Annotated in this window: 52 protein-coding genes (2 of these 52 cut by a window edge); 41 read left to right on the top strand and 11 right to left on the bottom strand. The window is 70.1% G+C overall.

Annotation, left to right across the window (positions count from 1 at the left end; translation table 11 throughout):
• The 3 genes in view from RWS82_RS07035 to RWS82_RS07025 are tightly spaced (each overlapping or abutting the next) and all read right to left on the bottom strand, a layout consistent with a single transcriptional unit that may run on beyond the window.
• Positions 1-3,183: the 5' portion of an error-prone DNA polymerase gene (locus tag RWS82_RS07035; RefSeq protein ID WP_314648091.1), read on the bottom strand. It extends 267 nt beyond the left edge of the window; only the first 3,183 of its 3,450 coding nucleotides appear in the window; its start codon is at positions 3,181-3,183; the stop codon falls past the left edge of the window.
• Positions 3,183-4,721, bottom strand: coding sequence for a DNA polymerase Y family protein (locus tag RWS82_RS07030; protein WP_314648089.1), 1,539 nt, complete (start codon positions 4,719-4,721; stop codon positions 3,183-3,185). The genes RWS82_RS07035 and RWS82_RS07030 overlap by 1 nt, the downstream gene beginning before the upstream one ends.
• Positions 4,718-5,482 (bottom strand): hypothetical protein, encoded by a 765-nt coding sequence (locus RWS82_RS07025; RefSeq protein ID WP_314648087.1) that lies wholly within the window; start codon positions 5,480-5,482, stop codon positions 4,718-4,720. Before RWS82_RS07025 ends, RWS82_RS07030 begins: the two co-directional genes overlap by 4 nt.
• Positions 5,483-5,622: 140 nt before the next feature.
• On the opposite strand from RWS82_RS07025, the gene RWS82_RS07020 reads away from it, so the two are divergent.
• The 6 genes from RWS82_RS07020 to RWS82_RS06995 all read left to right on the top strand — a co-directional run bounded on the left by RWS82_RS07020 (position 5,623) and on the right by RWS82_RS06995 (position 10,016).
• Positions 5,623-6,093, top strand: a complete 471-nt coding sequence (locus RWS82_RS07020) for an A24 family peptidase (RefSeq protein WP_314648085.1) — start codon at positions 5,623-5,625, stop codon at positions 6,091-6,093.
• A gap of 46 nt (positions 6,094-6,139) precedes the next feature.
• Positions 6,140-6,352: a response regulator gene (locus RWS82_RS07015; RefSeq protein ID WP_314648083.1), complete on the top strand. Its 213-nt coding sequence runs from the start codon at positions 6,140-6,142 to the stop codon at positions 6,350-6,352.
• Positions 6,345-6,959 carry a CYTH domain-containing protein gene (locus RWS82_RS07010; protein ID WP_314648082.1) on the top strand — a complete coding sequence of 205 codons (615 nt, stop codon included), beginning with the start codon at positions 6,345-6,347 and terminating at the stop codon, positions 6,957-6,959. The genes RWS82_RS07015 and RWS82_RS07010 overlap by 8 nt, the downstream gene beginning before the upstream one ends.
• Positions 6,960-7,029: 70 nt before the next feature.
• Positions 7,030-8,196 carry a type III polyketide synthase gene (locus RWS82_RS07005; RefSeq protein WP_314648081.1) on the top strand — a complete coding sequence of 389 codons (1,167 nt, stop codon included), beginning with the start codon at positions 7,030-7,032 and terminating at the stop codon, positions 8,194-8,196.
• The gene (locus tag RWS82_RS07000) at positions 8,189-8,908 is read left to right on the top strand and encodes a methyltransferase domain-containing protein (protein ID WP_314648079.1); all 720 of its coding nucleotides are present in this window, start codon (positions 8,189-8,191) and stop codon (positions 8,906-8,908) included. The genes RWS82_RS07005 and RWS82_RS07000 overlap by 8 nt, the downstream gene beginning before the upstream one ends.
• Positions 8,895-10,016 (top strand): NAD(P)/FAD-dependent oxidoreductase, encoded by a 1,122-nt coding sequence (locus RWS82_RS06995; protein WP_314648078.1) that lies wholly within the window; start codon positions 8,895-8,897, stop codon positions 10,014-10,016. The genes RWS82_RS07000 and RWS82_RS06995 overlap by 14 nt, the downstream gene beginning before the upstream one ends.
• A gap of 50 nt (positions 10,017-10,066) precedes the next feature.
• On the opposite strand, the gene lpdA is transcribed toward RWS82_RS06995, so the two are convergent.
• Both lpdA and RWS82_RS06985 read right to left on the bottom strand, forming a co-directional pair.
• Positions 10,067-11,464, bottom strand: coding sequence for a dihydrolipoyl dehydrogenase (gene lpdA, locus RWS82_RS06990; RefSeq protein ID WP_314648076.1), 1,398 nt, complete (start codon positions 11,462-11,464; stop codon positions 10,067-10,069).
• A 9-nt stretch (positions 11,465-11,473) separates the two neighbouring features.
• Positions 11,474-12,130, bottom strand: coding sequence for a copper resistance protein CopC (locus RWS82_RS06985; RefSeq protein ID WP_314648074.1), 657 nt, complete (start codon positions 12,128-12,130; stop codon positions 11,474-11,476).
• A 100-nt stretch (positions 12,131-12,230) separates the two neighbouring features.
• On the opposite strand from RWS82_RS06985, the gene RWS82_RS06980 reads away from it, so the two are divergent.
• From RWS82_RS06980 to RWS82_RS06970, 3 genes are all read left to right on the top strand, one after another.
• A complete protein-coding gene (locus RWS82_RS06980; protein WP_314648073.1) occupies positions 12,231-12,716 on the top strand; it encodes an FHA domain-containing protein in 486 nt (161 codons plus the stop codon).
• Entirely contained in the window at positions 12,716-13,396 is a 681-nt protein-coding gene (locus RWS82_RS06975; protein WP_314648071.1) for a MerR family transcriptional regulator, read from the top strand. Before RWS82_RS06980 ends, RWS82_RS06975 begins: the two co-directional genes overlap by 1 nt.
• Before the next feature lie 99 nt (positions 13,397-13,495).
• Positions 13,496-14,041 (top strand): MerR family transcriptional regulator, encoded by a 546-nt coding sequence (locus RWS82_RS06970; protein WP_314648070.1) that lies wholly within the window; start codon positions 13,496-13,498, stop codon positions 14,039-14,041.
• Between the two features lie 81 nt (positions 14,042-14,122).
• Here the strand turns inward: RWS82_RS06970 and RWS82_RS06965 are convergent, their stop codons facing one another.
• Positions 14,123-14,935 carry a ParA family protein gene (locus RWS82_RS06965; protein WP_314648069.1) on the bottom strand — a complete coding sequence of 271 codons (813 nt, stop codon included), beginning with the start codon at positions 14,933-14,935 and terminating at the stop codon, positions 14,123-14,125.
• Between the two features lie 90 nt (positions 14,936-15,025).
• Here RWS82_RS06965 and RWS82_RS06960 point away from each other — a divergent pair, with 90 nt between their 5' ends.
• The 3 genes from RWS82_RS06960 (at position 15,026) to RWS82_RS06950 (ending at position 21,111) form a co-directional block, all read left to right on the top strand.
• The gene (locus RWS82_RS06960) at positions 15,026-18,433 is read left to right on the top strand and encodes a pyruvate carboxylase (RefSeq protein WP_314648068.1); all 3,408 of its coding nucleotides are present in this window, start codon (positions 15,026-15,028) and stop codon (positions 18,431-18,433) included.
• Positions 18,434-18,499: 66 nt separating this feature from the next.
• Positions 18,500-20,623, top strand: coding sequence for a MinD/ParA family protein (locus RWS82_RS06955; protein ID WP_314648067.1), 2,124 nt, complete (start codon positions 18,500-18,502; stop codon positions 20,621-20,623).
• Entirely contained in the window at positions 20,620-21,111 is a 492-nt protein-coding gene (locus RWS82_RS06950; protein ID WP_314648065.1) for a peptide deformylase, read from the top strand. The genes RWS82_RS06955 and RWS82_RS06950 overlap by 4 nt, the downstream gene beginning before the upstream one ends.
• Before the next feature lie 62 nt (positions 21,112-21,173).
• Here RWS82_RS06950 and RWS82_RS06945 read toward each other — a convergent pair whose 3' ends face one another.
• Positions 21,174-23,006 carry a long-chain fatty acid--CoA ligase gene (locus RWS82_RS06945; protein ID WP_314648063.1) on the bottom strand — a complete coding sequence of 611 codons (1,833 nt, stop codon included), beginning with the start codon at positions 23,004-23,006 and terminating at the stop codon, positions 21,174-21,176.
• 150 nt (positions 23,007-23,156) lie between these two features.
• On the opposite strand from RWS82_RS06945, the gene RWS82_RS06940 reads away from it, so the two are divergent.
• Together RWS82_RS06940 and RWS82_RS06935 are read left to right on the top strand one after the other, a co-directional pair.
• The gene (locus tag RWS82_RS06940; protein ID WP_314648062.1) at positions 23,157-23,855 is read left to right on the top strand and encodes a lysophospholipid acyltransferase family protein; all 699 of its coding nucleotides are present in this window, start codon (positions 23,157-23,159) and stop codon (positions 23,853-23,855) included.
• A 37-nt stretch (positions 23,856-23,892) separates the two neighbouring features.
• Complete coding sequence (locus tag RWS82_RS06935) at positions 23,893-25,233, top strand: class II 3-deoxy-7-phosphoheptulonate synthase (RefSeq protein WP_314648060.1); 1,341 nt, start codon at positions 23,893-23,895, stop codon at positions 25,231-25,233.
• 106 nt (positions 25,234-25,339) lie between these two features.
• Here the strand turns inward: RWS82_RS06935 and pknB are convergent, their stop codons facing one another.
• Together pknB and RWS82_RS06925 are read right to left on the bottom strand one after the other, a co-directional pair.
• Positions 25,340-27,292 (bottom strand): Stk1 family PASTA domain-containing Ser/Thr kinase, encoded by a 1,953-nt coding sequence (gene pknB, locus RWS82_RS06930; RefSeq protein ID WP_314648059.1) that lies wholly within the window; start codon positions 27,290-27,292, stop codon positions 25,340-25,342.
• Positions 27,293-27,371: 79 nt separating this feature from the next.
• Positions 27,372-28,595, bottom strand: a complete 1,224-nt coding sequence (locus RWS82_RS06925; protein WP_314648057.1) for a LysM peptidoglycan-binding domain-containing protein — start codon at positions 28,593-28,595, stop codon at positions 27,372-27,374.
• 141 nt (positions 28,596-28,736) lie between these two features.
• Here RWS82_RS06925 and RWS82_RS06920 point away from each other — a divergent pair, with 141 nt between their 5' ends.
• Positions 28,737-29,087: an Rv2175c family DNA-binding protein gene (locus tag RWS82_RS06920; RefSeq protein WP_400190062.1), complete on the top strand. Its 351-nt coding sequence runs from the start codon at positions 28,737-28,739 to the stop codon at positions 29,085-29,087.
• Between the two features lie 46 nt (positions 29,088-29,133).
• Here RWS82_RS06920 and RWS82_RS06915 read toward each other — a convergent pair whose 3' ends face one another.
• Positions 29,134-30,234: a polyprenyl synthetase family protein gene (locus RWS82_RS06915; protein ID WP_314648055.1), complete on the bottom strand. Its 1,101-nt coding sequence runs from the start codon at positions 30,232-30,234 to the stop codon at positions 29,134-29,136.
• An 85-nt stretch (positions 30,235-30,319) separates the two neighbouring features.
• Here RWS82_RS06915 and RWS82_RS06910 point away from each other — a divergent pair, with 85 nt between their 5' ends.
• From RWS82_RS06910 to RWS82_RS06790, 25 genes are all read left to right on the top strand, one after another.
• Positions 30,320-30,700 carry a DUF3040 domain-containing protein gene (locus tag RWS82_RS06910; RefSeq protein ID WP_314648054.1) on the top strand — a complete coding sequence of 127 codons (381 nt, stop codon included), beginning with the start codon at positions 30,320-30,322 and terminating at the stop codon, positions 30,698-30,700.
• A 288-nt stretch (positions 30,701-30,988) separates the two neighbouring features.
• On the top strand, positions 30,989-31,420 hold the full coding sequence (gene mraZ / locus RWS82_RS06905; RefSeq protein ID WP_314648053.1) for a division/cell wall cluster transcriptional repressor MraZ: 432 nt from the start codon (positions 30,989-30,991) through the stop codon (positions 31,418-31,420).
• Positions 31,421-31,521: 101 nt separating this feature from the next.
• Positions 31,522-32,460 (top strand): 16S rRNA (cytosine(1402)-N(4))-methyltransferase RsmH, encoded by a 939-nt coding sequence (rsmH, locus tag RWS82_RS06900; RefSeq protein WP_314648051.1) that lies wholly within the window; start codon positions 31,522-31,524, stop codon positions 32,458-32,460.
• Positions 32,457-33,020, top strand: coding sequence for a hypothetical protein (locus tag RWS82_RS06895; protein WP_314648049.1), 564 nt, complete (start codon positions 32,457-32,459; stop codon positions 33,018-33,020). Before rsmH ends, RWS82_RS06895 begins: the two co-directional genes overlap by 4 nt.
• Before the next feature lie 33 nt (positions 33,021-33,053).
• On the top strand, positions 33,054-34,820 hold the full coding sequence (locus tag RWS82_RS06890) for a penicillin-binding protein 2 (RefSeq protein ID WP_314648047.1): 1,767 nt from the start codon (positions 33,054-33,056) through the stop codon (positions 34,818-34,820).
• Between the two features lie 27 nt (positions 34,821-34,847).
• Positions 34,848-36,260: a UDP-N-acetylmuramoyl-tripeptide--D-alanyl-D-alanine ligase gene (gene murF, locus RWS82_RS06885; RefSeq protein WP_314648045.1), complete on the top strand. Its 1,413-nt coding sequence runs from the start codon at positions 34,848-34,850 to the stop codon at positions 36,258-36,260.
• Complete coding sequence (mraY, locus tag RWS82_RS06880) at positions 36,257-37,363, top strand: phospho-N-acetylmuramoyl-pentapeptide-transferase (RefSeq protein WP_314648043.1); 1,107 nt, start codon at positions 36,257-36,259, stop codon at positions 37,361-37,363. Before murF ends, mraY begins: the two co-directional genes overlap by 4 nt.
• Positions 37,353-38,891, top strand: a complete 1,539-nt coding sequence (murD, locus tag RWS82_RS06875; protein ID WP_314648042.1) for a UDP-N-acetylmuramoyl-L-alanine--D-glutamate ligase — start codon at positions 37,353-37,355, stop codon at positions 38,889-38,891. The genes mraY and murD overlap by 11 nt, the downstream gene beginning before the upstream one ends.
• Positions 38,860-40,089, top strand: a complete 1,230-nt coding sequence (gene ftsW, locus RWS82_RS06870) for a putative lipid II flippase FtsW (RefSeq protein WP_314648040.1) — start codon at positions 38,860-38,862, stop codon at positions 40,087-40,089. Before murD ends, ftsW begins: the two co-directional genes overlap by 32 nt.
• Positions 40,086-41,165 (top strand): UDP-N-acetylglucosamine--N-acetylmuramyl-(pentapeptide) pyrophosphoryl-undecaprenol N-acetylglucosamine transferase, encoded by a 1,080-nt coding sequence (locus RWS82_RS06865; RefSeq protein WP_314648038.1) that lies wholly within the window; start codon positions 40,086-40,088, stop codon positions 41,163-41,165. Before ftsW ends, RWS82_RS06865 begins: the two co-directional genes overlap by 4 nt.
• A gap of 12 nt (positions 41,166-41,177) precedes the next feature.
• The gene (gene murC, locus RWS82_RS06860) at positions 41,178-42,578 is read left to right on the top strand and encodes a UDP-N-acetylmuramate--L-alanine ligase (protein WP_314648037.1); all 1,401 of its coding nucleotides are present in this window, start codon (positions 41,178-41,180) and stop codon (positions 42,576-42,578) included.
• A 36-nt stretch (positions 42,579-42,614) separates the two neighbouring features.
• Positions 42,615-43,496, top strand: a complete 882-nt coding sequence (locus RWS82_RS06855) for an FtsQ-type POTRA domain-containing protein (protein WP_314648036.1) — start codon at positions 42,615-42,617, stop codon at positions 43,494-43,496.
• Positions 43,497-43,656: 160 nt separating this feature from the next.
• The gene (ftsZ, locus tag RWS82_RS06850; RefSeq protein WP_314648034.1) at positions 43,657-44,811 is read left to right on the top strand and encodes a cell division protein FtsZ; all 1,155 of its coding nucleotides are present in this window, start codon (positions 43,657-43,659) and stop codon (positions 44,809-44,811) included.
• Positions 44,808-45,488 (top strand): YggS family pyridoxal phosphate-dependent enzyme, encoded by a 681-nt coding sequence (locus tag RWS82_RS06845; protein ID WP_314648033.1) that lies wholly within the window; start codon positions 44,808-44,810, stop codon positions 45,486-45,488. The genes ftsZ and RWS82_RS06845 overlap by 4 nt, the downstream gene beginning before the upstream one ends.
• 43 nt (positions 45,489-45,531) lie before the next feature.
• Positions 45,532-46,008, top strand: a complete 477-nt coding sequence (locus RWS82_RS06840) for a cell division protein SepF (RefSeq protein WP_314648031.1) — start codon at positions 45,532-45,534, stop codon at positions 46,006-46,008.
• A 6-nt stretch (positions 46,009-46,014) separates the two neighbouring features.
• Entirely contained in the window at positions 46,015-46,311 is a 297-nt protein-coding gene (locus RWS82_RS06835; RefSeq protein ID WP_314648029.1) for a YggT family protein, read from the top strand.
• A gap of 153 nt (positions 46,312-46,464) precedes the next feature.
• A complete protein-coding gene (locus RWS82_RS06830; protein WP_314648028.1) occupies positions 46,465-47,067 on the top strand; it encodes a DivIVA domain-containing protein in 603 nt (200 codons plus the stop codon).
• A gap of 10 nt (positions 47,068-47,077) precedes the next feature.
• Positions 47,078-47,665, top strand: a complete 588-nt coding sequence (gene lspA / locus RWS82_RS06825; RefSeq protein ID WP_314648026.1) for a signal peptidase II — start codon at positions 47,078-47,080, stop codon at positions 47,663-47,665.
• A gap of 1 nt (position 47,666) precedes the next feature.
• Positions 47,667-48,590, top strand: coding sequence for an RluA family pseudouridine synthase (locus RWS82_RS06820; protein WP_314648025.1), 924 nt, complete (start codon positions 47,667-47,669; stop codon positions 48,588-48,590).
• A gap of 66 nt (positions 48,591-48,656) precedes the next feature.
• Positions 48,657-49,229 (top strand): GNAT family N-acetyltransferase, encoded by a 573-nt coding sequence (locus RWS82_RS06815; protein WP_314648024.1) that lies wholly within the window; start codon positions 48,657-48,659, stop codon positions 49,227-49,229.
• Positions 49,230-49,272: 43 nt separating this feature from the next.
• Entirely contained in the window at positions 49,273-52,791 is a 3,519-nt protein-coding gene (gene dnaE, locus RWS82_RS06810; protein ID WP_314648023.1) for a DNA polymerase III subunit alpha, read from the top strand.
• 65 nt (positions 52,792-52,856) lie between these two features.
• On the top strand, positions 52,857-54,125 hold the full coding sequence (locus RWS82_RS06805; protein ID WP_314648021.1) for a hypothetical protein: 1,269 nt from the start codon (positions 52,857-52,859) through the stop codon (positions 54,123-54,125).
• Positions 54,125-55,432 carry a histidinol dehydrogenase gene (hisD, locus tag RWS82_RS06800; RefSeq protein ID WP_314648019.1) on the top strand — a complete coding sequence of 436 codons (1,308 nt, stop codon included), beginning with the start codon at positions 54,125-54,127 and terminating at the stop codon, positions 55,430-55,432. Before RWS82_RS06805 ends, hisD begins: the two co-directional genes overlap by 1 nt.
• 9 nt (positions 55,433-55,441) lie before the next feature.
• Entirely contained in the window at positions 55,442-55,912 is a 471-nt protein-coding gene (nrdR, locus tag RWS82_RS06795) for a transcriptional regulator NrdR (protein ID WP_314648018.1), read from the top strand.
• Positions 55,913-55,922: 10 nt separating this feature from the next.
• Positions 55,923-56,945, top strand: a complete 1,023-nt coding sequence (locus RWS82_RS06790; protein WP_314648017.1) for a quinone-dependent dihydroorotate dehydrogenase — start codon at positions 55,923-55,925, stop codon at positions 56,943-56,945.
• Between the two features lie 72 nt (positions 56,946-57,017).
• On the opposite strand, the gene RWS82_RS06785 is transcribed toward RWS82_RS06790, so the two are convergent.
• Entirely contained in the window at positions 57,018-57,584 is a 567-nt protein-coding gene (locus RWS82_RS06785) for a DUF3043 domain-containing protein (RefSeq protein ID WP_314648015.1), read from the bottom strand.
• 47 nt (positions 57,585-57,631) lie between these two features.
• Here RWS82_RS06785 and RWS82_RS06780 point away from each other — a divergent pair, with 47 nt between their 5' ends.
• Positions 57,632-57,671, top strand: the beginning of a protein-coding gene (locus RWS82_RS06780; RefSeq protein ID WP_314648014.1) for a dipeptidase. 1,370 nt of this gene lie beyond the right edge of the window; the window shows 40 of its 1,410 coding nt (coding positions 1-40); it begins with the start codon at positions 57,632-57,634; its stop codon lies off the right edge, out of view.

Here is a 57,671-nt window from a genome sequence, read left to right as displayed (position 1 = left end):
GACCCGGCGCCCGGTCTCGTGCGTGCGCAGGTCGGTCGATGCGAGCACCCCCCGGTCCCGCAGGGCCGCGCGGAAATGCAGCATCGGATGGTCGTCGGTCGAGACCCCCGTGGCCCACAGGTCGGCGGAGAGGCGCTCGTAGCTGGTCTGGTCGGCGAAGAGGGGCGGCTGCACCGCCACCGCGGTGCCGGGGAGGTACCGCGAGCGGTCTTCGGCGGCGGCACCCGCCATCCAGATGGCCTCGCGCCGGTCCAGCCCGAGGCAGGCGAAGGCCCCGGCGGTCGCGAGCGCCTCCAGCTGTGCGGCGGTGGCATCCGTCCGCCGTACGAGGTCGTGCAGGTCGTGGTACGGGCCGTGGGCCTCACGCTCGGCGACGATCCGTTCGGCCATCGGCACGCCGATCCCGCGTACGCCGCTCAAGCCCATCCGCACGGCGTAGCCGCCATCGCGACGATGGGCCTCCGCCTCATCGGGAGCGTTCCGATCGAACCGCAGCGTCGGAGGCTGGGGAACCGCGCGGCACGACTCGCGCCCCGTCGGACCGGCCGGCGTCGCGCCGGTCAGGGGTTCGAGGGTCTCGGTCGCCCCGGACAGCTGCAGATCGGGGCGCCGCACCTCCACCCCGTGTCGTCGCGCGTCGGCGGTGAGCGTGGCGGCCGAGTAGAACCCCATGGGCTGGGAACGCAGCAGGCCGGCCAGGAATGCAGCGGGGTAGTGCAGCTTGAGCCACGAGCTGGCGTACACGAGCAGTGCGAACGACAGCGAGTGCGACTCCGCGAACCCGAAGTTCGCGAAGGCCTGGATCTGCGCGTAGATGCGGTCGGATGCCTCCTGGTCGAGTCCGCGCCGCTCCATGCCCGCATAGAGCTTCTCGCGCACCTTCTCGATCTTCTCGAGTCCGCGCTTCGACCCCATGGCCCGCCGCAGCAGGTCGGCCTCGTCGGCCGTGCAGTCGCCGACCGCCGTCGCCATCTGGATCAGCTGCTCCTGGAAGATGGGGATGCCCAGCGTGCGTTCGAGGATCGGCTCCAGATCCGAATGCGGGTACGGGATCGGGAACTCCACCGGTGCCTCGCCCCTGGCCACCCGGGCGCGGTTCTCCTCGTCGACCCTGTCCTTCTCCATCTTGCGACGCACGAACGGATGCACCGCCCCGCCCTGGATGGGCCCGGGCCGGATGAGGGCGATCTGGATCGCCAGGTCGTAGAAGCGCCGTGGCTGCAGGCGGGGGAGAAGCCCGATCTGCGCCCGGGACTCCACTTGGAACACCCCGATCGAGTCGGCGCGGCACAGCATGTCGTACACCCCCGGCTCCTCCTTGGGGATGTCCTCCAGCGTCCACAGCTCTCCCGTGGCCTCGTGGATCAGATCGAAGCAGTGCTGCAGGGCCGCGAGCATCCCGAGGCCCAGCAGGTCGAACTTGACCAGACCCATGAAGGCCGCGTCGTCCTTGTCCCACTGGATGACGGTGCGGTCCTCCATGCGCGCATGCTCCACCGGCACGACCTCGCCCACCGGACGCGCCGTGAGCACCATCCCGCCGGAGTGGATGCCGAGGTGCCGGGGCGCCTTCATCAGCTCGCCCGCGTAGGCGAGCACGTTCTCGGGGATGTCATGCCCCTCGGCCGGCTCCAGACCGGTGCTCCAGCCGTCGACCTGCCGCGACCAGGAGTCCTGCTGACCCACGGAATGACCGAGCGCCCTGGCCATGTCGCGCACCGCATTCTTGGGGCGGTACTGGATCACGTTCGCCACCTGCGCGGCGCGCTCCCTGCCGTACTCGCGGTAGACCCACTGGATGATCTCCTCGCGGCGCCGCGAGTCGAAGTCGACGTCGATGTCCGGCTCCTCCTGCCGGGTGGTGGCGAGGAACCGTTCGAAGGGCAGCCCGTAGAGGATGGGGTCGACGGCGGTGATGCCCAGCAGGTAGCAGACGGCGCTCGCCGCGGCCGATCCCCGACCCTGGCAGAGGATGCCGCGGCGGCGGGCTTCCGCGACGATGCCGTGCACGATGAGGAAGTACCCGGGGAAGTCCTTCTCCTCGATGACGTCGAGCTCGCGGGCGATGCGCCGCCGACCGTCCTCGCCCAGGCGGGGGTAGCGGGTCGGCACCGCCTCCCACACCAGTGTGCGCAGCCAGCTCATCGGCGTGTGACCATCCGGCACGTCCTGCTTCGGCAGAGCGGGGCGCGCCAGCCGCAGGGGGAAGGCGGATGCTCCCGCCAGTTCGAGCCCGGCGGAGATGGCGCCCGGATACCGGCGGAACCGCGCCGTCATCTCGGCGCCGCTGCGGAGGTGGGCACCGCCGTGCGCGGGCATCCATCCGTCGAGCTCGTCCATGCTGCGCACCGCGCGCACCGCGGCGATCGCCTCGGCCAGCGACGCCTTCTGCGGGGTGGCGTAGTGCACGTTGTTCGTCGCGACGACGGGGAGGCGCATCCGTCGTGCCAGCTCCGCCAACTCGTCGTTGCGTCGGGAATCGAGCGGATCACCGTGGTCGAAGAGTTCCACCGCCACGTTCTCGGCCCCGAACATCCCGGTCAGGCGGCGCAGGGGCGAGGCGGCGTCGCCCGCCTCGAGTCCTCGGCGCACCGCGCCCTTCCGGCAGCCGCTGAGGATCGTCCAGTGACCGCCCGCACTCTCGACGAGATCGTCGATGTCGTAGACGGGGCGCCCCTTCTCGCCGCCCCGCAGCTGCGCCCGGGTGATCGCGCCCGAGAGGCGGTGATAGCCCTCCATGCCCCGGGCGAGCACGAGCAGATGCTCGCCCTCGGGGTCTGCCGCACCGCGTTGGGGTGCCGCGAGGCCCAACGACAGCTCCGCTCCGAACACGGTCTGCAGTTGCACGTCCATGAGCTCCGCCACCTCGGCGAAACGCGCCGCGCCGTAGAAGCCGTCATGGTCGGTGAGCGCGAGCGCGCTGAGCCCCAGGCGCTCGGCCTCGATCAGCAGCGCCTCGGGGGAGGAGGCGCCGTCGAGGAACGAATACGACGAGTGCGCGTGGAGCTCGGCGTACGGGACCGCGTCGTCGGGGCGCGGGGTGGAGGTCGGAGGGAGCGACTTGCGCCGTCGGCTCACCGGCCCGGGGTCGGCCCGCACGCCGAGGGGCTCCGCGCTCGGCGGCTCGCCCGCGAGGGTGCGCTGCAGCTCCGCCCAGGTCTGGGGAGGGTTGTGCCATCCCATCAGCGGTACCGTCCCTCGGCCCACCAGCGCCCGCCGGCGCAGAACATCAGCCAGGCGCGGTCCTTCTCATCGACCACCTGGAAGCGGTGCCCGCGTTTGCCGCCGCCCGCCGCCCATCGGCGTTCGTTCACCGGCCAGGGTCCGGCCCAGGCGTGCACCGCGGCGCCGTCGACGAAGGCGGGATCGGCCGAGAGCAGCCCCCGGTCGTCGATGCGCACCGCCTCGCCCGCCCCGTCGGTGACCCCCAGGGGCCGCGGCGGGCGGAAGACCTCGGCCGGCAGTGGGTCGGGCAGACTGCCCGGCCAGGGAGACGACGGATCGCGCGGGGCGACGGGACGCTCGCCCCAGGGGGTGAGCACCTGGCGGTCGGCGAGCCACCGCCCTCCGGCGACCGCTGCCGTGACGACCCCCTCGTGCCCGAGCATCGTCTGCACCCGTGACACCGCGTGGTGCAGGCGCTCGTCGGTCCCCGAGCCGAACAGCCCCGGCTGATGGTGGGCCGCGTCGTCGACCGCGACGGGCACGATCCGCACCGCGATGATGCCCCCGAACGCCCGCGCCTCGTCGACGGGCTCCTTCGCGTTCTGCGCCGCGAGCGCCTCCAGCTGCCAGCGCACCCGGTCGACGAGGTCGGCGGCGTCGAAGCACGACGGATGCAGCCACGGGCGGCTGAACACCTCTCCGTCGTCGTCGGTGAGGTCGATGCGCACCTCGGTGCACACGACGGATGCCTCGCCCAGGGCCAGCATCACGGCATCCGCGGTCTGCCGCACGGCGAACGCCACCTGGTCGGCCCCGCTCAGCGGCGTCTCGAACTCCACCGTGCGCACCAGCTCGGGGTCGGGAGGACGCGGGGTGAGGGGGCGGGAATCGGCGCCGGCGGCCAGCGCCTGCAACCGGGTGCCGCGCTCGCCGAAGCGGTCGCGCACGTCGGCCACCGGCAGGGCGGTGAACTCGCCCAGCGTGCGGATGCCGAGGCGCATCAGGAGAGCGGTGAGTTGTTCGTCGCGCAGCACCTGCACGGGATACGGAGCCAGGAACTCGCGGGCGCCGCCCGCCGGAACGACCGTGCACCGCTGCGGACCCCGGGCGGCGATCTCGGCGGTGAAGGGGCCGTCGGCGACGCCGATGCGCACCTCGGGGAAGCCCGCGTCGGCCAGCACGGAGACGAGTGCCTCCGCCGCTTCGGCCTCGCCGCCGTGGTACCGGGCGATGCCGCGCGAGCGGAGCACGGCGAGCCCCGGACGCAGCGGGGCGACGCCGGGCGCGTGCTCCTCGATGAGCTGCAGCACCGGCACGAAGGCGCGCTCGTCCGTGGCGGGGTCGTGGGGGAGCACCTGCAGCGACGAGAGCCGCCCCTGGGCCTCGCGACGCCGCTGCCCCGCCCGCACGCCGTGCTCGCGGGCCGACGCGCTGCAGGCGACCACCGTGTTCGCGTGCAGCAGGGCCGTCGGCGGATGCGGGAGCGTCCCGCCCAGAGCGGCGCGCAGGGGCCAGTCCGGGAACCACAGCACCAGCACGCGGAGGGGCTCGTTCATCCCGCCTCCGCCCACCGGAGGAGCTCGGGCGCGGGGTCCGCGGCGGGAGTGCGCTGCGGGAGAGAGGGGAGCGCGGCGAGCTCGGGGGTCACCGGCTCGAGGGCGCCGTCCCGCCCGGGCAGACGCACGCGGACGCTGGCGGGCAGGGGGCTGCGCCGGGTGCGGGCGGTCACCGTGACGGTGCGGTCGGAGAGCAGTCCCCAGCCGGCGCCGAGGCCGTTCCACTCCGGGTCGTGCACGCGGATCGATCCTTCGCTCTGCGGCCAGACGCCGGTGACGAGCAGTGTGGTGCCGCGGTCGCGCAGCCGTGCGCTCAGGCGGGAGACGTCGGCGTCGCGCAGGCGGCCGCCGGGGTGCACGGCGATGAGCGGGACGACCTCGGCCAGGGCGGAGGTGGCGGCGAACCAGCGATCGCCCGGGTCCGGTACGAGGATGAGGCGGTTCAGGTCGATGCCGAACCCCTCTGCGGCCTCGACCCCGAGGGTGGGCATGCCGATCACGGCGCACCACAGCCCCTTCTGCGACGCCGCCCCCATCAGGGCGAGTACGAGACTGGGAGAAGGGGAGAGCGAGTACGACGTGCCGGTCAGCAGCCCCTCGTCGGGGAGGAGGGGGGCGAGGGCGGGGTCGAGCGGCAGCAGCGTCTGGTCGCTGCGCCGCCGCTGCATGCGACTGATCTCGCGACGCAGCCGCAGCACCTCTCCGGCGCGTGTGTCGCTGGTCGGAGAGAGCGCGGTCACCGCATCGAGCCCGATCCCCATACATCCATCCTCGAAGAGATATTCGAATATATCAAGTGCAGGTACGACGATACTTCGTACATCGGACATCACGTTTCCCGCCGCCGCGACTTATCCACACGCCCCTCCCGGCCGCCCCCGCGATCTCCTAGCCTTCCGGCATGGATCCGCGTCTCAGCCTCGTCGTGCTCGTCCACCTCGCCCTGGTCGGCATCGGCGGATGGCTGATCGCCATCGACGCGCGCACCCACCGCCTGCCCGACCGCATCGTGCTGCCCACCCTCGCGGCGCTCCTCATGCTCGCCGTCCTCGACGCCCTGGCCACCGGCGATCGCGCCCCGTCGATCCGCGCGCTGCTGGGCATGATCGCCCTGGGCGGCTTCTACGCCCTCCTGCGCCTGATGAGCCGTGCGGGTATGGGCGGAGGAGACGTCAAACTCGCCGCGGTGATCGGCCTGGTGCTGGCCTGGCACGGGTGGACGCCGTTCGCCGTGGGTGCGGCATCAGCCTTCGTCCTCGGCGCGCTCTACGTGCTCGTGCTCCTCGCACTCCGACGCGTCGATCGCCGCACCCGCATCGCCTTCGGCCCGTGGATGATCGCGGGCGCCGTCCTGGGCATCCTCGTCGCCTGACCCGCCGACCCGCGCATCCCCGCCGACGCGGGGATAGGGTGAGCACATGGCACTCGCACGACTCCACGGAGGCCCGCTCGACGGGCAGATCATCCCCCTCGGCGACGCGGACGACAAGCTGATCGTCCCCTACAGCGAGACCCAGGTGGTGTACGAACGCCGAGGCGAGCCGCAGCACACCGGCTCCGACGACGGACCCACCGAGGTCGACTACTGGTACGACGAGTCCCTCGAGAACCTCACCACCAGCGATGACTGAACCGTCGCGGAGCGTCGAGGTCGAGCGCAAGTACGACGTCGACCCCGCGACGCCCCTGCCCGAGTGGACCGCGGTCCCCGGTGTCGGTGGCGTGACCGAGGGAGAACTGCGCGAACTCGACGCGCAGTACCTCGACACCGCCGACGCGGCGCTCGCCCGCGCTGGTGTCGCGCTGCGCCGCCGCACCGGCGGGCCGGACGCGGGATGGCACATCAAGGGCCCGCGCGAAGGCGACGGACGTGTCGAGCTCGGGTGGCCGCTGGGCGACGACGATCGGGTGCCGGATGCCGTCGCCTCGACGCTCGCGCGGTGGACGACCGATCCGCTGATGCCGCTCGCGCGCATCCGCAATGACCGTACGGCGTACCTGCTGGAAGGTCCGGGGGGTGTCGTCGCGGAGTTCGTCGACGACCGCGTACGCGCGACCGACATCCGTCAGGGGATCGAGCGCGAGTGGCGCGAATGGGAGGTCGAGCTCGGACCGGCGGCTCCCGCCGACGCCGAGGGGCGCGCCGCGTTCTTCGCCGCGGTCGACGAGGCCGTGCGTGCAGCGGGCGGCCGTGATGCCTCCTCCGATTCCAAGCTCGCTCGCGCACTGGGCTTCTGACGCGTCGCAGAGCACCGCGACCCGCCGCAACCCCCTACCCGCGCTCCGCGTGCGGTGATTGAGTGGCAGCATGACCCGACCCGCCATCCTGCGATCGCTGCAGACCATCGTGCCCGACACCGTGCTGGCGCAGGACGCCGTCCGCGACGTCTTCGCCCGCCAGCCCGGACTCGGCCGTCTGGCGCAGCGCATCGTGACGGCATCCTTCGACGGCTCGGGCATCGACACGCGCCACACCGTCATCGAGGAGCTCTCGCCGTTCGCGGAGGTCGACGAGCCGGTGTTCTACGACCGGGAGTCGAACCTGCTGCTCTCGCCGACCACCGGTACCCGCAACGACGTGTACGTGCGCGAGGCGACCACCCTCTTCACGGCTGTCGCGCAGCAGGCCCTCGATGCCGACCCCGATCTGCAGGCCTCCGACATCACGCACGTGATCACCGTGTCGTGCACAGGATTCCACGCGCCGGGGCCCGAGTACGAGATCGTCCGTGCGCTCGGCCTGTCCGACAGCGTGCAGCGCTTCCATCTCGGATTCATGGGCTGCTACGCCTCGATGCCGGCGCTGCGGGCCGCGAGCCAGTTCTGCGCCGCCGATCCCGACGCCGTGGTGCTCGTCGTGAGCGTCGAGCTGTGCACGCTGCACCTGCGCACCTCGGAGGACCCGGACACGATCGTCGCCACCTCTCTCTTCGCCGACGGCGCGGCGGCCGGGATCGTCACGGCGCGCCAGCTGCCCTCCCCGGTGCCGTCGCTGAGCCTCGACCGCTTCCACACCGCGATCGTGCCCGAGGGCGAGAAGGACATGGCGTGGACGATCGGCGACTCCGGCTTCGAGATGATCCTCTCGACCGCCGTGCCGCAGATCATCGGCGAGACCATCCTCGGCGCCCTCCGCCCGCTCTACGTGGGCGAGCACGACATGTCGCTGGCCTTCGAGGAGGGCACGATCGGGGAGCGCGTCGTCCACTGGGCCGTGCACCCCGGCGGACGCAGCATCGTCGACCGGGTGCAGGAGCGCCTGCACCTCAGCGACGACCAGATGCGCCCGGCTCGCGAGGTGCTGCGGCGCAACGGCAACATGTCGAGCGCCACGATCCTGTTCGTGCTCAAGCACATCCTCGAGCAGGAGGGTGCGGAGCGCGGAGACCGGGTGGCTGCGATGGCCTTCGGCCCTGGGCTCACCGCCGAGAGCGCACTGATGACGATCGAGACGCCCCGGCCCCTCGATGCCTGACCTGCGCGAGCGGGCCACCGAGCTGCGCGAGCTCATGGACGACCCGCGCGCCGACCTGCGCCTGCTCGAGCGCACCTACGACCGCTTCTCGTACGTCAACGCGGTCGTGTCGCGGCCGGGCCTGGTTTACCGGCGCGACGTGCGGCCGCGCGCACGACGCGGCCCGATCCGCATCCTCGACATCGGATCCGGCGGCGGCGACCTGTGCCGCTCCCTCGCCGCGCACCTGCGTCGAGACGGTCTGCGGGCAGAGATCACCGCGCTCGACCCCGACGAGCGGGCCATCGCCTGGGCGGAGGAGCATGACGAGGGCGCGGGCATCCACTACCGCGCGGCGCACAGCTCGCACCTCGTCGCCGAGGGGGAACGCTTCGACGTCGTGCTCTCGAATCACCTCCTGCACCATCTGACCGGCGAGGAGCTGGGGGCATTGCTCTCCGACAGCGAGCACCTGGTCGGCGACGGCGGGGTGGCGGCGCACCACGACATCGCCCGCAGTCGCACCGCCTACGCGGCGTTCGCCATGGGGACCGGCCTGCTGTCGACCACACTGTTGGCCGACTCGTTCATCCGCGTCGACGGGCTGCGGAGCATCCGTCGGTCGTACACCGCGCAGGAACTCTCCGCGGCCGTCCCCGCGCCCTGGCGGGTGCGCACCCACCTGCCCGCCAGACTCGAGCTGCGTTGGGAGGCTCCGCATGCCCGATCATGACGTGGTGATCGTGGGCGGCGGATCGGTCGGGCTGCTCCTCGGTTCCGTGCTGCGGCAACGCGGAGTGGACGCGGTGGTGCACGAGCGACGCGTCGACCCCGACCCGCGCAGCCGCGCGATCGGCATCCACCCTCCGGGACTCGACGCCCTCGATGCGGCCGGTGTCGGCGACGCGGTTCGACGCGAGGCGCTGGGCCTGCAGGGCGGCGACGTGGTGAGTCGGGGCAGGACGCTCGCGGCGATCGACTTCCCGTCGGATCGCCCGGTGCTGACGCTCGCGCAGCAGCGCATGGATGCGTTGCTGCGCGCACGCCTGCAGGCGCAGGATGCCGACGTCGTGCGGTGGGGAAGCGCGGTCCGCGCGCTCGTCGACGAGGGACCGCGCGTGCGCGTGCTGACCGACGACGGACGCGGGGAGGGCGAGAGCACGGCGCGATTCGTCGTGGTCGCGGACGGTGTGCACAGTGCTCTGCGCAGCGCCCTCGGAATGCGATGGCGCCGTCGCCCGGGACAGGGCGACTATTCGATGATCGACATCGACGATGCGGATGCCGGAGACCGGGCGACCCTGTTCTGCGAGCCCGCGGGGCTGGTCGAGTCGTTCCCGCTCCCGAACGGTCGCCGGCGCTGGGTCGTGCGGCGCCGCGTCGGAGACGAGGTCGAGACCGCCGAGGGGTTCGCCGCCACGGTCGAGCGGCGGGTCGGCATCCGGCCGGAGGTGCCCTGCGGGGCGCGGCCGTCGACCTTCCGTGCTACGCAGCACCTCGCCGACCGTTTCGTGCGCGGCAGGATCGCGCTGATGGGCGACGCCGCGCACGAGCTGAGCCCGATCGGCGGGCAGGGCATGAACATCGGCTGGACGAACGCGGTGCGGTTCGCGGATGCGCTGCCGGCGCTGAGCGGCCAGGCGGCGCCCGATCTGACCGCGTGGGAGGACGGGGCCCGCCGTGCGTCACGGCGCGCCCAGGATCGGTCCCGCTTCTACATGGCGATGGGGATGCCCTTGCCCGCGGTCGCAGCGCACGGGCGCGAGGCGGTCATCCGGGTGCTGGGTGCGGGGTCGATGCGCCGGCACTCGGCCGACCTCGTCACCATGAACGGTCTGTGACGCACGAAGGCCCGGTCGCGCGAGCGCGGACCGGGCCTTCGAGACGGCGATCAGAAGTTGATCATGTGCCCCGCGAGACCGTGGAAGCCCTCCTGGAGAGCCTCCGACAGCGTCGGGTGGGTGTGCACGTTGCGCGCCAGCTCGAGCGCGGTCAGGTCCCACTTCTGCGCGAGGGTCAGCTCCGGCAGGAGCTCCGACACGTCCGGGCCGATCATGTGCGCGCCGATGAGCTCGAGGTGCTCGGCATCGGCGATCAGCTTGACGAAGCCGACCGGCTCGCCCAGGCCGTGCGCCTTGCCGTTGGCCATGAACGGGAAGGTGGCGACCTTGATGTCGCGCCCCTCGTCCTTCGCCTGCTGCTCGGTGAGGCCGAACGAGGCGACCTGGGGCGAGCAGAAAGTGGCTCGCGGCATCATGCGGTAGTCGCCGAGCGGCATGGTCTCGGCCTTGCCGATCGTCTCGGCCGCGACGACGCCCTGCGCCTCGGCCACGTGGGCGAGCTGCAGCTTCGCGGTGACGTCGCCGATCGCGTAGATGCCCTCGACGTTCGTGCGCATGTGGTCGTCGATGTCGATCGCGCCGCGCTCGGTGAGCTTGACACCCGTGTTCTCGAGACCGAAGCCCGTGACATTCGGCGCGAAGCCGATCGACATCAGCACCTTCGAGGCCTCGATCGAACCCGGCTGGCCGTCCTTGCCGGTGTAGGTGACGGTGACAGACGAGCCGTTGTCGACGACCGTCTCGACCTTGGTGGAGGTGAGGATGTCGACGCCGTAGTTCTTGTACTGCTTGGCGATCTCCTTCGACACGTCGGCGTCCTCGTTGGGGAGCGCACGGTCGAGGAACTCGATGATCGTGACCTTCACGCCGTAGTTCGTCATCACGTAGGCGAACTCCATGCCGATGGCGCCGGCGCCGACGATGACGATCGACTCGGGCAGATCGCGGGTCATGATCTGCTCTTCGTAGGTGACGACGTTCTCGCTGAGGGTCACACCCGGCAGGAGGCGCACGGTCGAGCCGGTCGCGATGATCACGTTGTCGAACGTGACCTCCTCGGTCGAGCCGTCGGACTTGGCGACCGAGATGGCCTTCGGGCCGGTGAACGTGCCGCGGCCGTCGTATTCCGTGACCTTGTTCTTCTTCATCAGGAAGTGGATGCCCTTGACCCGGCCCTCGGCCACGACGCGGCTGCGGTCGAACGCCTTGCCGAAGTCGATGGTGAAGTCACCCGAGATGCCGAAGAAGTCGGCCTTGTGCTTCAGGGTGTGGGCGAGCTCGGCGTTCTTGAGGAGAGCCTTGGAGGGGATGCAGCCGACGTTGAGGCAGACACCACCCCAGTACTTCTCCTCGATGATGGCGGTGGACAGGCCGAGCTGCGCGCTGCGAACCGCAGCGACGTACCCACCAGGACCTGCACCGAGGATGACGACGTCGTAATGAGGCATGCGTCCAGCCTATCGCGCTGCGGAGGCGTCGGAATCGGGGGAGGGAGCGGTGCCGCGGCGCCGCTTCGAGAGCACCACAGCGGCGGTGACGGCGGCGGCCAGCACGAGCAGGCCGATGATCGCGAGCACCCAGATGAGCGCGGCGGATGCCGGGTTCTCGTCGTCGGCGGCAGGAGCCGTGGTCGCCGTTGTCGACGGGGCGGGGGCGGCTGTCGTCTCGGGGGTCGCGGTCGTCGTGACCTCAGGGCTCGGTGCAGCGGACGGTGCGCCGGTGGTCGTCGTGAACGAGAACTCGCCGGAGGTCGGGTGACCGTCGCTCGACACGACCTTCCACACGACACGGTAGGTGCCCGCCTCGCCGCCCTCGGCGAGCGGCTGGGTGACCGTGGTGCCCTCGGTGACGGCGGCTCCGTCGGTGACGAGCGTTCCGCCCGCGTCGGTCACCTGCACCTCGGTCGCGCCCTCGCCGGTGATGAGGTCGGCGCTGAAGGTGAGGACGATCTCGGCGGGAAGCGTCTCGACGGTCGAGTCCGCCTCGGGGCTCGACGACACGAGCGCGTCGTGCGCGGATGCCGACATCGGGGAGAACAGGACGAGGAAGGCGGCCAGCAGCGCCGCGGCGAGGGCGGCGGGCGCGAGGGGGCGGCGCAGAGCGGTGGTGTTCACGGGATCAGCCTAGGAATATCCGGTGTGCACGCGCTGAGTACGACTCGCGGCTCCCGTCGGACCCTCTCGATCCGTTAGTCTGGTGAGCCAGGAGGGCAAAGTGACAGACAGCGAGAGCCGACCGGCCGCAGACGCGGCGATCCACCGCTCGGGCGAGCCCAGGCACGACGTGACACAGACGTTCGGACACGACTCCGACCTCTCCTTCGTGCCCTTCGGCGTGGAGTTGACCGAGGTCGAGCAGTCCGCCATCGCCGCGCTGCCTTCGGGGTCGGCGCTGCTGCTCGTGCGCTCCGGCGCACTGGCCGGCGCACGCTACCTGCTCGACACCGACGTGACGACGGTAGGACGCCACCCCGAGGCCGACATCTTCTTCGACGACGTGACGGTCTCGCGCCGCCATGCCGAGATCACCCGCTCCGGCACGTCGTTCGAGATCATCGATCAGCGCTCCCTCAACGGCACCTACGTGAACGGCGAGCGGTTCGACCGCAGCCCGCTCGTCGACGGCGCCGAGGTGCGTGTCGGCAAGTTCCGCCTCAACTTCTTCGCCTCTCCGGTCGACCGTTCCTCGGCGACCGCCTGATGGCGGCATCCGCCGCCCGCGAACGATCCTCGTCCGCGGGGCTGCTGAGCATCGGCCAGGTGCTCGCGCGGCTCACGCCCGAGTTCCCGGATCTCACCTCCAGCAAGCTCCGCTTCCTCGAGGTGCAGGGCATCGTCACGCCCTCGCGCACCGAGTCGGGCTACCGTAAGTTCTCGGCATCCGACATCGAGCGGCTCCGCGTGGGGCTCACGCTGCAGCGCGACCACTACCTGCCGCTCAGCGTCATCCGCGAACAGCTCGACGCCGCCGGTTCCGAAGCGTCGTCGATCGTCGCGCCGCCGTCGATCGCCCCGGCACCGCGACGGTACCGCCGCGATGAGCTGCTCGCGGCAGCGGGCGCCGGGCCGCAGATCCTGAACGACGCGATCAGCACCGGTGTGATCACGGCCCAGGAGACCTACCCCGAGGCGACGGTGGTGCTGCTGCGCGGTCTCGTCGCCCTCGATCGGCACGGCATCGAGCCGCGGCACCTCCGCTCGCTCCGTCAGGGTGCCGAGCGCGAGGTCGCTCTCATCGAATCGGCGCTCAGCCCGATGCTGCGGCGCACCGATGCCGCATCCCGCGCGCGCGCCAGCGAACTGGCTCCGGAGCTGGCGGGGAAGATCGACGAAGTGCGCGGGCTGTTCGTGAAGGATGCGATCGCGCGACTGCTTTCGTAACGAACTGATTGCGACACACCTTCGGTGCGCGCGTGATGTCGTTGCCGGTGTCGGGGTGCTGCTCTACCGTGGAGATAACCGTTCCAGGGAGGATAAGAAATGAATGCGGATGAGCTCGCAGGAGACCCGCGGTTCGTGACCGAACTCCTCTTCACCGACGGTCTGCCCGCCATGGACGACGAGGTCGGCTACCGCGGAGCGGTCGCCGCCCGCGCGGCCGGGATCACCTACCGCCAGCTCGACTACTGGGCGCGCACCGAGCTCGTGGTGCCGACGGTCCGCGGAGCCAGCGGTTCCGGCTCGCAGCGCCTCTACGGCTTCCGTGACATCCTCGTTCTCAAGCTCGTGAAGAGCCTGCTCGACACCGGCATCTCGCTGCAGCAGATCCGCACGGCGGTCGACGAACTGCGACGCGCGGGCATCCGCGATCTCGCCGGCACGACCCTCATGAGCGACGGCGCCTCGGTCTACCTCTGCACCTCGAACGACGAGGTGATCGACCTCGTCAGCCGCGGCCAGGGCGTGTTCGGCATCGCCGTCGGCAAGGTTCTGCGCGAGGTCGAGTCCACTCTGGTCGAGTTCGACCCGACCGCTCCCGACCCCGTCGACGAGCTGGCGACCCGACGGGCCAAGCGCTCCGCCTGACCACCCCGACGAACGAGAACGGCCACCCTCCGAGGAGGATGGCCGTTTCTGCTGTGTGCGGACGTCAGCGGCGGGAAGACCTCACGCCGGCGAGCCGTTCTCCGGCACCGCGATGCGGCCGGTGCGGATGATGCGGTCGAGCAGCTGGTCGAAGTCGGCCGCGAGCTCCTGCGCCGAGTCGCCGGGCCAGATGTGCAGAGGCTTCGCGGCGCCCTGTGCCTGCTGCAGCGACGTGCGCTCGGGCAGCTGGGGCGAGAGAACGAGCGGGCCGAACATGTCGCGCAGCTCCTTGATGCGGAACTGGTGCTCGATCGACTGGGGACGCACGCGGTTCACGACGATGCCGAGCGGCTGGAGGCGGGGGGAGAGGCCGCGGCGAATCTCCTCGATGGCGCGCAGCGCGCGGTCGGCGGCGGCAACCGAGAACAGGCCGGGCTCGGTCACGACCATGACGCGGTCGCTGGCGGCCCACGCGGTGCGGGTGAGCGCGTTCAACGACGGCGCGCAGTCGATGAGCACGAGGTCGTACTCCGACTCGACGGCGGCGAGGGCCTCTTCGAGCTTCCAGACGTCGCGCACGCTCGGGTGGGGGCCGTCGAAGTTGATCGCCGACGGGCTGCCGATCAGCACGTCGATCGTGCCGGGGTGCACCTTCGCCCACCCGCTGGAGGTGATCGCCTGACGGACGACCTTCTCCTTCGGGTTCGCGAGGACGTCGGCGATGTTGAGTCGCCCGGCGACCTGGATGTCCATTCCGGTGGAGACATCCGACTGCGGGTCGAGGTCGACGACGAGAGTCCGGATGCCCCGGGCGAAGGCCGCGGAGGCCAGGCCGAGGGTCACCGTCGTCTTGCCGACGCCTCCCTTGAGAGAGCTGACGCTGAGTACGTGCACGACCTCCACGTTACCTTGCCCTAGTCTGGGGAGACACTCAGCCCCGCCCCATGTGCGTCCCCCGCGTGCATCGAGCTCCCAGAGGTGTGCATGTTCCAGAAGATCCTTGTGGCCAATCGCGGCGAGATCGCGATCCGCGCCTTCCGAGCCGCCTACGAGGTCGGCGCCAGGACCGTGGCGGTCTTCCCGCACGAGGACCGGGGCTCCGTGCACCGGCTGAAAGCGGACGAGGCGTACGAGATCGGCGAGCGCGGACACCCGGTGCGGGCGTACCTCGACGTCGACGAGATCATCCGCGTGGCGGTCGAGTCGGGCGCCGACGCGATCTACCCGGGCTACGGGTTTCTCTCCGAGAACCCGGAGCTCGCAGCGAAGGCGGCCGAGAACGGGATCGTGTTCATCGGTCCGCCGGCGGCCGTGCTCGAGATGGCCGGCAACAAGGTCGAGGCCAAGCGGCACGCCGTCGAGGCGGGCGTCCCCGTGCTGCGGTCGACCGAGGCATCCGACGACGTCGACGCCCTCGTCGCCCAGGCGGCGGACATCGGATTCCCGCTGTTCGCCAAGGCGGTCGCCGGCGGCGGCGGGCGCGGAATGCGCCGCGTCGAGAACGCCGACGAACTCGCGCCGGCTCTCGCCGAGGCGATGCGCGAGGCCGGGAGCGCGTTCGGCGACCCGCGCATGTTCCTCGAGCAGGCCGTGGTCCGCCCTCGCCACATCGAGGTGCAGGTGCTCGCCGACAAGACCGGAGAGACGGTCCACCTGTTCGAGCGCGACTGCTCGGTGCAGCGACGCCACCAGAAGGTGGTCGAGATCGCCCCCGCGCCGAACCTCGACGACAGCATCCGCACCGCCCTCCACGGGTACGCCACGGCGTTCGCCCGCTCGATCGGCTACGAGAACGCCGGCACGGTCGAGTTCCTCCTCGAGACGGCGGGGGAGCGCGCGGGCGAGGTCGTGTTCATCGAGATGAACCCGCGCATCCAGGTCGAGCACACGGTGACCGAGGAGGTCACCGACGTCGACCTCGTGCAGAGCCAGATGCGGATCGCGGCGGGGCAGACTCTCGCCGAGCTCGGTCTGCAGCAGAAGGATCTGCACCTGCGCGGTGCGGCGCTGCAGTGCCGGATCACCACCGAGGACCCCACGCAGGGGTTCCGCCCCGACACGGGCAAGATCACCACGTACCGCTCCCCGGGCGGCGCGGGTGTGCGCCTCGACGGCGGAACCGTGCACCAGGGGGCGCAGATCAGCCCGCACTTCGACTCGATGCTGTCGAAGCTGACCTGTCGAGGGCGCGACTTCCCTGCCGCGGTCGCCCGAGCCCGGCGTGCTCTCGCCGAGTTCCGCATCCGCGGCGTCTCGACGAACATCCCCTTCCTCCAAGCCCTCCTCGACGACGAGGCCTTCGTCTCCGGTGACCTCAGCACGTCCTTCATCGACGAGCGCCCGGACCTGCTGCGCGGTCGCCTCTCGAAAGACCGCGGCACGAAGATCCTGAACTGGCTCGTCGACGTCACCGTCAACAAGCCGCACGGCGCGCACCCCGGCGTCGTCGACCCGCGCACCAAGCTGCCGCGGATCGACCTGGCCATCGAGCCCGCGCCGGGTTCGCGGCAGCGCCTCCTCGACCTCGGCCCGGAGCGCTTCGCCGCGGAGCTGCGGGCGCAGACCGCACTCGCGATCACCGACACGACGATGCGCGACGCCCACCAGTCACTCCTCGCGACCCGGGTGCGCACCCGCGATCTCGTCGCCGTCGCGCCGTACCTGGCTCGTCTCACCCCCGGTCTGCTGTCGGTCGAAGCGTGGGGCGGGGCGACGTACGACGTGGCGCTGCGCTTCCTCGGCGAGGACCCCTGGGAGCGCCTCGACAAGCTGCGGTCCGCGCTGCCGAACGTCGCCATCCAGATGCTGCTCCGCGGCCGCAACACCGTGGGCTACACGCCGTACCCGACCGAGGTCACCGAGGCGTTCGTCGCCGAGGCCGCGGCCAGCGGTGTCGACATCTTCCGCATCTTCGACGCTCTCAACGACATCGAGCAGATGCGTCCGGCGATCGACGCGGTCCGCCGCACCGGCACGGCCGTGGCCGAGGTCGCGCTCTGCTACACCGGAGACCTGCTCAACCCCGCCGAAGACCTGTACACCCTCGACTACTACCTGGGCCTCGCCGAGCAGATCGTCGACGCGGGCGCGCACATCCTCGCCATCAAGGACATGGCCGGACTGCTGCGTCCCGCAGCCGCGGCGAAGCTCGTCTCGGCGCTGCGCGAGCGGTTCGACCTTCCGGTGCACCTGCACACGCACGACACCCCCGGCGGCCAGCTCGCGACCCTGCTCGCCGCGAGTGCGGCCGGCGTGGATGCGGTCGACGCCGCCTCCGCCCCTCTGTCGGGCACGACGAGTCAGCCGTCGTTGTCGGCGCTGGTCGCCGCGCTCGCCCACACCGATCGGGACAGCGGCATCGATCTCGCGGGTGTGTCGGATCTCGAGCCCTACTGGGAGGCGGTGCGGCACCAGTACGCGCCGTTCGAGTCGGGCCTTCCGGGACCCACGGGCCGCGTGTACCACCACGAGATCCCGGGCGGTCAGCTGTCGAACCTGCGCCAGCAGGCGAAGGCGCTGGGCCTCGCCGACGACTTCGAGCTCATCGAAGACATGTACGCCGCCGCCGACCGCATCCTCGGGCGCGTGCCGAAGGTCACCCCCTCATCGAAGGTGGTCGGTGATCTCGCCCTGCACCTCGCGGCGGTGAAGGCCGATCCCGCCGACTTCGAGGCGAACCCCGAGAAGTACGACGTGCCCGACTCGGTCGTCGGTTTCATGGCGGGCGAGCTGGGCGACCTGCCCGGAGGGTGGCCGGAGCCGTTCCGCACGAAGGTGCTGGCCGGCCGTTCGGTGCGCACCGGCGTGACCGAGATCACGGCCGATGACCGCGCCGCACTCGGCGGCGACAGCGCGACCCGGCGTGCGCGGCTGAACACGCTGCTGTTCCCCGCCCCGATGCGCGAGTTCACGCAGATGCGGGAGCTGTTCGGCGACCTCTCGGTGCTCGACACGAGCGACTACCTCTACGGCCTGGTCGCGGGTCAGGAGCATCTGGTCGAGATCGACCGCGGCGTGCAGCTGTACGTCGGGCTGGAAGCCGTGGGCGACGCCGACGACAAGGGCATGCGCACCGTGATGACGACGCTCAACGGGCAGCTGCGCCCGGTGTTCGTGCGCGATCGGTCGATCACGGTCGATGCTCACGAGGTCGAGAAGGCCGACACCTCGGTGCCGGGGCAGATCGCGGCGCCGTTCTCGGGCGTGGTCACCGTCAAGGTCGAGCCGGGGACCTCTGTGAGGGCAGGCGAGCCGGTCGCCTCGATCGAGGCCATGAAGATGGAGGCGGCGATCACGACGCCGATCGACGGGGTGGTCGAGCGCCTGGCGATCTCCACGACCCAGCAGGTCGACGCCGGTGATCTTTTGGTCGTGGTCCGCCCGGCGCACTAACCTTGTGCGGTGCGGGGGCGCGGGCGATCGCCTGCACCTCCGCCCGCGCGAGCTGGGAGCACGACCGTGAACACGAACAACACCACCGATCCCGTCGACGACGACTCGACCGGGGTTCTCGACGAGGCGATCGCCATCGACACGACGGCGATCGGCATCATCGGGAGTCCCGCCACCGCGCAGGTGAGCGTCGTCCTGCCCATGTCGGTCGACGACGACCTCGCCGACGACGAGGTGATCGACGGAGAGGTCGATGAGTCGGTCGTCGCCGATCTCACCGATTCCGGTACCCGCGGCATCGCGTCGCCCGCGGAAGCGACCGCGGGCACGCGCCCCGATGAGGAACCCCCGACCACGGGCGCGATCACCATCTCCTCGCTCCCCGCGGCGCCCGCGCGCGGCGAGGAGCAACCGGCGGACGAGGAGCTGACGGATGCGGAGCCGGTGGACCCTGCGCTCACGGATGCTGAGCCGGCGGATGCTGCGCCGGCGGATGCTGCGCCGGCGGATGCTGAGCTCATGGATACTGAGCCCGCGGATCCGGAGCCGGCGGATGCTGAACTCCCGGATGCTGCGCTGACGGATACGGAACTCCCGGAAGCTGTAGAACCGGATGCCGAGCTGATGGATGCGGAGCACGCGGATGCCGAGCCGGCGGATGCCGAACCTTCGGATGCCGAGCCCGCGCATGTCGATGCGCTGGATGCTGAGCTCGTCGATGCTGAGCTCGTGGATGTCGAGCCCGTGGATGCTGAGCTCGCGGATGCTGAGCCCGCGGATGCTGAGCTCGCGGATGCTGAGCCCGCGGATGCTGAGCTCGTGGATGCCGAGCCGGTGGATGCCGAGCCCGTGGATGCCGAGCCGGTCGATGTCGAGCCCGCAGATGTCCCTTCGACGGATGTCGAGTCTGCGGACCTCCATGCGCTGGACGCCGAGTCGACCGATGGCGCTCCGGTCGATGTCGAGTCCGCGCATCCCCAGACCCTGAGCGCGACGGACGACGAATCCGAGCCGGTGGGCGTGGCCGATCCGCCCGCCGACAACGTGGAGGAGCCCGGCGTCGAGGCGCCCGCACCGTCCCTCGTCCGCCCGACCACGCGGCGCGCCGCCGCGCACCCCGAAGCGAAGGAGGCCTCCCGCATGGAAGAGCCGAAGCGAGCCGTCACCCGCCACGCAGCGCGGTCGACGGAGCCGAACCCGACACCGGCCGCGAAGCGCGTGGGCGACCTGTCCGAGTCCTCGCGCGAGTCCGCCGACCTGCTCACCTCCGACCGCCTGCTCGTCCCGAGCCGTGCCGCACGCCCCGAACCCGAGGGTGGCTGGTCGCACCTGGTCTACAGCCTCACGGGAGGCCGGATCAACCTCGGTGACGGCCGCCGCGCGCGCGAGCGCAAGGCGCTGAGTGCCCGCATCGCCGCGCCCCTGACCGGCGGCGCGCGCTTCGTGCCGGTGCTCTCGCGCAAGGGCGGCGTCGGCAAGACGACCATCACCGCTCTGCTGGGGATGGCCCTCGCGGATGCCCGGGACGACCGCGTCATCGCGATCGACGCCAACCCCGACCGCGGCACCCTCGCCGACCGCATCGCGCACACCGGGCGCACGAGCTCGGTGCGCGACCTCGTGAAGGCGCGCGACCGCATCAGCGGGTACCACGATGTCTCCGCCCTCGTCGCCCGCGACAGCACGAGGCTCGACGTGCTCGCCTCCGATGACGACCCGCGGGTGGCCGAGGCCTTCGGCGACCCCGCGTACCGCGAGGTCGCCGATGTCGCCGCGCACTTCTACTCCCTCGTGCTCACGGACACCGGCACGGGCATCGTGCACGACGTGATGTCCGCCACCCTCGACCTGGCCGATCGCCTCGTGATCGTGTCCGGTCTGAGCGTCGACGAGGCACGTCTGGCCAGTGAGACGCTGACCTGGCTCGAGACCAACGGTCACGCGCGGCAAGTGCGGGAGGCCATCGTCGTGCTCAATCAGTCCGCGCCCGGAACCCCGCTGGTGCGCGTCGACGAGCTGCAGACCCACTTCGCCACACGGGTGCGCTCGGTGTTGCGCATGCCGTACGACGCGCAGATCGCGGCCGGAGGGCCCATCGTGTTCGCCCAGCTGCAGCCGACGACCCGCGCCGCCGCGCGCGAACTCGCCGCGCTCGTCGTCGAGGGACTGCGTACGGAGGCATCCGCATGACCGTCCGCGAGATCCGCGTCTTCGGCGATCCTGTGCTGCGCACCGCGTGCACGCCGATCGAGCACATCGACGACGGCGTCCGCGCCCTGGTCGCCGACCTCGTCGACACCGTCGAGGTCCCTGGGCGCGCCGGCGTCGCGGCGCCCCAGATCGGCGTCGCCGTGCGGGCTTTTAGCTACAACATCGACGGCGAGATCGGCTACGTGCTGAACCCCGTGCTGACCGAGGTGCGGGGCGACCCCGTGCCGACGGGGGAGGGCTGCCTCTCGGTGCCGGGGCTCTGGCACGACGCGCTGCGCCACCCGTGGGCGCGCGTGGAGGGCATCGACCTCGACGGCGAGCCGGTGGTGCTTGAAGGGGAAGGACTGCTCGCCCAGGCGTTGCAGCACGAGACCGACCACCTCGACGGCATGCTGTACCTGTCGCGCCTCGACCCCGAGACCCGCCGCGTGGCGATGCGCGAGGTGCGTGAGAGCAGCTGGTTCTGACGGCATCCACACCGCAGCCCCGTCCCGTCGATGCTGCACGGGGCGGGGGCTGCGTCGTCGGGTCAGCCGGTGATCGACACGTTGGTGGTGGCGACCGGCTCGTCGTAGATGGCGGCGATCTCGTCGGCGAAGTCGGTCATGATGACGTTGCGCTTGATCGACAGCTTCGGCGTCAGATGACCGGATGCCTCGGTCCACTCCGTGTCGAGGATCGTGAACTTGCGGATCGACTCGGCCCGGGACACGCGCGTGTTGGCGGCATCGACCGCGCGCTGCACCTCGGCGCGGACGGCGTCGTTGGTCGCGGCCTCGCGAAGCGGCATGTCGGCCGAGAGCCCGTTGTTCGCGAGCCACGTCGGCAGCATCTCGGAATCGAGGGTGACGAGGGCAGAGATGAACGGCTTCTGGTCTCCGACCACCACCACCTGCCCGACGATCGGGTTCGCCCGGATGGGATCCTCGAGCGCCGCGGGGGCGACGTTCTTGCCGCCCGCAGTGACGATGATCTCCTTCTTGCGTCCGGTGATGGTGAGGAAGCCCTCGCTGTCGAAGCTGCCGATGTCGCCGGTGCGGAACCACCCGCCGTCGCTGAATGCGGCCGCGGTCGCCTCGGGGTTGTTCCAGTACTCGCGGAAGACGTTGATGCCGCGGACCTCGATCTCGCCGTCGTCGGCCAGACGCACGCCGACGCCCGGCAGGGCCGGACCCACGGTGCCGATCTTCGACTTGTCGGCGAGGTTGACGGTCGCGGGGGCGGTGGTCTCCGTCAGGCCGTAACCCTCGAGGATGACGACGCCGAGACTGTGGAAGAAGTGCCCGAGCCGGGAACCGAGCGGCGCCGAGCCCGACACCGCGTGCGCGACCTTCCCGCCCATCGCCTCGCGCAGCTTGCTGTAGACGAGCTTGTTGAACAGCGCGAACTTCAGCTTCATGCCGAACGGGATCTTCTCGCCGGCCTCGAGGCGCTTCGAGTGCTCGATGGCCACGTCGGCGGCGGCGCGGAAGATCTTGCCCTTGCCGCCGGCCTCGGCCTTCTGCTCGGCGGAGTTGTACACCTTCTCGAACACGCGGGGGACCGCGAGGAGGAACGTGGGCTGGAAGGAGCCGAGCGCGGGGAGCAGCTGGCGGGTGTCGGGCTGGTGTCCCGTGCGGACGCCCGCGTGGATGTTGAGGATCGAGATGAACCGAGCGAAGACGTGCGCGGTGGTAATGAAGAGGAGCGTCGACGCGCCGGGTGTCTGCACGACCGCGTCGAGAGCCTTCGCCGAGTTGCGGGAGAGTTCGACGAAGTTGCTGTGGGTGAGCACGCATCCCTTCGGTCGCCCCGTGGAACCGGAGGTGTAGATGAGGGTCGCGATGTCGGAACCCACGGCCAGGCCGCGGCGGCGCTCGATCTCGGCGTCGTCGACCGAGACGCCCTTCGCCGAGAGCGTGCCGATCGCGTCGAGGTGGAGCTGCCACACCTCGCGCACGAGCGGCAGGTCGCCGCGGATCTCGTCGACCCGCGCGAAATGGTCGGGCGACTCGACGAGCAGGGCGCTGGCGCCGGAGTCCTCCATGATCCACTGGATCTGCGACGGCGAACTCGTCTCGTAGATCGGCACCATCACGGCGCCGGCGTAGAACAGGGCGAAGTCGACGAGCGTCCAGTCGTAGGTCGTGCGGGCGAGGAAGCCGACCTTCTCGCCGGGCTGGATACCGGCGGCGACGAAGCCCTTCGCGAGCGCGACGACGGCCTTCTCGAAGTCGGCGGCCGAGATGTCGCGCCAGCCGCCGCGTTCGGGGACCGAGAACAGGGGGCGATCGGGGGTCGCGCGCACGCGCTCGACCAGGAGGTCGGAGACGTTCGCGTCAGGGTCGGCGGGGACGACGGCGGGAACTTCAAACTGGACCACGGCAGCTCCTTCGGTACCGGTCGGGCACGGGTTGCCCCCGAGTCTAGGGCATGGCACCGGGTCGCATGAGGAATGAAACTGAGTCGCGCGGACCGTGGTGATCGTCGGATGTTCCCGAAGGGGCGGCGTCGCGGCGATAGACTCACCTCGATGTTCTACTGGCTGATGAAGTACGTGGTGATCGGCCCCGTGGTCAAGGCGGTCTTCCGCCCCTGGATCGTGGGGCGCGCGAACGTGCCCCGGACCGGGGCCGCCATCCTCGCCAGCAACCATCTCTCGTTCGCCGACTCCATCTTCCTGCCGCTGATGATCGACCGGTCGATGTCGTTCCTCGCCAAGAGCGACTACTTCACCGGCCGCGGGCTCAAGGGCTGGTCGACCAAGTTCTTCATGAAGGCCACGGGCCAGCTGCCGATCGACCGATCCGGCGGCAAGGCCTCGGAAGCGTCGCTCAACACCGGTCTGCAGGTGCTGGGCGGGGGAGACCTCCTGGGCATCTACCCCGAGGGCACGCGCAGCCCCGACGGCAAGCTCTACCGCGGTCGCACCGGCATCGCCCGCATGGCGCTCGAGGCGAAGGTGCCGGTCATCCCCGTGGTGATGGTCGACACCGACACCGCGATGCCGATCGGCCAGCGCATCCCGCGGGTGGCGCGCGTCGGAATCGTGATCGGCGAGCCGCTCGACTTCTCCCGGTACGCGGGCATGGAGAACGATCGGTACATCCTCCGCTCGGTCACCGACGAGATCATGGTCGCGCTGCAGCGACTCGGTGCGCAGGAGTACGAAGACGTCTACGCGTCGTCCGTGAAGGACCGCCTCCCGGCCCGCGTCACACGACGCCGCTGAGGCCGGCCGCGCAGCGCGCGACCACTAGGCTGGGGGCATGCTCCCGCACGACATCGACGCCCTGGATGCCTGGCGTTCCCTCCCCATCAAGCAGCAGCCGCAGTGGCCCGACGCCGAGCGCGTCGCCGAGGTCTCGCGTCAGATCGCCGCGCTTCCTCCGCTGGTGTTCGCCGGCGAGGTCGACAACCTGCGCGACCGTCTGGCCCGCGCCGCGTCCGGTCAGGCCTTCCTGCTGCAGGGCGGCGACTGCGCCGAGACCTTCGCCGGAGCCACGGCCGAGCAGATCCGCAACCGGATCAAGACCGTGCTGCAGATGGCCGTCGTGCTCACGTACGGCGCATCGATGCCCGTGGTCAAGATGGGGCGCATGGCGGGTCAGTTCGCGAAGCCGCGATCGAGCGACAGCGAGACCCGCGGCGACGTCACGCTGCCGGCCTACCGCGGCGACATCGTCAACGGCTACGACTTCACCGAGGGTTCGCGCCAGGCCGACCCCGGTCGCCTGCTGCAGGGGTACCACACCGCCGCGTCGACGCTGAACCTCATCCGTGCGTTCACGCAGGGCGGGTTCGCCGATCTGCGCGAGGTGCACTCCTGGAACAAGGGCTTCGCACAGAACCCCGCCAACCAGCGTTACGAGCGTATGGCGGCCGAGATCGACCGGGCGATCAAGTTCATGGAGGCGGCGGGCGCCGACTTCGACGAACTGAAGCGTGTGGAGTTCTTCACGGGGCATGAGGGTCTGCTCATGGACTACGAGCGGCCTATGACGCGCATCGACTCGCGCACCGACACCCCGTACAACACGTCCGCGCACTTCCTGTGGATCGGTGAGCGCACGCGCGAGCTCGATGGCGCCCACGCCGACTACTTCTCGCGCATCCGCAACCCCATCGGGGTCAAGCTCGGCCCGACCACCACGCCGGAGACCGCGCTCGAGCTGATCGACAAGCTCGACCCGAACCGCGAGCCGGGCCGCCTGACGTTCATCACCCGCATGGGCGCCGGCAAGATCCGCGATGCCCTGCCGCCCCTGCTCGAGGCGGTGCGCGACTCCGGCGCCACCCCGCTGTGGGTGACGGATCCGATGCACGGCAACGGCATCACCACGCCGACCGGCTACAAGACCCGTCGTTTCGACGACGTCGTCGACGAGGTGCGCGGCTTCTTCGAGGCCCACCGGGCGGTCGGCACGTTCCCCGGCGGCATCCATGTCGAGCTCACCGGCGACGACGTCACGGAGTGCCTGGGGGGATCGGAGCAGATCGACGAGGCGGCGCTCGCGACGCGTTACGAGAGCCTGTGCGATCCGCGTCTGAACCACATGCAGTCGCTCGAGCTGGCGTTCCTCGTGGCCGAGGAGCTCGAGAAGCGCTGACGTTCCGAAGCATCCGCGAAGGCCGCATCCGGGATCCCCGGTGCGGCCTTCGTCGTCCGCCGACGGTGCCGCCGCGCGCCATGGATGCCCACGCCGCGCAGCCGCGCTAGAAGGCGCTGCTCTTGATCTGCACGGTCACCTGCACGCCGCGCTGCCGTTGGGAACCGGGGCCGGGGTCGGTGCCGGACACCTCGGTGAAGTCGTTGGGGAAGGCGTTCCAGATCGCGTTCCACACGGGCTCGAACCCGGCGTCGCGCATCTTCTTCGCGGCCTCGTCACGAGTGAGTCCCGTGACGTCGGGCACGGGGAAGAGTTCCGGACCCTTCGACACGATCAGCTGCACGCTGTCGCCCGGGCGCCAGTTGCCCTCTTCCGCACGGTCGGCGACACCGATCACGCGGTCCTTCTCGACCTCGGTGCTGAAGACGTACTGCGGCTCATCGGTGACACCGAGCCCCTTGGCTGCGAGCGTGTCGGTGGCCTGACCGACCGACAGACCCGAGACGTCGGGGAACTCGCCCGCCGAGACGTAGAGGCCGACCGTGTCGTCTTCGAAGAGATCGCACCCCTCGGCGCAGGCATACGACTCCGCGCCGCTGCGCGGGGTGACGAAGGCGTTGATGACGACGCCTTCGGCGGCGTCGGAGAAGAGCAACAGGGGTTCGTCGCCCACGTTGACTGAGATCGCGGAGAGGTACTCACGGGCCTCGTCCTCGGTCTTCCCGTTCAACGCCTCGACGGTGTGCGGAGCCGGGCCGGCCGAGACGATCACGGTCACGGCGGCGCCCTGCTCGAGGCGCGCTCCCTCCCGCGGATCGGTCTCGATGACCGTGCCGGCGGGGATGTCGATCGCGAACCGCTCCTGCTGCGAGGGTTGGAAGCCGTCCTCGGTGAGGGCTGCTGCGGCCTCCTCGTAGGTCAGGCCCTGGACGCCGGGGACGGCGACGAGCGACCCGGGCCCGGACCCGAACCACCAGCCGACGCCGCCGGCGACGGTCGCGAGCAGCAGCACGATGGTCAGCAGGAGAGCGCCGCGCGCGCGACGGCGGGCGGCGCGGCGCCGCAAAAGTGTGGCGTTGTCGAGCGTGACGGCCGCGCCCGGGTCGGTGACCTCGGGGGACGGCATGGTCGACGGCATCGGGAGCACCTTGGTGAGCTCACCGGACTCCGCGAGCACGCGAGTGTGCGCGGCGGTCGCCGCAGCCGGGGCGACGTCGATCTCGCGCTCGATGGCGCGCAGCCGCTCGAGCATCTGCTGCGCGTCGTCCGGCCGTTCGTCCGGAGACTTCTCCGTCGCCCAGAGCACCAGTTCGTCGAGCTGCTCGGGGATCGCGGGATTGCGGATGCTCGGCCGCGGCACGGACTCGGTCGCGTGCTGGAAGGCGATCTGCATTGGCTGCTCGCCCTTGTAGGGCTGCTCGCCGACGAGCATCTCGTACAGCATGATGCCGAGGGCGTAGATGTCGCTCCGCGCGTCGGCGGTGCCGCGGGTGACGAGTTCCGGGGCGAGGTAGGCGATCGTGCCGAGCAGCTGCTGCCCGGTGGCGGTGTTCGCCGTGGTGGCGCGCGCGAGGCCGAAATCGCCGATCTTGATGCGTCCGTCCTCGGCGAGCAGCACGTTCTCGGGCTTCACGTCCCGGTGCACGATCCCGGCGCGATGCGCGGCCGCGAGTCCGGCGAGGATCGCGTCCATGATGGTGATCGTCTGCGTGATGGTGAGCCGCTTCTGCTCGCGGAGCAGCTCGCGCAGGGTGATACCCGGGAGGTACTCCATCACCAGGTAGGCGAGCTCGCCGTCCTGCCCCTGGTCGAACACATTGACGACGTGCGGGTCGGCGAGTCGGGCCGCCGATCGCGCCTCCTGGATGAAGCGGCTCTGGAAGGCCGAGTCGTCGCTGAGGTGCGCGTGCATGACCTTGAGCGCGATGCGGCGCTCGAGGCGGAGGTCGGTGGCGACGTAGACGGTGGCCATGCCGCCGCGGGCGATGCGGGCACGCACCCGGTACCGGCCGTCGACAAGCCGCCCGATGAGCGGGTCGGCTTGCTGGTGGGACGTCACGACAGAATTCTAGAGAGAACTGCCTGGGAGGCCCGGGAGCGCCTCACCCCTGCGGAGAAGTCGATTCGGACGGCTCGCCTCATCGGTGCAGCTCGAGCCACCGGTGGGCGGCGGTCTCCCACTGCCCGTAACGGTCGGGGAAGGCCGAGATCTGCACGGCCTGCGCGGCCTGGGTGAACGGCATCTCCTGCCACCCGGGGATGTCGAGCAGTCCGCGTGTCGTCGCGCCGTTGGGGTCGTTCGGGCCGCCGTAGAAGGCCCGAGCCGCGCGATCCGCGTCCTGCACCTGTTCGGCGGTGCCCCACCCGGTGCTGGGCCGCTGCTGGAAGAGCCCGAGGGAGTCGCGGTCGCCCCAGGTCACATTGCGCAGGCCCGATTCGACCATGGCGGTGGCGAGGGCGATCGCGATCCCGCGGTCCGGTACCCCGAGTTCGGTGCCGACGCGGATGATGAGAGCGGCGTTCGCGGCCTGCTCCGCCGACAGGTCGGCCGAGAGCTGAGCGTTCGGGCCGGCCGGGGCTGGGGCGGGTGCGGCGGGCGCGGAGGCGGCGGGCGCCGCGGGTGGGCCGGGCAGCTGCAGCGTCTGGCCGGGGTAGATGATCGATGCGCGGTCGAGGCCGTTCGCCGCGAGCAGGGCGTCGAGGCTGGTGCCGTGGGCGCGGGCGATGGCGAACAGGGTGTCGCCCGCGGCGACGGTGTGCATGCCGGCGGCCGGTGCGGGGGCGGGCGCGGGCGGCGCGGGGGCGGCGGGCGCCGCAGCTGCGGCAGGGGTGGACGCGGGGGAGAGCGCGAGCGTCTGACCCGGGTAGATGATCGACGAGCGGTTCAGTCCGTTCGCGGCCAGCAGGGCGTCGAGGGACGTTCCGTGAGCGGCGGCGATCGCGAAGAGGGTGTCGCCGGGAGCGACGGTGTGGACGGACGTCGGCGCGGGAGCCGGGGCCGCCGGTGCCGCCGGGGCGGGCGCGGGGGTCGCACCGGCGAGGCGCAGGGTGTCTCCGGGGCGGATGACCGAAGCGGGAGTCAGCCCGCTCCATGCGAGCACGTCGGCGGTGCGCAGTCCGAACCGGCGCGCGACGTCGTACACCGTGTCGCCCTCGACCACGGTGTAGCTGTCGGGCGGGACGGGGGCCTGGGCGGGAACCACCCGGAAGCCCGAGGCGGCGCGGTCGTGCAGCGGCGCGGTCGTCGACGCGACCGCCGGGGCTGCGGGCGTCGCGAGAGCGCCCGCGAGGGCGCCCAGGACTGCAGCCGGCAAGGCCAGCGGCGCGAGGCGGCGTCGGCGCTCGGATGTTCTCGTCGTCATGGAGGGGGCCCCTTTCGAGTTCTGCCACGCTGACACGGCATGGGGGAGAAGTCAACAGGAGTGACGCATGTGACGGGTGTGACGATGTGTCACACGCCGCTCGGCTCGCCCGCCGCCCGAGCGGCGTGGGATAGTGGCTAGGTGTCTGAGAACGTTGCCGCAACCCCCTCCGCCGACTGGCTGACCATGCCCGACCTCGTCGAGGCGCTCGGCGAGCCGCTGAGTCGCGTCCGCCGCCTCATCGACGAGCACTACCTGGTCGGGTCGCGTCGAACCGGCGTCTTCGCCGTGCCGTCCGTCTTCCTCGTCGACGGCCGCCCGCTCAGCTCGTTGCGCGGCACGATCATCGTGCTGCAGGACGCCGGCTTCAGCGACGACGAGCTCATCGACTGGCTGCTCGAAGAGGAGGAGACGATGGGTCGCGCGCCGATCACCGCCCTCCGAGAGGGGCACAAGAGCGAGGTCCGTCGAATCGCCCGCACGCTCGCCTGAGCGCCCATCGAGTCGCGCCAGGCCCGTTGAGGTCGGGCCAGCGGGCTCAGGCCGTTCGCACCGTCGCGGCACGGGCCAGGTCGCGCAGCCCCTGCATCGCGGTGCCGTCGAGGCGTGTGCCCGCGAGGGCGCTCTCGGCCTCGTCGGCGTAGGAGGCGATCAACTCCTCGACCCGCGCGAGCGCGCCTGTCTCGTGCATCGTGGTGCGGACCGACGTCACGCGCGACTCGTCGAGCAGCGGATCTCCGAGCAGGGCGTCGAGTGCGCGTCGCTCGTCCGCCGCCAGGCGCTCGCGGGTGAAGGCGACGAGCACCGTGCGCTTCCCCTCGCGCAGATCGTCGCCGGCGGGCTTACCGGTCTCGGCCTCGTCTCCGAAGACGCCGAGGACGTCGTCTCGCAGCTGGAACGCCATACCGATCGGATGCCCGAAGCGACGCAACGCGTCGAGCTGGTCGTCATCGCCACCGGCGAGGGCCGCGCCCAGAACGAGCGGTTGCATGATGCTGTAGCGCGCGGACTTGAGTGACGCCACCCGAAGAGCGCGCTCGGCGTGCGTGGCGTCGTCGGCCACGCTCCACGCGGACTCCTCGGCGATGTCGAGGAACTGCCCGACGGTGACGTCGCGGCGCATCCGCGCGTACTCGGCGCGCACGCCAGCGGCATGGGGGTGCGCGGCCAGAGCGGACTCGAGCAGATCGTCGCTCCAGGCCACCAGCAGGTCTCCGAGCAGGATGGCGGCGGATCGTCCGAATCCTTCGGGGTCGCCGCTCCACCCCGACTCCCGGTGCGACGCCTCCAGCGCGCGGTGCGCGGCGGGGCGGCCGCGACGCGTGTCGGAGTTGTCGATGAGGTCGTCGTGCACGAGAGCCGCGGACTGGAAGATCTCGAGGGCGGCGCACAGGTCCCACAGGGCGACGTCCTCCGTGGCATACGGATCCGTCATCCTCGCGACCGATGCCCACCCCGCGTGGCAGAAGCGGGCGCGCAGTCGCTTCCCGCCGATGAGGGTGTCTGCCGCGGCATCCACCAGCGCCAAGGCATCCGGGCCGTACTCCGACGACTCCGCACGCATCCGGCGCAGGAACTCCTGCAGGCGAGCGGCGACGGCATCGGGGACGGCGGCAGGGGAGAGCACGACTCCCAGCATACGTATAGGAAGGTGAGCCCCAATCGCTAGCCTCCGACGCATGCGCGCGCGTAGAATGGAATGCACGACACCCGAGGGGGACGAAATGCCACTCTCCGAACAGGAGCAGCGTCTGCTCGACGAGATGGAACGCCATCTCCTGCACAACGACGCCGATGTTGTCAGTGCGCCTTCGGGCGATCGAGCGCTGAGCTACCGCAACCTCGTCTACGGTGCACTGCTCGTCCTGGCCGGTATCGGCGGCCTCGTGGTCGGCGTGATCCTCGGCGACGTGTGGGGCATCGTCGTCGGCGTGGTCGGATTCGCCGCCATGCTCGCCGGTGTCATGCTGGCGGTCACCCCGGTTCGCCGGGCGTCGACGGCCGCTCCCGCGCGTACTCCTCGCGCTGCCGCGCCGACGAAGGGATCCGCGTCGTTCATGGATCGCATGAACGATCGATGGGATCGTCGTCACGAGGGGCAGTAGACCCCTCCACCCCGTCTTCTGAGAAGGCCCGGATGCTTCGAGCATCCGGGCCTTTTTCGTGCGCGTTCGGCGTCGTCGACGTGCCGACCCCGTGTCCGGGCCCCCACCGTCCTCCACCGTCCCTCCACCGTCCTCCACCGCCGAACTCCCGCGGAATTACAGGCCTCCGTGCAATCGCTGCCTCCATCGCGGTCGATCTGACGCAACTCCACCGTAGGAAAGTGGAGGGAAGTGGAGTAAAGTGGGGCACACCTCGAGTTTGGCCGGACGGAGAGGGGGTGATGGCTGATGTTGCTGGGGACGCATTCTCCGAAGCTGGACGACAAAGGGCGGGTCATTCTCCCCGCGAAGTTCCGCGAAGACCTCGGTGGCGGCATCGTCGTCACCCGAGGCCAGGAACGCTGCCTCTACGTCTTCAGCACGGCCGAGTTCGAGGCGATGCACGAGCGGATCCGTCAGGCCCCTCTCGCCAACAAGCAAGCGCGTGACTTCATGCGTCTGTTCCTCTCCGGCGCGAGCGCGGAGATGCCCGACAGCCAGAACCGCATCACCATCCCCGTGCACCTGCGTCAGTACGCAGGACTGCAGAAGGAGCTCATCGTCACCGGTGTCGGCGCGCACGCCGAGATCTGGGACGCCGAAAGCTGGAACGCCTACCTCGCCGCGGGCGAGGAGACCTACGCCGATCTGGAGCAGGAGGTGATTCCGGGCCTGTTCTGACCACGGCTGTGATGCCCCGCCGCTCCCGCCCCGACACACTTCCCCGGTGCCGGGTCGCGAAGCGGAGGGGGATCAGAGCCGAAGGTCACCCGAAAGAGATCATGAACCTCCGAGACATCCACACCCCCGTCCTGCTCGAGCGCTGCGTCGAGCTGCTCGCCCCCGCCCTCCAGGGCGACGGGGCGGTGCTGGTCGACGCCACGCTCGGCATGGGCGGACACGCCGAGGCCTTCCTCGAGCGCTTCGACAACATCCGCCTCATCGGCCTCGACCGCGACACCGACGCGCTGCGCATCGCGGGGCAGCGCCTGGAACGGTTCGCCGATCGCGTCACGCTCGTGCACACCGTCTACGACGAGATCGGCCTGCACGCCCAGGGTGCGTCGGGCATCCTGTTCGACCTGGGTGTCTCCTCCCTGCAGCTCGACGAAGCGGAGCGCGGCTTCGCCTACTCGAAGGACGCCCCCCTCGACATGCGCATGGACCAGACCAAGGGTCTGACGGCGGCCGAGGTCGTGGCCACGTACAGCGAGGGCAACCTCCGCCGCATCCTCGAGCGCTACGGCGAGGAGAAGCTGGCCGGCCGCTACGCCCGCTTCATCATCGAGGCGCGCCAGAAGAAGCCCATCACCCGCTCCGCCGAACTCGTCGAGATCCTCATCGCCGCGACTCCCGCGGCCGCGCAGCGCGCCGGACACCCAGCGAAGCGCGTCTTCCAGGCGCTGCGCATCGAGGTGAACTCCGAACTGACCGTGCTCGCCGACGCGATCCCGCCGGCGATGGACGCGCTGAACATCGGCGGACGCATCGTCGTCATGTCGTACCAGTCGCTCGAGGACCGTCTCGTCAAGCAGGCGTTCGCCGCGGCATCCGCCTCGACCGCCCCCGCCGGGCTGCCGGTGGAGCTGCCGGAGCACGCCCCGCGATTCCGCGTGCTGACCAAGGGCGCCGAACTCGCCGACGAGGCGGAGCGCGCCCGCAACCCCCGTGCCATCCCCGTTCGTCTGCGAGCGGCCGAGAAGATCCGAGAGTCCGCATGAGCGCACCCGCCGTCGTCCGTCGTCCGGCGCAGCCGAGCGCGCCCCGCGCCACTCCGCAGCGCCGCCTGCAGCCGGTGACGCAGCCCGCGGTCCGCCGCCGTCCGAAGCTCGTCTACGCCCTCGTCGCCTTCCTCGGCGCCATGGTGATCGGGGGAGTGCAGGTCGCGCTCTCGCTCGCGATCACGCAGGACTCGTTCGCCCTCGCCGGCCTCACCTCTCAGCAGCGCGAGCTCGACCTGCGGGCCGAAGCGCTGCAGGAGGAGCTCACCGGCCTGAGCTCGCCCCAGGTGCTGGCCACCAGCGCCTCCGGTCTCGGCATGGTCGTCGCGGGGTCGCCCTCGTACCTCCGTCTGAGCGACGGGGCGGTGTTCGGCACCGGCGCCGGCGCCGACTGGACGTCCACGGTCGACCCGGCGGGTGCCGGTGCCGTGGCAAACTCCCTAATCGCGCCCCCCGCCGCGCCGGACGCCGCTGCCGAGGACGCCGAGACGGGCGGCGGTCCCGCCGACGACCTCCCGCTGTCGATCGCCGACGGCCTGCCCAGCCCCACCACCCGCTGACCCACGCTCGCTCACCACGGACGGAGAGAAGACATGACGACACGCGCCACACGCGGTCCGCGACGACGTACGGTCGTGGCCCTCGCGGTCATCCTCTGCGTGCTGGTGACGTTCGTGATCCGCCTCGTCGACATCCAGGTCGTCAGCGCGAACGAGCACATCGCCGACTCCGAGGGCGTCATCGGGCAGGGAGACACGATCTCGGGGCAGCGGGGCGAGATCGTCGACACCGAGGGAACGGTTCTCGCCTCGAGCGTGCTGGTCTACGACGCGCAGCTGAGCCCGCTGGTGATCACGCAGCTCGAGGAGAAGGACCCCGAGCTGCCGTGGGCCGAGGCATCTGAGAAGATCGCCGCGATCACCGGTCAGACCGGCGACGAGGTGCGCGCGCTCGTCGCCGACAAGCTCGCGGTCGACCCGACCAGCCAGTACGTCGAGTTGAAGACTTCGCTCACGACCGAGCAGTACATCGAGTTGCGCGACCTCAAGCTCGCCTACCTGCACATGGATGGGCGTGAGACGCGGGTCTACCCGAACGGCGCGGTCGCCGGCAACATCGTCGGCTTCCTCAACGGCAGCGGCGAGGCGCAGGCCGGCATCGAGAAGCTCGACCAGCAGTGCCTCGCGCCCACCGACGGAGAGATCTCGTACCGCAAGGGCAAGGACGGCGTCGTCATCCCCGGAAGCGAGCACGTGGTGGATGCCGTCAACGGCGGCACCGTCCAGCTCACGCTCAACAGCGACCTCAACTGGTACATGCAGCAGATGATCGCCGAGGAGGCCCAGAAGCAGGGCGCCAAGGGCGGCACGGTCACGGTCGTCGAGGTCGAGACCGGCAAGATCCGGGCGGCGGCCGAGTGGCCCGCCGTCGACCCCAACGATCTCGCGAACGCACCCGCCTCGGCGTGGAGTAGCCAGATCTTCCACCGCGACTTCGAGCCGGGGTCGACGTTCAAGGCCATCACCGCAGCCGCCGTGATGGAGGGCGCGGGTGTCACGCCCCTGAGCACCGTGAACGCGGCCTCGCGGGAGAAGTTCCCCAACGGCGCGGTCATCAACGATGCGTTCAGCCACCCGGCGTACAACTACACCCTCGCGGGCGGCCTGATCGACTCCTCCAACGTGGCGCTGTCGAAGTTCGGCACGATGGTGAGCCCGGACGTGCGATACGACTACCTGAAGCGCTTCGGCGTCGGCGAAGACACGGTCGGCTTCCCGAGCGAGGTCGCCGGCACCCTGCATCCCGTCAGCGAGTGGGACAGCCAGTCGCTCTACACCACGACGTTCGGGCAGTACTTCACGGTGACGGCGGCGCAGGTCGCCGGCGCCTACCAGGCCATCGCCAACGGCGGGGAGAAGATCGACCTGTCGCTCGTCGAGTCCTGCACGCAGACCGACGGCACGGTGGTCGACGTCGCCGCACCCGACCACGAGCAGATCATCACCGAGCAGACCGCCGCCGACCTGACGCGGATGCTCGAGAACGTCGCCGTGCAGGGCGGTAACGCCGAGCGCATCCAGGTGCCGGGCTACCGGGTCACCAGCAAGACCGGTACCGCGCAGGTGCCCGACGGCAACGGCGGCTACAAGCAGGGCGTGTACTTCACGAGCATGGTGGGCTTCGCCCCCGTCGACGACCCGAAGTACGTCGTCATGGTCACCCTCGACGAGCCGACTAAGGTTGTATCGTCCGCAGCGACCGCATCCGCCTTCCAGAAGGCGATGACGCAGGTCATGAAGACCTATCGCGTGATGCCGTCCTCCACCCCGATGGACGAGTTGCTGCCCAAGTTCGAGTAGTCGGCGTGAGCCGCGCCTGGAGATGTCATGATCGCCCTGTCGCTCGCTGAAGTCGCCGAAGCCGTCGGCGGTGAGCTGCGCCTGTCCGGAACGGACACGGCCGAGACCGTCGTCGACGGGACCGTCGACACGGATTCGCGCACCCTGGGGGAGCGCTCGGTGTTCGTCGCGAAGCCCGGCGCCGAGACCGACGGCCACCGGTTCGTCGGTGCCGCGCGGGCGGCGGGCGCGACCCTCGCGATCGTCGAGCACGCCGTCGACGAACCCGTGAGCCAGATCGTCGTCGACGATGCCGTGGTGGCTCTCGGGGCGCTGGCGCGCGAGGTGGTGCGGCGGGTCCGCGCGCTCGGCGAGCTGCGCATCGTGGGCATCACCGGGTCGAACGGCAAGACGACGACCAAGAACTTCCTCGCCCGCATCCTCTCAGACGAGGGTGAGACGGTCGCGCCCATCAAGTCGTTCAACAACGAGGTCGGCGCACCCGTCACCATGCTGCGCGTGACGGAGAGCACGAAGTACCTGGTGAGCGAGTTCGGCGCCGCGGGCCCCGGCAGCATCGCTCGCCTCGCCGGTCTCGTCGAGCCCGACGTCGTGGTCGAGCTCATGGTCGGTCTCGCCCATGCCGGCGGATTCGGCGGTATCGAGGCGACGGCCAAGGCGAAGGCCGAGCTCATCACCGCCGCCACCGCGACGGGCACCGCGGTGCTCAACCTCGACGACGCCCGGGTCGCCGCCATGGCGGAGCTCGCGGAGTCGCGCGGGATGACCGTCGTCGGTTTCGGGCAGACCGCTACGGCCGACGTGCGCGCGCGCGACATCGAGGTGTCGGCGTCCGGTACCTCCTGCGTGATCGAGAGCGACGGGGAGAGCATCCCGCTCCGCCTGCGCGTGCTGGGTGCGCACCACATCACGAACGCCCTCGCCGCCATCACGGCTGCCCGCGTGCTCGGCGTGCCGGCCGCGGATGCCGCGGCGCGCCTCGAGACCGTCGAGATCGCCGAGCGGTGGCGCATGCAGCCCCTCGGCAACGACCGCGTGCGCATCATCAACGATGCGTACAACGCCAGCCCCGACTCGATGGCCGCGGCACTGCGCACCCTCGCGCAGATCACCGGGCCGGAGGAGCGCACGGTCGCGGTTCTCGGCGCGATGAGCGAGCTCGGCGAGAGCGCGGGAGAGGAGCACGACCGCATCGGTCTGCTCGCGGTGCGACTGAACATCCGCCGTATCGTCGTGGTCGGGCCCGAGGCCCGTCGTCTGTATCTCTCCGCCGTCGGCGAGGGGTCGTGGGACAGCGAGGCGGTGCATCTCCCCGATCAGGATGCCGCGTTCGAGTACCTGCGCACCGAGCTGCGCGACGGCGACCGCGTCCTCGTGAAGTCATCCAATTCCGTGGGCCTCCGGCATCTCGGCGATCGTCTGGGAGAATTGTTCTCGTGAGGTCCCTCATCATGGCGGCGGCCATCTCGCTCGCCTTCACCCTCTTCCTGACCCCGGTCTTCCTGCGGCTGTTCCGCAAGTGGGGCTGGGGGCAGGTCATCCGCACCCCCGAGGCGATGGAGAACCCCAGCCACGAGGCGAAGCGCGGAACCCCCACCATGGGCGGCGTCATCTTCATCGTCGGCTCGATCGTGGGGTATTTCACCGGCATGTGGGTCGGGGGCAGCGTCGTCGAACCGTCGGCGCTCCTGGTGATCTGGCTGATGGTCGGCTTCGGGGCCGTCGGGTTCATCGACGACTACATGAAGGTGCGCAGCCAGCGCAGCCTCGGACTCTCGGGCTGGCGCAAGATCGTCGGACAGCTCATCGTGGTCATCCCGTTCGGGATCGTCGCGCTGAACTTCCCGAACAGCTTCGACCAGACCCCCGCCAGCGGTTCGATCTCGCTGTTCCGCGACATCACCTGGCTCAACCTCTTCGCCTTCGGCGTCATCGCCGGCTGGGTGCTGTACCTGCTCTGGATCTCGATCATCGGGGTCGCGACCTCCAACAGCGTCAACCTCACCGACGGCCTCGACGGCCTCGCCGCCGGTGCCGGCCTGATGGTCGTGGGCGCCTACAGCCTCATCGCCTTCTGGCAGTCGAAGCAGTCCTGCATCGACGTCGAGCTCGACGCGATCGCCGGATGCTACGAGGTGCGAGACCCGTTCAACCTCGCGATCATCGCCGCCTCGTTCACCGGGGCACTGGTGGGCTTCCTGTGGTGGAACGCCCCCAAGGCGAAGGTGTTCATGGGCGACGTGGGGTCGATGGCCATCGGTGGCGTCATCACCGCGCTCGCGATCCTCACGCGCACCGAGCTGCTGCTGCTCGTCATCGCCGGCATCTTCGTTCTCTCGTCGGGCTCGGTCATCCTGCAGCGCGCCTACTTCAAGCTCACGCGCGGCAAGCGGCTGTTCCTCATGAGCCCGTTCCACCATCACCTCGAGATGCGGGGCTGGGCCGAGGTGACGATCGTCGTCCGACTGTGGATCATCGCGGGGCTGCTCGCCGTGTCGGCGGTCGGCCTGTTCTACGTGGAGTGGCTGACCCGTGTCGGCTGACCTGCGGCTGGCCGGGCTCACCAGCTGGTACGCCGACTGGAAGGGCCTCCGCGTCGCGGTGCTCGGGCTGTCGATGACGGGTTTCTCGGTCGCCGATACGCTCACCGAACTCGGTGCAGACGTGCTGGTGCTGTCGGAGTCGGCCACAGACGAGTACGAACGCCTCGTGCCGGTCATCGGCGCGCGGCTGGAACTCGGTGCTCTCGACGACGTGCCCGCGGTCCTTCGCGAGTTCGCCCCCGAGGTCGTGATCGCCTCGCCCGGCTTCCCTCCAGCGCATCCCGTGATCCGCTGGGTGCAGGAGTCGGGGATCGCGCTGTGGGGCGACGTCGAACTCGCGTGGCGGGTGCGCGACAAGGTGCGTCGGGCCGACGGCTCGCCCGCCGACTGGGTGCTCATCACCGGAACCAACGGCAAAACGACCACCACGCAGCTGACCGCGACGCTCCTGACCGAGGGTGGTCTGCGGGCCGCTCCGTGCGGCAACATCGGCGTGCCGGTGCTCGATGCCGTCCGCGACCCGGAGGGTTTCGACGTGTTCGTCGTCGAGCTCTCCAGCCACCAGCTCTGGTATCTCGGCCTCTCTCAGCCGGAGGGCCAGCCCTTCCCCTATTCCGCGGTCTGCCTCAACCTGGCCGACGACCACCTCGTGTGGCATGGCGGGGCGGACGCGTACCGCGACGCGAAGGCGATCGTCTACCGGAACACGCGCGTCGCGTGCGTCTACAACAAGGCCGACGAGGCGACCCGTCGCATGGTCGAGGACGCCGACGTCATCGAAGGCGCCCGCGCGATCGGGTTCGACCTGGGCACGCCCGGCCCCAGCGACCTGGGCGTCGTGGAGGGGCTGCTCGTCGACCGGGCGTTCCTCGACGACCGCGCGCGCAGTGCGCTCGAGCTGACCACGGTCGCCGACCTCGACCGCGTCGGCCTCGCGGCACCGCACATCGTGCAGAACATCCTCGCGGCCGCCGCGCTGGCGCGCTCCCTCGGCGTCGAGCCGGAGGCGATCCACGCGGCGCTTCAGTCCTTCCGTCTCGACGCGCATCGCATCCAGGTCGTCGCGCGGCACGCGGGCATCACGTGGATCGACGACTCGAAGGCGACCAATCCCCACGCCGCGGCGTCGTCGTTGCGCGCCTACCCCGGCGCGGTCTGGGTGGTCGGAGGCGACCTCAAGGGCGTCGACATCGCCGACCTGGTCGCCGAGGTCGGCGGAACGGCCCGAGCAGCCGTCGTCATCGGTGTCGACCGGGTGGGAGTCGTCACCGCATTCGAACGACACGCCTCCACGGTCCCCGTGTTCGAGGTGGATGCTGGCGACACTGGACAGGTCATGAATCGCGTCGTGGAGATCGCGGCGGGGATCGTCGACGACGGGGGCACCGTACTTCTCGCTCCTGCGGCGGCATCCTTCGATCAGTTCTCCAGCTACGCGGATCGCGGCAACCGCTTCGCCGAGGCGGTGCGCGAGTGGATCGAGCGGGGGAGTGCCGATGACGCAGGTGGCTCGCCCTCCGGGCTCTGAGTCGGGCGGTCTGGCGGCGAGGGTCTCGCTCGGACGCCGGTTCACACCCGTGTCGACCGAGTTCCTCCTGATCGCCTCGACCGCTCTGTTGCTCACGATCTTCGGACTCGTCATGGTGCTCTCCGCGACCAGCGCCACGGCTGTCGCGAGCGGGTCGAACCCGATGACCGACGCTCTTCGGCAGGGCATTTTCGCGGTGCTCGGCATCCCGCTGATGTTCCTCATCAGTCGGCTCCCGATCCGCTTCCTGAAGCGCATGGCGTGGCCCGCGCTCTTCGGTGCGGTCGCCCTGCAGCTGCTCGTCTTCACCCCTCTCGGAATCGCCGACGGTGGAAACCGGAACTGGATCAAGGTGCTCGGGTTCCAGATGCAGCCCTCCGAGTTCCTCAAGCTCGCGCTCGCCCTCTGGATCGGCTTCGTGCTGCTGCGCAAGCAGGCGATGCTCGGAACGTGGCATCACGTCTTCATCCCCGTGGTGCCGGTAGGCGCTCTCGCCATCGGGACGGTGCTCGGCGGCAAGGACCTGGGCACGGCGATGGTGCTCGTGCTGATCCTGCTCGGATGCCTGTTCTTCTCCGGCGTGAAGCTCCGGCTGTTCATCATCCCCGTGGTGCTCGGAGTCGTCGCCGTGCTCGCGTACGCGCTCTCCAGTGCCGACCGGATGCGCCGCATCACCGCCAACTGCGACGACATGGCGCTGTACCACACCGACTGCTACCAATCGATCCACGGCATCTGGGGCATGGCGAACGGCGGCATCTTCGGGCTCGGCCTCGGCAACTCCCAGGAGAAGTACGGGTGGCTCCCCGCGCCGGGCAACGACTTCATCTTCGCGATCGTGGGGGAGGAGCTCGGGCTGATCGGCTGCGTCGTGGTGCTCGCCCTGTTCACCTTCTTCACGGTGGGCGCCTTCCACATCATCCGCAAGACCGATGACCCCTTCATCCGGGTCGCGGCCGGCGGCATCACGGTCTGGATCACGGGCCAGGCCGTGCTCAACGTCGGCGTCGTCGTCGGTCTGTTCCCCGTGATGGGCGTGCCGCTGCCGTTCATGTCGCAGGGGGGAACGGCGCTGCTCGCGGTGCTGCTCGCGTGCGGCGTGCTGCTCGCGTTCGCCCGAACCATCCCGGCGGTGGAGAAGTCACCTGCGGCTGCTCGGGCGGGCTCTCGGCCGGGTCGGGGTAGGGTCTCCCGGTGACCTCGTACCTTCTCGCCGGCGGTGGCACCGCCGGTCATGTGAACCCCCTGCTCGCCGTCGCCGACGGCCTGATCGCTCGCGACCCCGCCGCGCAGGTGCGCGTGCTCGGCACGGCCGAGGGGTTGGAATCCCGGCTGGTGCCGGAACGCGGTTACGAGCTCCTCATCGTCGACAAGGTGCCGTTCCCCCGGCGCCCCGATCGCCAGGCCATCGGATTCCCTCAGCGCTTCCGCCGGGCGATTGCCCAGGTGCGCGGGCACATCCGCGCCCATGCGGTCGACGTGGTGGTGGGATTCGGCGGATACGCGTCCGCCCCGGCCTATGTCGCGGCTCGGCGCGAGGGCATCCCGTTCGTCGTGCACGAGGCGAACGCCAAGCCGGGCTTGGCAAACGTGCTCGGTGCCCGCGGGGCCACCGCAGTCGGCATTGCATTCCGAGGCACTCCGCTGCGGCGGGGAGAAGTCGTCGGAATGCCGTTGCGCCGCGAGATCGTCGAGCTCGACCGGGCCGCCCTGCACGACGAGGCCGCCGCTCATTTCGGTCTCGACTCCGACCGGCCCGTGCTGCTGGCCTTCGGCGGTTCGCTCGGTGCCCAGCGGTTGAACGATGCCCTCGCCGACTCCTGGGGGGACGTGCTCGCCGCCGGTTGGCAGCTTCTGCACGTCACGGGGGAGCGCAGTGAGCTCGCCGACCCCGGCGTCGAGGGGTACGCGATGCGCCGCTACGTCGACCGCATGGACCTCGCGTTCGCTCTTGCCGACCTGGTGCTCTCGCGCTCGGGGGCGGCGACGGTCAGCGAGGTGAGCGCGCTCGGCATCCCCGCCCTGTACGTGCCCTATTCGGTCGGCAACGGGGAGCAGCGCCTCAACGCGGCCTCCGCCGTCGCGGACGGCGCTGCCCGCCTCCTCGACGACGCGTCGTTCGACGGCGACGCCGTGCGTCGTGAGGTGGTGCCGCTGCTTGCGGACCGCGATCGGATCGCCGCGATGGCCGCGGCCGCACAGGGCGCCGGCAGCCGCACCGGCACCGAGGACCTCATCGCCCTCGTCGATCGCGCGATCCGCGCCCGGAACTAGACTGAGCAGGACATGATCAGACCCGACCTCTCCCTCCCGATCCCCGAGACGATCACCTCCGCGCACTTCATCGGTATCGGCGGTTCCGGCATGAGCGGGCTCGCTCGCATGTTCCTCGACGCCGGCATCCGCGTCTCGGGTTCCGACCGCGCTGACAGCGAGAATCTCCGCGCCCTCGCGGCTGCCGGGGCGACCGTTCACGTCGGGCACGACGCCGCCCATCTCGGCGATGCCGACACGGTCGTGCACACCGGTGCGATCTGGCCGGAGAATCCCGAGTTCGTGACGGCCAAGGAGCGCGGGCTGCACGTCATCCACCGTTCTCAGGCGCTGCACTGGCTGGTCGGCTCCCGTCGTCTCGTGTCGGTGGCGGGTGCGCACGGCAAGACGACCTCGACCGGCATGATCGTCACCGCGCTGCGGGCGCTCGGCGACGACCCGCATTTCGTCAACGGCGGGGTCATCGAGCAGCTCGGCACGTCGAGCGCGACCGGCTCCGACGACCTCTTCGTCATCGAGGCCGACGAGTCGGACGGCACGTTCCTGCTCTACGACACGGCTGTCGCCCTCATCACCAACGTCGACCCCGATCACCTCGATCACTACGGGTCGGACGAGGCGTTCCACGACGCGTTCGTGCGGTTCGCGGATGCCGCGAGCGAGGCGGTCGTGATCTCGAGCGACGACCCCGGCGCTCTCCGCGTCGGCGCCGGGCTCTCCCACTCGAACGTGCTCACGTTCGGTCAGGCGGAGGGGGCGGACCTGCGCGTCTCGGACATCGTCACCGATGGTCCGGTCGCTGCGACCCTCACCCTCGGGGGGCGGAGCGTGCGGATGCAGTTGGCCGTCCCCGGCGCGCACAACGCGATCAACGCCGCGGGTGCGGTCGCGGTGCTGCACGCCCTGGGGCGCCCCTTCGACGATGCCGTACGTGCGGTGGAGGGTTTCGCCGGAACCGTCCGTCGGCTGGAGCAGCACGGCGTGGCCGCCGGGGTCAGCGTGTACGACGACTACTCCCACCATCCGACGGAGGTGCGTGCGGCGCTCGAAGCCATGCGCAGCATCGCGGGCGGTGGGCGTGTGATCGCGATCCAGCAGCCGCATACCTACTCGCGCACTCAGCACATGTACCAGGAGTTCGCCGACGTGCTCGAGGAGCTGGCCGATCACACGGTCATGCTCGACGTGTACGGCGCCCGGGAGGACCCTGTTCCGGGTGTCACGGGCGAGCTGGTGAGCGGCGCGTTCCGCGATCCCGCCAAGGTGCATTACGTGCCGGACTGGCAGGAGGCGAGCGAATACACCGCGCGCATTGCGCGCGAGGGCGACTTCGTCGTGACGCTCGGCTGCGGCAACGTCTATCAGATGATCCCGCAGGTGCTGGAGGCGCTGCGCCGGACCGACGGAGCGTAATCCGTGCGTCGTCCTGCACCGCCGACCCTGACGCCTGTGGTTCCGCGCGGCGAGGAGCGCGTGCTCCGGGGTGGTCGCGCGCGGAGCGTCGACCACGCCCCGCCTGCGGAGGCCGATGACGAGGCCGTCGTCGCGGCGACCTCCGATCCGGAGCAGAGCGTCCCCACGTCCACGCGCGACGTGTGGCGAGCGGCACGCGCGCGGCGCAAGGCACTGCGTGCCGAGATCCGCCGATTCACGCAGCGTTCCCGTCGCCGTCGCATCATCGGGTGGAGCGCGGTGGGAGTCGCCGTGGCTCTCGTCGGAGGGAGCATCGCGGCGGCGTACAGTCCGCTGTTCGCGGTCGAGCGCATCACGGTGGTGGGCGCGTCGACGCTCGACCCTGCCACGCTCGAGACCGCCCTCGCCGGGCAGATCGGCACGCCGCTCGCGCTCGTCGACAGCAGCGAGGTGAAGGCCGCCCTGCTGGCGTTCCCGCTCATCGAGACGTACTCGGTCGAGGCGCGGCCGCCGCACGAGCTGGCCGTGCGCATCGTCGAACGCACCCCGGTCGGCGTGATCGCATCGGATGCCGGGTTCACGCTCGTCGACGCGGCCGGCGTGGCACTGTCGACCACGGCCGAGCAGCCGGCGGGGCAGCCGCTGCTCGAGATCGACGGCGGCCCTGGCTCGTCGGCGTTCGAGAGCGCCGGACTCGTCGTCCGGTCGCTGCCTGACGATGTGCGGCAGCAGCTCGCCTCCGTGCGGGCGACGACGGCCGACGACGTCACCCTCACCCTCGGCTCCGGCCTGACGGTGGTGTGGGGGAGCGAAGAGGAGTCGGCGAAGAAGGGCGTTCTGCTCTCGCGCGTGCTCGCCGCCAACCCCGACGCGTCGACCATCGACGTCTCGTCGCCCCGTACCGCGGTCGTCGGCTGATCGATTCGTCGCCGAAACGGCCGACACGCCCGTGTCGCTGCGGCCCGGCGCCTGTGTGCCGCATACCTTCGAACAAGAGAACGCAATACCGGGAAATACTTTATACCTCTAGTTGAGGTTTAAGGTTCCCCTTCAGGCTCGAACAATTCGGAGGCCGGCCATGAGCCAGAACCAGAACTACCTCGCCGTGATCAAGGTCGTCGGCGTCGGCGGTGGCGGCGTCAACGCCGTCAACCGCATGATCGAGCTCGGCCTCCGCGGAGTCGAGTTCATCGCCGTCAACACCGACGCGCAGGCGCTGCTGATGAGCGACGCCGACGTCAAGCTCGACGTCGGGCGCGAGCTCACCCGCGGCCTCGGCGCGGGCGCCGACCCGGAGGTCGGTCGTCGCGCCGCCGAGGATCACGCCGAAGAGATCGAGCAGGCGCTGACCGGGGCCGACATGGTCTTCGTCACCGCCGGCGAGGGCGGCGGAACCGGCACCGGCGGTGCTCCCGTGGTGGCTCGCATCGCGAAGTCGATCGGTGCGCTGACCATCGGTGTCGTCACCAAGCCGTTCTCCTTCGAGGGCCGTCGTCGCCAGAGCCAGGCCGAGGCAGGCGTCGCGAAGCTGAAGGAAGAGGTCGACACCCTCATCGTCGTCCCCAACGACCGTCTGCTCGAGATCAGCGACCGCGGCATCTCGATGATCGAGGCGTTCGCCACCGCCGACCAGGTGCTCCTCGCCGGTGTGCAGGGCATCACCGACCTCATCACGACCCCCGGTCTGATCAACCTCGACTTCGCCGACGTCAAGTCGGTCATGCAGGGCGCGGGTTCCGCGCTCATGGGTATCGGATCCGCGCGCGGAGCCGACCGCGCGATCAAGGCTGCAGAACTGGCCGTCGAGTCGCCGCTGCTCGAAGCCTCGATCGAGGGGGCGCACGGTGTGCTGCTCTCGATCCAGGGTGGGTCGAACCTCGGCATCTTCGAGATCCATGACGCCGCCGATCTGGTCAAGGAGGCCGCGCACCCTGAGGCCAACATCATCTTCGGTACGGTCATCGACGACACGCTCGGCGACGAGGTGCGCGTGACCGTCATCGCGGCAGGGTTCGACGGCGGCGAGCCGTCGCTGCGCCTCGACCCGATGGTCGTATCGCGCCCCGCCGCGGCTACCGCGCTGCCCGAGGTGGCGTTGTCCGACGACGCCGAGAAGGCGCCGCAGGCCGAGGAGCCGGTGCGCGAGGAGAAGCCCGCGACGCGCGTGCAGACCACGAGCATCGAGCCGGCCTTCGCCGACGACGACATCGACATCCCCGAATTCCTGAAGTGACCGAGCTGGGCGCGCGGCTGTCGGCGGTCGACGAGCGCATCGCCGACGCCGCCCGCCGAGCCGGTCGCCGGCCGGACGAGATCACGCGCATCGTCGTGACCAAGTTCCACCCGGCGTCCCTCGTGCGCGAGCTGCACGCCCTCGGCGTGCGCGACGTCGGAGAGAATCGCCAGCAGGAGCTGTCGGCGAAACACTCCGAGCTCGCCGACCTCGACCTGCGGTGGCACTTCATCGGACAGGCGCAGACCAACAAGGCGGGCGCCATCCGTCGCGACGCGGATGCCGTTCACTCGGTCGACCGCTCCCGCCTCGCCGACGCCCTGCACCGAGCCGCCGAGGGCGACGACGTCCTCGACGTTCTCGTGCAGGTCAACCTCACCGAAGACCCCGGCCGCGGCGGCGTCGTGCCCGAGGATGCTCTGGGCGTGGCCGAGCACGTGCTCGGTCTGCCGACGCTGCGGCTGCGCGGCGTGATGGCCGTCGCTCCTCTCGATGAGGAGCCGGCATCCGCCTTCGCGCGCCTGCGCGACACCGCCGACCGGATCCGGTCGGTCGCCCCCGGCGCGGACTGGATGTCCGCGGGGATGACGGGTGACTTCGTCGAGGCGATCGCGGCGGGTGCGACACACCTGCGGATCGGCTCGGCAATCACCGGCCCGCGCCCCGACCGGGGATAACCTCTACACAGACCAGCCCGTATCGTTCGAACCGGAGGACACGATGGGTAACCCGCTCAAGAAGACCATGGTGTACCTCGGACTCGCCGACGAGGAAGAAGCCTATGAAGAAGAGCAGCAGGCTCCCGCACGCGCACAGCGCGAGCGCGAGCGAGACCGTGAGCGCGAGGAGCCGGCTCCGGCCCCCGTCACGCCGCTGCGCCGCCCCGTCGCCGTCCGTCAGCCCTCGGTGGGTGTCGTGAACGAGATCCTGACGGTGCACCCCAAGCAGTACCGCGACGCCCAGCTCATCGCCGAGAGCTTCCGCGAGGGCGTCCCCGTGATCATCAACCTCTCGCAGATGAGCGACGCCGACGCGCGACGCCTCATCGACTTCGCGAGCGGACTGTCGCTCGGCCTGTACGGCCGCATCGAGCGCGTGACCTCGAAGGTCTTCCTGCTCTCGCCCGAGAACATCAACGTCTCGGGGCAGGGCGGTATCGCGCACGCGGACGCGGAGTCCGCGGGCTTCGATCAGTAGGAAGCCGTGCAGCTGGTCCAGATCCTCGCGAGCATCGTCCACCTGGTGCTCCTGTTGTACATCTTCGTGCTCTTCGCGCGTCTGATCCTCGACTACATCCCGCTGTTCAACCGGGAATGGCGGCCGAAGGGCTTCGGATTGGTGCTGGCCGAAGCGGTCTACACCGTGACGGATCCGCCCATCCGGTTCTTCCGCAGGATCATCCCTCCGCTCCGTCTCGGCGGGCTGTCGCTCGACTTCGGCTTCGCGCTGACGATGATCATCGTTCTGATCCTGATGAACATCGTCCGTCTCTTCACCTGACGCCCCGCGATGGCCGCTGTCCGAGTGTCGTGACATCGCGGCTCCAAGGCGCGGGGGCTATGCTGGCTCCCAGGTGCGCGCCCCGGGTTCGCGCCACATCACGACCGCGCCATATCGAAACTGGCAACCGAACTCATCGAAAGAGGAGCCATCATGGCACTTACCCCGGATGACGTCGTCACCAAGCAGTTCCAGCACGTCCGATTCAAGGACGGCTTCGACCCGGACGAGGTCGACGACTTCCTCGACGAGATCGTCATCGAGTGGCGCAAGGCCCTCGAGGAGAACGTCGAGCTGAAGGCCAAGCTGGCCGCGTACGAGTCGGGTGCGACTCCGGCCGCCGAGACCGCGGCTCCCGCCCCCGTGGCCGAGACGCCGGCACCGGCGCCCGCCGCTCCGGCTGCGCCGGCCGAGTCCGCGTCCGGCTCCGCCACGGCGACCGCCGGCATCATCGAGCTGGCCCAGCGCCTGCACGACGAGCACGTCGCCGAGGGTGAGGCGAAGCGCGACCAGCTGATCCAGGATGCCGAGGCCGAGGTCACGCGCATCCGCACCGAGGCCGAGGCGAAGCAGCGCGAGGAGACCTCGCGTCTCGAGCGCGAGCGCAACGCCCTCGAGGCCCGCATCACCGAGCTTCGCAACTTCGAGCGCGACTACCGTTCGCAGCTCCGCGGGTACATCGAGGGTCAGCTCCGCGACCTCGACGAGAAGTCGGCATCCACGGACTCCACGCCCGTCTCCGCGATCGGACTGTAGGTCGTAGGTCTTGAACCGACGTCTCCCGATTCGTCGGTCGGCGGCCGGTGCGATCGTTGCGATTCTCGCAGCGATCGTGCTGGCCGCCGATCAGTTTGTGAAGCACCTCACGGTGCAGAACCTCCCGGAGCAGAAACCGGTCCCCGTGCTCGGCGACTTCCTCCAGCTCTACTACGTGCGCAACCCCGGAGCGGCGTTCTCCCTCGGGTCCGACGTCACCTGGCTCTTCACCATCGCGCTGGCCGTCGTGGCCGGTGTGATCGTCTGGAAGGCGTTCGGCCTGCGGTCGCGTCTCTGGGCCGTCGTCCTCGGCTGCCTGCTCGGCGGTGTCCTCGGAAACCTCGGTGACCGTCTCTTCCGCGAGCCGGGCTTCCCGGTCGGCCACGTCGTCGACATGATCTCCATGCCGTGGATGATGCCGGCGATCTTCAACGTCGCCGACATCTTCATCGTGACCGGGATGATTTCGGTCGCCCTCCTCGTCGTCTTCGGCCTGCGCTTCGACGGCTCCCGCGAACGCGACCACGAGGCGGTCGAGTCCGATGCCGAGGCCGACGCTCTCGCCGCCGAGCGCGCGACCGCGGACGGCGAGCGCTGAGGTGGAGTCGCGTTCCCTCCCGGTTCCTGACGGGCTCGACGGCGCACGCGTCGACGCTGCCCTCGCGAAGATGCTCGGCTTCTCCCGCACGTTCGCGGCCGACGTCGCCGCCGCGGGCGGAGTCCGACTCGACGGCGTCGTGCTCGACAAGTCCGACCGTCTGCGCGGCGGAGGCTGGCTCGAGGTCGAATGGCAGCCCAAGGAGGGGCCGCGGATCATCCCGCTCGCGGTGCCGGAGCTGGGGATCGTGCACGACGACGACGACATCGTCGTCGTCGACAAACCGACCGGCGTGGCCGCTCATCCCTCGTTGGGGTGGGAGGGGCCGACCGTCGTGGGTGCCCTTGCGGCAGGTGGATTCCGCATCGCCACGAGCGGGGCGCCGGAGCGTCAGGGCGTGGTGCACCGCCTCGACGTGGGGACCAGCGGGCTCATGGTGGTCGCCAAGAGCGAGACGGCGTACACGGCCCTGAAGCGGGCGTTCAAGGAGCGCACGGTCGAGAAGATCTACCATGCGGTGGTGCAGGGGCATCCCGATCCGCTCGCAGGGACGATCGACGCGCCGATCGGGCGTCACCCGAATCACTCGTGGAAGTTCGCGGTGACCCCGGACGGCAAACCGTCTGTGACGCACTACGAGACGCTGGAGGCGTTCCCCGGGGCGTCGCTGCTCGAGATCCATCTCGAGACGGGGCGGACGCATCAGATCCGCGTGCACATGGCGGCCCACCGGCATCCGTGCGTCGGTGACCCGCTCTACGGCGCCGACCCGACCCTCTCGGCTCGACTCGGTCTCGGCCGGCAGTGGCTCCACGCCCACCAGCTCGCGTTCTCGCACCCGGGCACGGGGGAGTGGGTCCAGTTCGAGTCGCCCTATCCCGCGGACTTCCAGCACGCTCTGGCGGTGCTCCGCGGCGACGCGTGACGACGACGCGCCCCGGTCGGGCCCGCGGCGTTCCCGAATGTCGGATGCCGGCGCGATACTGAGCGCATGGACATCGAGGTTCGCCCGGCGACGGTCTTCGACGACGTCGCCGCGCTGGTCGGCCCCCGCAAACCGACGTCGAACGTGTGCTTCTGCCTCAGCTACCGGGTGGGCAACAAGGAGAACGTCTCGCTCCGCGGTCCCGCGCGCGCCGATCGGGTGCGCGAGCTGTGTCGCCACGATCCGCCCCCGGGGGTCATCGCGTACCTCGACGGCGAGCCGGTCGGATGGGCCGCTCTCCACCCGCGCCGAGACACGAGCTTCGCGCGCAATCGCCTGATCCCGCACGTCGACGACCTCGACGTCTGGTCGCTGTGGTGCTTCCGCATCCGACCCGGGTACCGGAAGCAGGGGATCTCGCACGCCCTCGTCGCCGGGGCGGTCGACTACGCGCGGGAGCGGGGCGCGCCGGCGGTCGAGGCGTACCCCGTCGACAATCGCGGAGCGCGGGTCAATCAGACGATGGCCTACGTCGGCACCCGGAGGCTCTTCGAAGCCGCGGGATTCCGCAAGGTCGCGGAGACGGGGTCGGTTCTCGACGGCTTCCCGCGGGTGCTGATGAGGCACGATCTGGGCTGACGTCGAACCCCGGATGTCGGATGCCGAAAGTAGACTCGAACCCATGGCTTCCGACTCCTTCGTCCACCTGCACGTGCACAGCGAGTACTCCATGCTCGACGGTGCGGCGAAGATCAATGCGATGACCCAGGCGGCCGCCGACTACGGCATGCCGGCCATCGCGGTGACCGATCACGGCAACACCTTCGCCGCCTTCGAGTTCTACAACGCGGCGAAGAACGCCGGCGTCAAGCCGATCGTCGGCCTCGAGGCCTACGTCACGCCCGGCACGCACCGCAGCGACAAGACGCGCGTGCAGTGGGGCACCGCCGATCAGAAGAGCGACGACGTCTCGGGCTCGGGCGCCTACACCCACATGACGATGTGGAGCCAGAGCACCGAGGGCATGCACAACCTCTTCCGACTGAGCTCGCGGTCGAGCATGGAGGGCTACTACTTCAAGCCGCGCATGGACCGCGAGCTGCTGCAGACCTATGGCAAGGGGCTCATCGCCACCACCGGCTGCCCCTCGGGCGAGGTGCAGACCCGGCTGCGGCTGGGGCAGTACGAGGCGGCGCGCGCGGCCGCGGCCGAGTTCCAGGACATCTTTGGCAAGGAGAACTACTTCGCCGAGATCATGGACCACGGCCTCTCCATCGAGCGCCGCGTCATGACGGATCTCCTCCGCCTCGCGAAAGACCTGAACATCCCGCTCGTCGCCACGAACGACTCGCACTACACCCACCAGCACGAGGCTGACGCGCACGCGGCGCTGCTGTGCGTGCAGTCGGGCTCGACGCTCGACGACCCCAACCGGTTCAAGTTCGACGGCGACGGGTACTACATCAAGACCGCCGCCGAGATGCGGCAGATGTTCCGAGACCACCCCGAAGCCTGCGACAACACGCTCCTCATCGCCGAGCGGTGCGAGGTCGAGTTCAACACCTCCGCGAACTACATGCCGCGCTTCCCGGTGCCCGACGGCGAGACCGAAGACAGCTGGCTCATCAAAGAGGTCGAGAACGGCCTGCACTACCGCTACCCCCAGGGCATCCCCGACAAGGTGCGCAAGCAGGCCGAGTACGAGACCGGCATCATCCTCCAGATGGGGTTCCCCGGCTACTTCCTCGTCGTCGCGGACTTCATCAACTGGGCGAAAGACAACGGCATCCGCGTCGGTCCGGGCCGCGGTTCCGGTGCCGGCTCGATGGTCGCGTACGCGATGAAGATCACCGACCTCGACCCGCTCGAGCACGGCCTGATCTTCGAGCGCTTCCTCAACCCCGACCGCGTCTCGATGCCCGACTTCGACGTCGACTTCGATGACCGCCGTCGTGGCGAGGTCATCGACTACGTCACGGCGAAGTACGGCTCCGAGCGTGTCGCCCAGATCGTCACCTATGGCACGATCAAGTCGAAGCAGGCGCTGAAAGACGCCGGGCGCGTGCTGGGCTTCCCCTTCAGCATGGGCGAGCGCCTCACCAAGGCGATGCCGCCGCCCGTGATGGGCAAGGACATGCCGCTCGACGGCATGTTCGACTCGGCGCATCCGCGGTACAAGGAGGCCAGCGAGTTCCGGGCGCTCATCGAGACCGACCCCGAGGCCAAGACCGTCTTCGACCGCGCGCTCGGCCTGGAGGGTCTGAAGCGTCAGTGGGGCGTGCACGCCGCCGGTGTGATCATGTCGTCCGAGCCGCTGCTCGACATCATTCCCATCATGCGTCGCGAGCAGGACGGTCAGATCGTCACGCAGTTCGACTACCCGTCGTGCGAGACCCTCGGGCTGATCAAGATGGACTTCCTGGGGCTGCGCAACCTCACGATCATCTCCGATGCGCTCGACAACATCCGGCTGAACCGTGGCGAGGAGCTCGATCTCGAGCACCTCGAGCTCGACGATCGGGGCGCCTACGATCTGCTGTCGCGCGGAGACACCCTCGGCGTCTTCCAGCTCGATGGCGGGCCCATGCGCTCGCTGCTGCGCCTGATGAAGCCCGACAACTTCGAAGACATCTCGGCGGTCATCGCGCTGTACCGCCCCGGCCCCATGGGAGCGAACTCGCACACCAACTACGCGCTGCGCAAGAACGGGCAGCAGCCGATCACCCCCATCCATCCCGAGCTCGAAGAGCCGCTGCGCGACATCCTCGACACGACGTACGGCCTGATCATCTACCAGGAGCAGGTCATGGCGATCGCGCAGAAGGTCGCGGGGTTCAGCCTCGGCCAGGCCGACATCCTGCGGCGAGCGATGGGCAAGAAGAAGAAGTCCGAGCTCGACAAGCAGTACGAAGGCTTCGCCGGGGGGATGAAGGAGCGCGGGTTCGGCGAGGGAGCCGTGAAGGCCCTCTGGGACATCCTGCTGCCGTTCTCCGACTACGCCTTCAACAAAGCGCACTCTGCCGCCTACGGTCTGGTCTCGTACTGGACGGCGTACCTCAAGGCGCATTACCCCGCCGAGTACATGGCCGCGCTGCTCACGAGCGTCGGCGACTCGAAGGACAAGATGGCGCTGTACCTCAACGAGTGCCGTCGCATGGGCATCAAGGTCCTCCCGCCCGATGTGTCCGAATCGATCAACTTCTTCGCCGCCGTCGGCGACGACATCCGCTTCGGACTGGGCGCGGTGCGCAACGTCGGCAGCAACGTGGTCGACGGCATCGTGCAGGCCCGGAAAGACGAGCGCTTCACGTCGTTCCACCACTTCCTCGACAAGGTGCCGCTGCACGTGGCCAACAAGCGCACCGTCGAGTCGCTCATCAAGGCCGGCGCGTTCGACTCGATGGGCGACACCCGGCGCGCCCTGGTCGAGATCCACGAAGACGCGGTCGAGGCCGCGGTCGACCGCAAGCGGAACGAGGCCCAGGGGGCCATCGGCTTCGACTTCGACAGCCTCTACGACGGCACGGAAGAGGTCGCGCCCGCGAAGGTGCCCGCTCGTCCCGAGTGGATCAAGAAGGACAAGCTCGCGTTCGAGCGCGAGATGCTGGGGCTCTATGTCTCGGATCACCCGCTCGCGGGCCTCGAGGTCCCGCTCGCCAAGCACGCGTCGATCTCGATCCACGACCTGAACAACTCCGAAGACCTGCAGGACGGCGATCAGGTCACGGTCGCGGGACTGGTGACGAGCGTCCAGCACCGGGTCGCCAAGGCGAGCGGCAATCCGTACGGCATGATCACCGTCGAAGACTTCAACGGCGAGGTGACGGTCATGTTCATGGGCAAGACCTACACCGAGTTCCAGCACATCCTGCAGCAGGACTCGATCCTGGCCGTGCGCGGGCGCGTCTCGCGGCGTGATGACGGACTGAACCTGCACGCGCAGTCCGCCTTCGCGCCCGACGTCGGCTCTTTCGACGCGGCAGGGCCGCTGGCGCTCGTGCTCCCTGAGCAGCGCGCGACCGAGCGCGTCATGACCGACCTGGCCGAGGTGCTGCGCCGCCACGCCGGCGACACCGAGGTCATGCTGCGGGTGCATCGAGGCGGTACCGCGAAGGTCTTCGAGGTGCCGATGCCGGTGAAGGTCTCGGCCGACCTGTTCGGCGACCTGAAGTCGCTGCTCGGACCGAGCTGTCTGGGGTGAACGGGTAGGATCGGGACGCGTCGGAAGCGCATCCCCCTCTGCGCGTCGTGACGAAAGGATCATCCATGAGCACCGACTTTCCGGAGAGCACGGACACCGAGAACGACGAGTTCCTCGACGACGACGGCGTCCTCTACGACGACGAGGTGACGCCCGAACCGGGCATCCTCGGCTTCACCCTGCGCGAGCTGCTGATCGTCTCGGTCTGGCTCGTCGCCTTCGTGATCTCGTTCTTCCCGCTCGCCGCCGGCGAGCCCGTCTGGGGCCTCGGCATCCAGTGGATCCTGCCGATCGGCGTGCCGACGGCCGCGGTGTTCCTCCTCGTGCTCCGTCGGTTCTCGCCGGACGGCATCCGGCGGGTCGGATCTCTCGGCATCGACCAGTTCGCCTCCGTCGCCTTCTCCGTCGCGGCGGTCACCTGGCTAAGTGCGCTGTGGGCAGCCTTGGCCAGCACGATCGAGTTCGACATCTGGACGTTGAACTGGGTCGGGATCATCCAGCTTCTGTCGAGCATCGCCCTGGTGGTGCTCACCGTCTTCGCGCCGCTGATCCCCGGGCTCAAGGAAGACTTCCACGGCCGCCTGGTGACTCTCGCGCACCGCAACGCCAACCCCGTGCGCCCGGTGGTGGCGCGCCCGCGGCCCGAACGCGACGTCGCTCCCGCCACGACGGACACGAACGTCCCGGCGATGGATTCCGCCGACGTGGATCCGTCCGCGATGGACGAGCCGGATGCGGTCGAGCCGGTCGCGGACGAGCCGGATGCGGTCGGGGCAACCCCCGCGCGCGCCGAGGACACCCCCACGCGCGCCGTGCCGACCGACGACGCCGTCACCTCGCGGTTCGCGACCGACGAGGTCGCGCGCCTCGACCTGCCGGGCCAGGTCCCGCTCGCGGCGCACGCGTCGGGAGGCGGTACGGGCACGACCCCCGAGCCCGGGCAGGACGCCACGATCGACGAGGGCTACGTCCCGGCGTACTCGCGTCGCTCCCGCAACGACGACATCTACTCGACGACGGGCGAGATCGAGTCCTTCCTCGAAGAGGTCGCGATCGATGTTCCCGCCGAGAACGCGTCGGCGGGCGGAACCGAGGCGGCCCCCGCACCGGCAGCGCGGCGCTCGAGCCCCGACGATGACGCCTCCGCGCAGCCGTTCTGGATCCTCGCGCCCACCGAGCGCGCCGTGTACGACGAGCGCGGGGAGCCGCTGTTCCTCATCGGGCCGTCCGCCTGGTCCCTCGTCATCGAGGACCGCGGGGGAGCCTTCGTCGTCCGCCACGACGACGGTCGCATCGGCTACCTGCACGACATCTCGGACATCACGAAGGGCTGATGGTGCGAACGATCGATCTGCGAGGGCGCGAGCTCTCGTCCGCAGACATGCTCGCGGCCGTGCCGCGGGCGACCCAGGCACGCGCCGAAGCGCTCGACACCGCCGCGCGTCTCGTCGACGACGTGCGGGCTCAGGGCGAGGCGGCCCTGCGTGACCAGGCCGAGCGATTCGACCGGGTCACGGGCCACGACGTGCGGGTGCCGGCGTCGCACCTCCGCGAGGCGCTCGAGTCCCTCGCGCCCGAGATCCGCGCGGCGCTCGAAGAGGCCATCCGCCGCGTGCGCCAGGCGTCGGCAGCCCAGGTGCCCGCCGACCGGCTCACCGAGATCGGCCCCGGTGCGCGCATCCTGCAGCGCTGGCAGCCGGTCACCCGGGTGGGCGTCTACATCCCGGGCGGCAAGGCCGTCTACCCGTCGAGCGTGATCATGAACGTCGTCCCCGCGCAGGTCGCCGGCGTGCAGCAGATCGCGCTCGCGTCACCGCCCCAGTACGACCAGGACGGTCGCATCCACCCGACGATCCTCGCTGCCGCCGCGCTTCTCGGGGTCGACGAGGTGTACGCCATGGGCGGCGCGGGTGCCATCGGGGCCTTCGCGTTCGGCGTCGACGGCATCGGACTCGACCCGGTCGACGTGGTCTCGGGCCCCGGCAACAACTACGTCGCCTCGGCGAAGCGCGCGGTCGCGGGCGTGGTCGGCACCGATTCCGAGGCCGGCGCGACCGAGATCCTCGTGGTGGCGGATTCCACCGCCGATGCGCGTCTGGTGGCGGCCGACCTGGTGAGTCAGGCCGAGCACGACGAGCAGGCTTCGGCCGTGCTGGTGACCGATTCGGCGGACCTCGCCGACCGCGTGGCGGTCGCCGTGCGCGAGCTGCAGGGGAAGACGCGGCACAGCGAACGCGTTGCGGCCGCCCTCGACGGTCCGCAGTCGGCGATCGTGCTGGTGGACGACCGCGCGATGGCCGTCGCGTTCAGCAACGCCTATGCGCCGGAGCACCTCGAGTTGCACCTCGTGGACGCCGAGGAGGCGGCATCCGCCTTCACCAGCGCAGGCGCCGTCTTCGTCGGCGACCACACGCCGGTGAGCCTCGGAGACTACATGGCCGGCAGCAACCACGTGCTCCCGACCGGCGGCCAGGCGCGCTACGCGCCCGGCCTCGGCGCCTACACCTTCTTGCGTCCGCAGCAGGTCGTGTCGTACGATCGCGCAGCCCTCGCCGAGGTGCGGAGGGGAGTCGTCGCCCTAGCGCAGAGCGAGGTGCTGCCCGCCCACGGCGAGGCGATCGAGGCGCGTTTCACGGGGTAGGTTTGACGGATGCATTGCCCCTTCTGCCGTCATCCGGACTCCCGAGTGATCGATTCCCGCACCAGCGACGACGGGCTCTCCATCCGCCGACGGCGTCAGTGCCCCGAGTGCGGCGGGCGTTTCACCACGACCGAGACGGCGAGCCTCAACGTGATCAAGCGTTCCGGGGTCATGGAGCCGTTCAGCCGTGAGAAGGTCATCTCCGGCGTGCGGAAGGCCTGTCAGGGACGGCCGGTGACCGAGGCCGACCTCGCGATCCTCGCGCAGCGCGTCGAGGAGGCGGTCCGTCAGACCGGCGTCTCGCAGCTCGACGCGAACGAGATCGGACTGGCGATCCTCGGCCCGCTCCGCGAACTCGACGAGGTGGCCTTCCTCCGGTTCGCGAGCGTCTACCAGGCCTTCGACTCGCTCGAGGACTTCGAGTCGGCGATCTCCGATCTGCGGGCGGATCACGCAGGAGCCGAGACCGCCGACCGGTAACCTGGCAGGGATGTATCCGCTGCTCTTCCGCGCCGTTCTCTCGCGCTTCGATCCCGAGTTCGCCCATCACGCCGGCATGGCGGTGATCCGCGTGCTCGGCGCACCGCCGTTCGCCCGGCTCACGAGCAGGCTCACGCGGCCCGACCCCGCCCTGCGCGTCGAGGCGCTCGGGCTGACGTTCCCGTCACCGTTCGGCATGGCGGCCGGCTTCGACAAGAACGCCATCGGGGTGCGCGGACTCGCGGCACTGGGGTTCGGTCACGTCGAGGTCGGTACGATCACGGCCGTCCCTCAGGAGGGCAACCCGAGGCCTCGGCTGTTCCGGCTCGTGCCCGACCGCGCGGTGGTCAACCGCATGGGCTTCAACAACCGTGGGGCGGATGCCGCGGCGCGACGCCTGGCCCGGTTGCGGCGCGGAACGCCCGACACGGTGGTGGGCGTCAACATCGGCAAGAGCCGCGTCGTCGACGTCGACGAGGCCACGGCCGACTACGTCGCCTCCGCGACACGTCTCGCCCCGCTCGCCGACTACCTCGCGGTCAACGTCTCGTCGCCGAACACCCCGGGGCTCCGCGGACTGCAGGCGGTCGAAACGCTCGCGCCGTTGCTGCGCGCCGTACGCGATGCCGCGGGTCGCACGCCGCTGCTGGTCAAGATCGCCCCCGACCTCCCCGACGCCGAGATCGACGCCATCGCCCGGCTCGCCGTCTCCGAGGGCTTGGCGGGGATCATCGCCACCAACACCACCATCTCGCGCGATGGGCTGCGCACCGACTCCGCGGTCGTCGAGGCGGCGGGCGCCGGCGGGCTCTCGGGCGCTCCGCTCAAGGAGCGTTCCCTGCAGGTGCTCCGTGTCGTTCGCGGCGCCGTGCCCGAGGACTTCTGCGTCATCGCCGTCGGGGGAGTGGAGACCGCTGCCGATGTGCAGGAGCGACTCGCCGCCGGTGCGACTCTCGTGCAGGGGTACACGGCGTTCCTCTACCGGGGTCCGCTCTGGGCGCGGCAGATCAACCGCGGTCTCGTTCGTCGCTGATCCGAGACGACCAGGACGAGAAAGCGCCCGCCTCCGACAGGAGGCGGGCGCTTCTCACGATTCGTCGATCGATCAGGCGGGGTACTGTCCGCGCTTGACCTGCGGCTTCGGCAGACGCATGAACCGCATCTGCAGGGAGCGCATCGCGGCGTACCAGGCGAGTCCGCGTTCGCGCCGCCCCTCGCCGAACCGGTCGGCGACCTTGCGCTTGACCCGGATGCCGAGGATCACCATGCCCGCGATCGAGATGACGATGTACGCCATCATGCCGAGGTATGCGTAGAACGACACGGCCGGGATCGGCACGAGGGAGGCGATGATGACGAGCACCATGATGGCCATGACGAACTCGGCAGGGTGCCAGCCGGCGTCGACGTAGTCGCGCACCCAGCGGCGCTGCGGTCCCTTGTCGCGCGCCGGCAGGTACTTCTCGTCTCCGGCGGCCATGCCCGCCTGGGCCCGCGCACGCCGCTCGTTCATCTCGGCGCGAGCAGCCGCGCGCGCCTCCTTGGTGTTCGCGACGAGAGGGCGGCGACGAGCGGCCTCCTGCTCCGCGCGCGTCGGCGTGCGGCGTCCCTTGCCGACAGCCGTCTCAGAGGCGTCGTCGTTCGTGGGAGGGGATGCGGGGGTGGTGGCCACGGGGTTCCTCGGTTCGGGGAGAAGGGGTTCGCCTTAAGATTACTCGCATGACCTCTGATGCGATCCCCCCTGTGCCCGAGTCCGCTC

The sequence above is a fragment of the uncultured Microbacterium sp. genome (assembly GCF_963528945.1).
In the GTDB taxonomy this organism is placed as follows: Bacteria; Actinomycetota; Actinomycetes; order Actinomycetales; family Microbacteriaceae; genus Microbacterium.
Note: the sequence above shows the minus strand (reverse complement) of the source record. Positions and strands in the feature narration are given on the sequence as shown.

Coding starts and splice junctions, on each gene's coding strand:
- RWS82_RS07030 (WP_314648089.1), bottom strand. CDS start 4,721: ATGAACGAGCCCCTCCGCGTGCTGGTGCTGTGGTTCCCGGACTGGCCC.
- RWS82_RS07025 (WP_314648087.1), bottom strand. CDS start 5,482: ATGGGGATCGGGCTCGATGCGGTGACCGCGCTCTCTCCGACCAGCGAC.
- RWS82_RS07020 (WP_314648085.1), top strand. CDS start 5,623: ATGGATCCGCGTCTCAGCCTCGTCGTGCTCGTCCACCTCGCCCTGGTC.
- RWS82_RS07015 (WP_314648083.1), top strand. CDS start 6,140: ATGGCACTCGCACGACTCCACGGAGGCCCGCTCGACGGGCAGATCATC.
- RWS82_RS07010 (WP_314648082.1), top strand. CDS start 6,345: ATGACTGAACCGTCGCGGAGCGTCGAGGTCGAGCGCAAGTACGACGTC.
- RWS82_RS07005 (WP_314648081.1), top strand. CDS start 7,030: ATGACCCGACCCGCCATCCTGCGATCGCTGCAGACCATCGTGCCCGAC.
- RWS82_RS07000 (WP_314648079.1), top strand. CDS start 8,189: ATGCCTGACCTGCGCGAGCGGGCCACCGAGCTGCGCGAGCTCATGGAC.
- RWS82_RS06995 (WP_314648078.1), top strand. CDS start 8,895: ATGCCCGATCATGACGTGGTGATCGTGGGCGGCGGATCGGTCGGGCTG.
- lpdA (WP_314648076.1), bottom strand. CDS start 11,464: ATGCCTCATTACGACGTCGTCATCCTCGGTGCAGGTCCTGGTGGGTAC.
- RWS82_RS06975 (WP_314648071.1), top strand. CDS start 12,716: ATGGCGGCATCCGCCGCCCGCGAACGATCCTCGTCCGCGGGGCTGCTG.
- RWS82_RS06970 (WP_314648070.1), top strand. CDS start 13,496: ATGAATGCGGATGAGCTCGCAGGAGACCCGCGGTTCGTGACCGAACTC.
- RWS82_RS06960 (WP_314648068.1), top strand. CDS start 15,026: ATGTTCCAGAAGATCCTTGTGGCCAATCGCGGCGAGATCGCGATCCGC.
- RWS82_RS06950 (WP_314648065.1), top strand. CDS start 20,620: ATGACCGTCCGCGAGATCCGCGTCTTCGGCGATCCTGTGCTGCGCACC.
- RWS82_RS06940 (WP_314648062.1), top strand. CDS start 23,157: ATGTTCTACTGGCTGATGAAGTACGTGGTGATCGGCCCCGTGGTCAAG.
- RWS82_RS06935 (WP_314648060.1), top strand. CDS start 23,893: ATGCTCCCGCACGACATCGACGCCCTGGATGCCTGGCGTTCCCTCCCC.
- RWS82_RS06925 (WP_314648057.1), bottom strand. CDS start 28,595: ATGACGACGAGAACATCCGAGCGCCGACGCCGCCTCGCGCCGCTGGCC.
- RWS82_RS06915 (WP_314648055.1), bottom strand. CDS start 30,234: ATGCTGGGAGTCGTGCTCTCCCCTGCCGCCGTCCCCGATGCCGTCGCC.
- RWS82_RS06910 (WP_314648054.1), top strand. CDS start 30,320: ATGCCACTCTCCGAACAGGAGCAGCGTCTGCTCGACGAGATGGAACGC.
- mraZ (WP_314648053.1), top strand. CDS start 30,989: ATGTTGCTGGGGACGCATTCTCCGAAGCTGGACGACAAAGGGCGGGTC.
- rsmH (WP_314648051.1), top strand. CDS start 31,522: ATGAACCTCCGAGACATCCACACCCCCGTCCTGCTCGAGCGCTGCGTC.
- RWS82_RS06895 (WP_314648049.1), top strand. CDS start 32,457: ATGAGCGCACCCGCCGTCGTCCGTCGTCCGGCGCAGCCGAGCGCGCCC.
- RWS82_RS06890 (WP_314648047.1), top strand. CDS start 33,054: ATGACGACACGCGCCACACGCGGTCCGCGACGACGTACGGTCGTGGCC.
- murF (WP_314648045.1), top strand. CDS start 34,848: ATGATCGCCCTGTCGCTCGCTGAAGTCGCCGAAGCCGTCGGCGGTGAG.
- ftsW (WP_314648040.1), top strand. CDS start 38,860: ATGACGCAGGTGGCTCGCCCTCCGGGCTCTGAGTCGGGCGGTCTGGCG.
- murC (WP_314648037.1), top strand. CDS start 41,178: ATGATCAGACCCGACCTCTCCCTCCCGATCCCCGAGACGATCACCTCC.
- ftsZ (WP_314648034.1), top strand. CDS start 43,657: ATGAGCCAGAACCAGAACTACCTCGCCGTGATCAAGGTCGTCGGCGTC.
- RWS82_RS06840 (WP_314648031.1), top strand. CDS start 45,532: ATGGGTAACCCGCTCAAGAAGACCATGGTGTACCTCGGACTCGCCGAC.
- RWS82_RS06830 (WP_314648028.1), top strand. CDS start 46,465: ATGGCACTTACCCCGGATGACGTCGTCACCAAGCAGTTCCAGCACGTC.
- RWS82_RS06815 (WP_314648024.1), top strand. CDS start 48,657: ATGGACATCGAGGTTCGCCCGGCGACGGTCTTCGACGACGTCGCCGCG.
- dnaE (WP_314648023.1), top strand. CDS start 49,273: ATGGCTTCCGACTCCTTCGTCCACCTGCACGTGCACAGCGAGTACTCC.
- RWS82_RS06805 (WP_314648021.1), top strand. CDS start 52,857: ATGAGCACCGACTTTCCGGAGAGCACGGACACCGAGAACGACGAGTTC.
- hisD (WP_314648019.1), top strand. CDS start 54,125: ATGGTGCGAACGATCGATCTGCGAGGGCGCGAGCTCTCGTCCGCAGAC.
- nrdR (WP_314648018.1), top strand. CDS start 55,442: ATGCATTGCCCCTTCTGCCGTCATCCGGACTCCCGAGTGATCGATTCC.
- RWS82_RS06790 (WP_314648017.1), top strand. CDS start 55,923: ATGTATCCGCTGCTCTTCCGCGCCGTTCTCTCGCGCTTCGATCCCGAG.